46 protein-coding genes (1 of these 46 running past the window's edge) are annotated in these 57671 nt (G+C 61.5%); 13 read left to right on the forward strand and 33 right to left on the reverse strand.

The features are described 5' to 3' along the window. Positions 1-336 precede the first annotated feature (336 nt). Genes PUQ42_RS03075 through dapF form a run of 3 tightly spaced genes read right to left on the reverse strand, consistent with a single transcriptional unit; the run spans position 337 to position 2187 of the window. On the reverse strand, positions 337-1140 hold the full coding sequence (locus tag PUQ42_RS03075) for an alpha/beta fold hydrolase (RefSeq protein ID WP_273370895.1): 804 nt from the start codon (positions 1138-1140) through the stop codon (positions 337-339). Positions 1141-1152: 12 nt separating this feature from the next. After that, the gene (locus PUQ42_RS03080) at positions 1153-1353 is read right to left on the reverse strand and encodes a hypothetical protein (protein WP_087405112.1); all 201 of its coding nucleotides are present in this window, start codon (positions 1351-1353) and stop codon (positions 1153-1155) included. A 27-nt stretch (positions 1354-1380) separates the two neighbouring features. Further along, positions 1381-2187 (reverse strand): diaminopimelate epimerase, encoded by an 807-nt coding sequence (gene dapF / locus PUQ42_RS03085; RefSeq protein WP_273370898.1) that lies wholly within the window; start codon positions 2185-2187, stop codon positions 1381-1383. 188 nt (positions 2188-2375) lie between these two features. Between dapF and PUQ42_RS03090 the strand changes: the two genes are divergently transcribed. After that, positions 2376-3125 carry a nitroreductase family protein gene (locus PUQ42_RS03090; RefSeq protein ID WP_273370900.1) on the forward strand — a complete coding sequence of 250 codons (750 nt, stop codon included), beginning with the start codon at positions 2376-2378 and terminating at the stop codon, positions 3123-3125. A 16-nt stretch (positions 3126-3141) separates the two neighbouring features. Then, entirely contained in the window at positions 3142-5520 is a 2379-nt protein-coding gene (gene tamL, locus PUQ42_RS03095) for a translocation and assembly module lipoprotein TamL (RefSeq protein WP_273370903.1), read from the forward strand. 204 nt (positions 5521-5724) lie between these two features. Here tamL (PUQ42_RS03095) and tamL (PUQ42_RS03100) read toward each other — a convergent pair whose 3' ends face one another. The 8 genes from tamL (PUQ42_RS03100) to PUQ42_RS03135 form a co-directional block, all read right to left on the reverse strand. Further along, entirely contained in the window at positions 5725-8034 is a 2310-nt protein-coding gene (gene tamL / locus PUQ42_RS03100) for a translocation and assembly module lipoprotein TamL (protein WP_273370904.1), read from the reverse strand. Next, on the reverse strand, positions 8015-12736 hold the full coding sequence (locus tag PUQ42_RS03105; RefSeq protein WP_337956019.1) for a translocation/assembly module TamB domain-containing protein: 4722 nt from the start codon (positions 12734-12736) through the stop codon (positions 8015-8017). Before PUQ42_RS03105 ends, tamL (PUQ42_RS03100) begins: the two co-directional genes overlap by 20 nt. 211 nt (positions 12737-12947) lie before the next feature. Further along, positions 12948-13859: an AraC family transcriptional regulator gene (locus tag PUQ42_RS03110; protein ID WP_273370907.1), complete on the reverse strand. Its 912-nt coding sequence runs from the start codon at positions 13857-13859 to the stop codon at positions 12948-12950. 198 nt (positions 13860-14057) lie between these two features. Beyond that, positions 14058-14609, reverse strand: a complete 552-nt coding sequence (locus PUQ42_RS03115; RefSeq protein WP_087309829.1) for an OmpH/Skp family outer membrane protein — start codon at positions 14607-14609, stop codon at positions 14058-14060. A gap of 27 nt (positions 14610-14636) precedes the next feature. Continuing rightward, the gene (locus PUQ42_RS03120) at positions 14637-15146 is read right to left on the reverse strand and encodes an OmpH/Skp family outer membrane protein (RefSeq protein ID WP_273370909.1); all 510 of its coding nucleotides are present in this window, start codon (positions 15144-15146) and stop codon (positions 14637-14639) included. Positions 15147-15236: 90 nt separating this feature from the next. Next, positions 15237-17795: an outer membrane protein assembly factor BamA gene (gene bamA / locus PUQ42_RS03125; RefSeq protein WP_273370911.1), complete on the reverse strand. Its 2559-nt coding sequence runs from the start codon at positions 17793-17795 to the stop codon at positions 15237-15239. Positions 17796-17833: 38 nt separating this feature from the next. Next, positions 17834-18553 carry a polyprenyl diphosphate synthase gene (uppS, locus tag PUQ42_RS03130; protein WP_273370914.1) on the reverse strand — a complete coding sequence of 240 codons (720 nt, stop codon included), beginning with the start codon at positions 18551-18553 and terminating at the stop codon, positions 17834-17836. 69 nt (positions 18554-18622) lie between these two features. Next, the gene (locus tag PUQ42_RS03135; protein ID WP_273370916.1) at positions 18623-19501 is read right to left on the reverse strand and encodes an NAD(+)/NADH kinase; all 879 of its coding nucleotides are present in this window, start codon (positions 19499-19501) and stop codon (positions 18623-18625) included. Between the two features lie 119 nt (positions 19502-19620). On the opposite strand from PUQ42_RS03135, the gene PUQ42_RS03140 reads away from it, so the two are divergent. From PUQ42_RS03140 to PUQ42_RS03150, 3 genes are read left to right on the forward strand one after another with little or no spacing between them, the layout of a single operon-like run. Further along, positions 19621-20346 (forward strand): pyridoxine 5'-phosphate synthase, encoded by a 726-nt coding sequence (locus PUQ42_RS03140; RefSeq protein ID WP_122120291.1) that lies wholly within the window; start codon positions 19621-19623, stop codon positions 20344-20346. Beyond that, the gene (locus PUQ42_RS03145; RefSeq protein ID WP_087309841.1) at positions 20343-20990 is read left to right on the forward strand and encodes a GDSL-type esterase/lipase family protein; all 648 of its coding nucleotides are present in this window, start codon (positions 20343-20345) and stop codon (positions 20988-20990) included. Before PUQ42_RS03140 ends, PUQ42_RS03145 begins: the two co-directional genes overlap by 4 nt. Continuing rightward, the gene (locus PUQ42_RS03150) at positions 20980-22431 is read left to right on the forward strand and encodes a CCA tRNA nucleotidyltransferase (RefSeq protein WP_273370919.1); all 1452 of its coding nucleotides are present in this window, start codon (positions 20980-20982) and stop codon (positions 22429-22431) included. Before PUQ42_RS03145 ends, PUQ42_RS03150 begins: the two co-directional genes overlap by 11 nt. Positions 22432-22694: 263 nt before the next feature. On the opposite strand, the gene PUQ42_RS03155 is transcribed toward PUQ42_RS03150, so the two are convergent. After that, the gene (locus PUQ42_RS03155) at positions 22695-23642 is read right to left on the reverse strand and encodes a DMT family transporter (protein WP_273370922.1); all 948 of its coding nucleotides are present in this window, start codon (positions 23640-23642) and stop codon (positions 22695-22697) included. A gap of 104 nt (positions 23643-23746) precedes the next feature. Here PUQ42_RS03155 and PUQ42_RS03160 point away from each other — a divergent pair, with 104 nt between their 5' ends. Further along, positions 23747-24946 carry a DMT family transporter gene (locus PUQ42_RS03160; RefSeq protein WP_273370924.1) on the forward strand — a complete coding sequence of 400 codons (1200 nt, stop codon included), beginning with the start codon at positions 23747-23749 and terminating at the stop codon, positions 24944-24946. On the opposite strand, the gene PUQ42_RS03165 is transcribed toward PUQ42_RS03160, so the two are convergent. The 3 genes from PUQ42_RS03165 to PUQ42_RS03175 are packed head-to-tail and all read right to left on the reverse strand — an operon-like array spanning position 24892 to position 26279. Beyond that, on the reverse strand, positions 24892-25290 hold the full coding sequence (locus PUQ42_RS03165; protein ID WP_122120293.1) for an acyl-CoA thioesterase: 399 nt from the start codon (positions 25288-25290) through the stop codon (positions 24892-24894). The two genes, PUQ42_RS03160 and PUQ42_RS03165, sit on opposite strands and share 55 nt — an antisense overlap. A gap of 1 nt (position 25291) precedes the next feature. Beyond that, the gene (locus PUQ42_RS03170) at positions 25292-25888 is read right to left on the reverse strand and encodes an L-threonylcarbamoyladenylate synthase (protein WP_087309849.1); all 597 of its coding nucleotides are present in this window, start codon (positions 25886-25888) and stop codon (positions 25292-25294) included. Positions 25889-25895: 7 nt separating this feature from the next. Continuing rightward, positions 25896-26279: a VOC family protein gene (locus tag PUQ42_RS03175; protein ID WP_087309851.1), complete on the reverse strand. Its 384-nt coding sequence runs from the start codon at positions 26277-26279 to the stop codon at positions 25896-25898. A 246-nt stretch (positions 26280-26525) separates the two neighbouring features. Between PUQ42_RS03175 and PUQ42_RS03180 the strand changes: the two genes are divergently transcribed. Then, the gene (locus PUQ42_RS03180) at positions 26526-27254 is read left to right on the forward strand and encodes a YebC/PmpR family DNA-binding transcriptional regulator (RefSeq protein ID WP_087309853.1); all 729 of its coding nucleotides are present in this window, start codon (positions 26526-26528) and stop codon (positions 27252-27254) included. 105 nt (positions 27255-27359) lie between these two features. On the opposite strand, the gene PUQ42_RS03185 is transcribed toward PUQ42_RS03180, so the two are convergent. Then, positions 27360-27998 carry a rubrerythrin family protein gene (locus tag PUQ42_RS03185; protein WP_273370929.1) on the reverse strand — a complete coding sequence of 213 codons (639 nt, stop codon included), beginning with the start codon at positions 27996-27998 and terminating at the stop codon, positions 27360-27362. 293 nt (positions 27999-28291) lie between these two features. Between PUQ42_RS03185 and PUQ42_RS03190 the strand changes: the two genes are divergently transcribed. Continuing rightward, on the forward strand, positions 28292-28657 hold the full coding sequence (locus PUQ42_RS03190) for a hypothetical protein (protein ID WP_273370931.1): 366 nt from the start codon (positions 28292-28294) through the stop codon (positions 28655-28657). Positions 28658-28805: 148 nt separating this feature from the next. Here the strand turns inward: PUQ42_RS03190 and PUQ42_RS03195 are convergent, their stop codons facing one another. The 7 genes from PUQ42_RS03195 to PUQ42_RS03225 form a co-directional block, all read right to left on the reverse strand. Beyond that, positions 28806-30233, reverse strand: coding sequence for a phosphatase PAP2 family protein (locus PUQ42_RS03195; protein ID WP_273370933.1), 1428 nt, complete (start codon positions 30231-30233; stop codon positions 28806-28808). A 22-nt stretch (positions 30234-30255) separates the two neighbouring features. Then, positions 30256-32832, reverse strand: coding sequence for a calcium-translocating P-type ATPase, PMCA-type (locus PUQ42_RS03200; RefSeq protein ID WP_122120295.1), 2577 nt, complete (start codon positions 32830-32832; stop codon positions 30256-30258). A gap of 27 nt (positions 32833-32859) precedes the next feature. Then, complete coding sequence (gene rodA, locus PUQ42_RS03205) at positions 32860-34305, reverse strand: rod shape-determining protein RodA (RefSeq protein ID WP_087309861.1); 1446 nt, start codon at positions 34303-34305, stop codon at positions 32860-32862. Then, positions 34295-36121 (reverse strand): peptidoglycan D,D-transpeptidase FtsI family protein, encoded by a 1827-nt coding sequence (locus tag PUQ42_RS03210; RefSeq protein WP_273370937.1) that lies wholly within the window; start codon positions 36119-36121, stop codon positions 34295-34297. Before PUQ42_RS03210 ends, rodA begins: the two co-directional genes overlap by 11 nt. After that, a complete protein-coding gene (locus PUQ42_RS03215) occupies positions 36118-36636 on the reverse strand; it encodes a rod shape-determining protein MreD (RefSeq protein WP_273370939.1) in 519 nt (172 codons plus the stop codon). Before PUQ42_RS03215 ends, PUQ42_RS03210 begins: the two co-directional genes overlap by 4 nt. A gap of 1 nt (position 36637) precedes the next feature. Then, a complete protein-coding gene (gene mreC, locus PUQ42_RS03220; RefSeq protein ID WP_122120298.1) occupies positions 36638-37492 on the reverse strand; it encodes a rod shape-determining protein MreC in 855 nt (284 codons plus the stop codon). 92 nt (positions 37493-37584) lie between these two features. Beyond that, a complete protein-coding gene (locus PUQ42_RS03225) occupies positions 37585-38604 on the reverse strand; it encodes a rod shape-determining protein (RefSeq protein ID WP_087309869.1) in 1020 nt (339 codons plus the stop codon). A 313-nt stretch (positions 38605-38917) separates the two neighbouring features. Between PUQ42_RS03225 and PUQ42_RS03230 the strand changes: the two genes are divergently transcribed. Next, positions 38918-39925 carry an NAD(P)H-dependent glycerol-3-phosphate dehydrogenase gene (locus tag PUQ42_RS03230; protein WP_087405129.1) on the forward strand — a complete coding sequence of 336 codons (1008 nt, stop codon included), beginning with the start codon at positions 38918-38920 and terminating at the stop codon, positions 39923-39925. A gap of 7 nt (positions 39926-39932) precedes the next feature. Then, positions 39933-41264 (forward strand): glucose-6-phosphate isomerase, encoded by a 1332-nt coding sequence (locus PUQ42_RS03235; RefSeq protein ID WP_122120300.1) that lies wholly within the window; start codon positions 39933-39935, stop codon positions 41262-41264. A gap of 245 nt (positions 41265-41509) precedes the next feature. Here the strand turns inward: PUQ42_RS03235 and PUQ42_RS03240 are convergent, their stop codons facing one another. From PUQ42_RS03240 to PUQ42_RS03250, 3 genes are all read right to left on the reverse strand, one after another. Next, positions 41510-42115 carry a DUF4840 domain-containing protein gene (locus tag PUQ42_RS03240; protein WP_122120301.1) on the reverse strand — a complete coding sequence of 202 codons (606 nt, stop codon included), beginning with the start codon at positions 42113-42115 and terminating at the stop codon, positions 41510-41512. A gap of 214 nt (positions 42116-42329) precedes the next feature. After that, the gene (gene gdhA / locus PUQ42_RS03245) at positions 42330-43667 is read right to left on the reverse strand and encodes an NADP-specific glutamate dehydrogenase (protein WP_087309877.1); all 1338 of its coding nucleotides are present in this window, start codon (positions 43665-43667) and stop codon (positions 42330-42332) included. Between the two features lie 94 nt (positions 43668-43761). Further along, a complete protein-coding gene (locus tag PUQ42_RS03250) occupies positions 43762-46743 on the reverse strand; it encodes a PEP/pyruvate-binding domain-containing protein (protein WP_273370946.1) in 2982 nt (993 codons plus the stop codon). Between the two features lie 89 nt (positions 46744-46832). Here PUQ42_RS03250 and PUQ42_RS03255 point away from each other — a divergent pair, with 89 nt between their 5' ends. The 3 genes from PUQ42_RS03255 to PUQ42_RS03265 are packed head-to-tail and all read left to right on the forward strand — an operon-like array spanning position 46833 to position 50153. Continuing rightward, a complete protein-coding gene (locus PUQ42_RS03255) occupies positions 46833-48038 on the forward strand; it encodes a hypothetical protein (RefSeq protein WP_273370949.1) in 1206 nt (401 codons plus the stop codon). Between the two features lie 16 nt (positions 48039-48054). Beyond that, complete coding sequence (gcvT, locus tag PUQ42_RS03260; protein ID WP_273370952.1) at positions 48055-49158, forward strand: glycine cleavage system aminomethyltransferase GcvT; 1104 nt, start codon at positions 48055-48057, stop codon at positions 49156-49158. Positions 49159-49184: 26 nt separating this feature from the next. Next, positions 49185-50153: a dihydroorotate dehydrogenase-like protein gene (locus PUQ42_RS03265; RefSeq protein ID WP_273370955.1), complete on the forward strand. Its 969-nt coding sequence runs from the start codon at positions 49185-49187 to the stop codon at positions 50151-50153. 147 nt (positions 50154-50300) lie between these two features. Here PUQ42_RS03265 and PUQ42_RS03270 read toward each other — a convergent pair whose 3' ends face one another. The 7 genes from PUQ42_RS03270 to ftsY all read right to left on the reverse strand — a co-directional run. Further along, a complete protein-coding gene (locus PUQ42_RS03270; RefSeq protein ID WP_273370957.1) occupies positions 50301-51893 on the reverse strand; it encodes a beta-N-acetylhexosaminidase in 1593 nt (530 codons plus the stop codon). A 337-nt stretch (positions 51894-52230) separates the two neighbouring features. Beyond that, positions 52231-52887, reverse strand: coding sequence for an HD domain-containing protein (locus tag PUQ42_RS03275; protein WP_273370960.1), 657 nt, complete (start codon positions 52885-52887; stop codon positions 52231-52233). Between the two features lie 151 nt (positions 52888-53038). Continuing rightward, complete coding sequence (gene rny, locus PUQ42_RS03280; protein ID WP_087309891.1) at positions 53039-54586, reverse strand: ribonuclease Y; 1548 nt, start codon at positions 54584-54586, stop codon at positions 53039-53041. Between the two features lie 614 nt (positions 54587-55200). Then, on the reverse strand, positions 55201-55494 hold the full coding sequence (locus PUQ42_RS03285; protein ID WP_087309893.1) for a cell division protein ZapA: 294 nt from the start codon (positions 55492-55494) through the stop codon (positions 55201-55203). 40 nt (positions 55495-55534) lie between these two features. Continuing rightward, positions 55535-55864 (reverse strand): hypothetical protein, encoded by a 330-nt coding sequence (locus tag PUQ42_RS03290; RefSeq protein WP_273370965.1) that lies wholly within the window; start codon positions 55862-55864, stop codon positions 55535-55537. Between the two features lie 67 nt (positions 55865-55931). Continuing rightward, positions 55932-57230 carry a 30S ribosomal protein S12 methylthiotransferase RimO gene (gene rimO / locus PUQ42_RS03295; protein ID WP_273370967.1) on the reverse strand — a complete coding sequence of 433 codons (1299 nt, stop codon included), beginning with the start codon at positions 57228-57230 and terminating at the stop codon, positions 55932-55934. Further along, a protein-coding gene (gene ftsY, locus PUQ42_RS03300; RefSeq protein ID WP_087309899.1) for a signal recognition particle-docking protein FtsY crosses the window boundary here: on the reverse strand, positions 57217-57671 show its end. 547 nt of this gene lie beyond the right edge of the window; 455 of the gene's 1002 nt are visible here — the last part of the coding sequence; its start codon lies off the right edge, out of view; it ends in the stop codon at positions 57217-57219. The genes rimO and ftsY overlap by 14 nt, the downstream gene beginning before the upstream one ends.

Below are 57671 nucleotides of genomic sequence, written 5' to 3' on the forward strand. Positions count from 1 at the left end.
CCCGTGGGAGAGTAGGTAGCCGCCTCTTCAAGGTCAGATCGTAAGGTCTGACCTTTTTTTGTGCCCTGCAACGAACCACTTCCGGAACCCCTCCGCTGTGAACGGCTGACAAACCAGGTCCGGCGGGCGCGATGCTCCCGGGCGGCGGGAATAGGTGTGGGCTGCAAGGAGTGAAGTGGTCGGTGGCTCGGAAATTCTCGGTTTGTAACGGCCCTTATGGTGAATCTTCCTTGAGGGCTGCAGGGAAAGGCGGCCGGTCATTTATGGCGTACGGCAAAAGAAAAGACGGGAAAGATGATCTTCCCCGTCTTGAAAAGAGAGTGAGGTGTTGTCGGATTATTTTTCGGTTTTAACAAAGTCAAGCAGGGCCTGGGCCGTCGCTTCGGGCTCCTCGAGAAAGCCCATGTGCCCCGCATGTTCGAGCCAGACGACTCGGGCTTCGGGGTGGTCGGCAACCATCTTCTCGGCGACCTCCAGGGGAATGTAGTTATCCTTGCGACCGAGGATAAAAAGGACCGGTACTTTCGTTTGCCGCAGCATTTCGTTCTGATCCTTGCGGTCGATCATGCCGTTGAGCAGGGCCACGATACCGTCGTCCTCGGTGATGAAGACCTGCTCGGTCAGATCCTCGATGTAGTCCTTCATCCGGTCGCGGTTCTCCTCGGCAAAGCCTGCCGCCGGTGCCACACGGGCCAGCAGCTCCTTGCGTCCGGCACGGACAAGGGCTATCTCCCGGCGCCGGTTTTCGGCCTTTTCCGGGCTGTCGGGATTCGGGGTGGAGCTCAGCAGCACCAGGCCGTCAAGCATCTCCGGGTGACGTTCGCAGAAGGCCAGCGCCACGTAGCCGCCCATCGAGTGGCCGACAAGGGTGCAGCGCGGGATTCCCAGCGCCTTCAGCGCATCGGCCACCGTATCGGCCAGAAACTCCATCGAATGCTTCTCGCCCTGTACGACCGAGATGCCGTGTCCCGGCAGGTCGAGTGTCACGACCCGCACCTCCTTGTACAGATAAGGTACGAAGTCCTCCCAGACTAGCATCGATTCCAGGTATCCGTGCAGCAGGACTATGCATCGGTCGCCCTTTTGGGAGGCGCAGATGTGCAGGGGCGTGGACCCCGCCATGATGAATTTTTCGATCATCGGTTCAGTGGGTTATTCCTCTTCTTCGTCATCGAGATAGTCGAGGGCGGATTCACGTCTGGCATAGGAACGGTAATCCTCCTCGTCATCCTCCTCTTCGTACTGGCTGTAGAGCGTGTGACGTTCCTTACCGCTCTTGCGGAGCGGTTCGAGGCGTTTGGCCTTGCGAAGTTCATCCGTGTCGTGTTCACGGATTCCCTTTTGTGTTTTCATGGGATGGGAAATGGGAATGGTTGGAATTTAGAAATTTTCGCTTTCGAACGTGCCGCCGAAGACCCGGCGTGCAGGCCCTGTCAGACGGATGTCCGTATAGGTTTGCGTGTGTGCTTCGTGGGTGAAACGGACCGAGAGTTGACCGCCGCGGACCGTGATGCGGTAGTGGTGCGTGTCGTGTTGCAGGGCGAAGTTGGTGATGATGGCGGCTGCCGTGACTCCGGTTCCGCAGGCGAGCGTTTCGTCCTCGACGCCGCGTTCGTAGGTGCGGACGCTGAGGGCGCCCGTACCGGTAACCTGGACGAAATTGACGTTCGTGCCCTGCGGGAATCGGGCCGAATCGTAGCGGATGGCGCGGCCGCGGGAAACGACATCGACCGCCTCAAGATCGTCGACAAACTCCACGTAGTGGGGAACCCCCGTATTGAGGAACCACCAGTTGTCGCCCGTGCGGATCTCGCGCACGGCAATCATGCCGAGTTCGATTTCGCCGAAGAAGCCCTTGGTCCGGTGGATCCGGGCGATGTGCAGCCCGTCGGCGGCATCGAAGAACTTGGTTTCGCCGCCGATGCCGAGATGCTCGGCGAAGAGGGTGAAACAGCGGGCTCCGTTGCCGCACATCTCGCCCTCGGAACCGTCGGCGTTGTAGTAGCGCATCGAGCAGTCGATTTCGGCATTGCGCGCAAGGGTCATCAGACCGTCGGCTCCGATTCCGAAATGGCGGTCGCACAGTCGTGCGATCAACGCCGGATCGGGGGTGAAGAGCCCTTCGCGGTTGTCGATCAGGATGAAGTCGTTTCCGGCCCCTTCGTATTTGGCAAATTCAGTCAGCACCTCATCGGTTGTTTTGGAGCAGCATCTTCGGCCGCAGGTATTTCCGGCCCCTCACGGACGAAGGTTTCTCTCTGGCAAAAATAGTAAAACTTCTAAAAGTTTTGCTACTTTTGTGAAAAAATCGGCCCCGAATTGATGCAAGGTGCGGCCGATTGGTTTGGAAAGAAGAATTTTAATCCGTCAACTCTATGAAAAACGTGCTGTTCAAGCATCGTTCCATCCGAAAATTCCGGCCGACACCCATCCCTGCGGAGGTGTTGCGCGACTGTCTCGAAGCGGCTACCCGCGCCTCGACGTGCGGCAACATGCAGCTCTATTCGCTGGTTGTCTCCCGTGATCAGGCGCTGCGTGAGCAGTTGGCTCCGTGTCACTTCAACCAGCCGATGGTGACTCAGGCCCCGTGTCTGGTGACGGTTTGCGCCGATATCCACCGTTTCACCCTGTGGTGCGAACAGCGCGATGCCGATCCGGCCTACGACAATTTCGCCTGGTTCCTGAACGCCTCGACCGATGCCCTGCTGGCTGCGCAGAACTTCTGCATCGAGGCCGAGAGCCACGGTCTGGGAATCTGCATCCTCGGTACGACGATCTATACCGCGGGCGACATCTCGCGGATTCTCGAACTCCCGAAGGGGGTGATCCCCCTGACGACGATCGTCGTGGGCTATCCCGACGAATCGCCCGAACTGACCGACCGTCTGCCGCTGGAGGCCGTGGTCCACTACGAGAAGTATACCGACTACACGGCGGCCGAGATCGACGAACTGTGGGCCGAGCGCGAGGAGTCGGAGCAGACCAAACGCCTCCTTGAGGAGAACGGTCTGCCGAATCTGGCCCGTATCTTCACCGAACGGCGCTACGTGCGGCGGGACAATCTGGCCATCTCGGAGAGCTATTTCGCCCTGTTGTGCGAGAAGGGTTTCTTCAACAACCACTGATCATCGCACGTTGCAGGTGGGTCGGTTGTGCCGTATACTGGTTGTTGCGGTGCTGGGCTTTGTCGGCTCGGCCTGCAGCGTCACGCGGCATATCCCCGAGGGAAGCTACTTCCTGCAGAAGGTGCGCATCGAGGCCGACCGCTCGACCCCCCGCAAGGAGCGGATCCCCGCCTCGGAGCTGGAGAAATACATCCGCCAGACGCCGAACAAGCGCTTCCTGGGAACCAACTTCTACGTCTGGCTCTATGAACAGGCCGATCCGGCGAAGGAGAACCGCTGGAACGAGTGGAAACGCAAGATCGGCCAGGCACCCGAACTGCTGGACGTAGGTCTGGTGAAGAAGAGCACCGAAAACCTGAAGGTTTATATGGATTCGAAGGGCTTCTTCCATTCGCAGGCCTCGTTCCGCATCGATACCACCTCGCGCCACAAGCGCGCCACGGTGATCTACTCCACGCATCAGGGGGCTCCCTACCGCATCGATTCGGTCTCGTACCTCTTCCACGACAAGTTCCTCGAGCAGATCGTGCTGCCCGACACGGTGCATACGCTGCTGCGGCCGGGGGCGATCTACGACGTCACGGTGCTCGACGCCGAGCGCGAACGGATCACGGCCTATCTCCGCGACCAGGGTTACTACAACTTCTCGGTAAACAACATACTCTATCTGGCCGATACGCTGGGCGGGGACCGCAAGGTCGATCTGCAGGTGGTGATCAAGCAGTATCTGGCGGGTTACGATGCCCGGGGCAAGGCCATCATGGACAACAACCTGGTCTACCGTCTGGGCAAGATCAACATCTTCCCGGATTACGATCCGACGGAGATCCGCAACGATACGACGCTCCTTTCGCGTCTCGATACGCTCGATTACCGCGGTCTGAACATCATCTACGAGAAGCGTCCGAGTCTGCGCCCGCGAGTGCTGCGGCAAACCGTACCCCTCTACCCGAACTACGTCTACAATTCGTCGCGCGTCAACCGGGCCTATGCCGATCTGATGTCGCTGGGCTACTTCAAGAGCACGCGCATCGCCTTCGAGGAGCAGCCGCTGGCGGCCGATTCGAGCAACTACGTCTCCTTCATCGGTTCGTCGGCCGATTCGACGCAGATGCTCTACACGCGTGAGGGGTATCTGACGTGCAATATCCTCTGTACACCGACGCTGCGTCAGAGTGTCAAGGTCGACGTGGAGGGGAGCACCACGTCGAGCTTCTACGGGCTGAAGGCCACGGTGGGCTACCAGAACCGCAACATCTTCCGCGGGGCGGAGTCGTTCGATGTGTCGTTTGCCGCGGGCTACGAGTTCATGAAGGCCCCCGATGCCCGGAAAAAACGGGCCACGGAGTTCGGGATCACGGCGGGTCTGACCTTCCCGCGCTTCCTGGCGCCGTGGCACATGCGCCGTTTCCGCAATGCCAACCAGCCGCGGACGAAGATCGAGGTGGCGGTGAATTTTCAGGACCGCCCCTACTATGCACGCACGCTGTCGAGTGCGGGTCTGACCTATTCGTGGACCAACAACCGCTATTCGAGTTTCTCGCTGCGTCCCGTCGACATCAACGTGATTGACATGACGCGCCCGGTGGATCCCGAATTCCTGGGCAGCACGCAGAACAAATACCTGATCAACAGTTTCCAGACGCAGTTCATCGGCGGCCTGTCGTTCAGCTACAGCTACAACAACCAGCGGAAGAATTTCGGCGGCAACGCCACGACCATCCGTTTCAATGCCGAGACGGCGGGCAATCTGATCGACGCCGTCGAACATGCCTTCTTCGCGCCGGCGGCCGGCAAGGATTACTATACGATCTTCGGAATCCAGTATTCGCAATATTTCCGTACGGACCTGAGCGTCAGCCGCAAAATCATGTTGGGCGATGTGACGGCGCTGGTCGGCCATCTCTACGGCGGTGTGGCCATGGCCTACGGCAATTCGCAGTCGGTGCCCTTCGACCGGCAGTTTTATTGCGGCGGCAGCAACGGCATGCGCGGCTGGACGCCTCGTACGCTCGGACAGGGCTCGGTGCCCGATCCGCACAACGACTACCCCGTGCAGACGGGTGACGTGAAACTCGAGGCCAACGTCGAACTGCGTTTCCCGATCTGGGGCATGATCCACGGTGCCACCTTCTTCGATCTGGGCAACATCTGGTACATCCGCCAGAATCCGGCCGAATACTCCGACGAGGCGGTCTTCCATTTCGACCGGTTCTACCGGCAGTTGGGATTCAATACGGGATTGGGCCTGCGCTTCGACATCAAGTTTGCGGTGCTGCGTCTGGACTGGGGTATTCAGCTCCACAACCCGAACAATCCGGCCGGTGAGCGGTGGATTCACAACTTCAAGTGGAAGAATACGGCGCTGAACTTCGGCGTCGGCTATCCGTTCTGACCTGCCGTTTCCGTCTTTCCGGCTCCTTCTCGGCTCCGGCTCCTTCTCGGCTCCGGCTCCTTTCCGGCCCCGTCCCGGCCGCCACGTGCCTCGCCTGACTCCCCGGCCGATCTCCCAATCAGACGTTCTCTGTCCGGTTTCTTTCCTCCCTGTCCCGGGCGTTTTCCCGATCTGTTTGCGGTATCTCCTCCCGGCGCGGCCCCGTCAGAAGGGGTAGCCGATGGCCAGGTGGAATCCCAATCCGTCCTTGAAACTGGAGATGTTGTAGTAGCCCCGCTTGTCGGGGTTCGGATAGGGGGTGTGGAGCCCGATGCCGAGGTCGGCGCGGATGACCAGATAGCTGATGTCGTAGCGCAGACCGAATCCCGTACCGAGCGCAATGTCGTTGAAGAAGGTGCTTCCCTGCAGGGCGGCTCCCGGACGGTTGGGGTCCGCCTTCAGCAGCCAGACGTTCCCCGCATCGAGGAAGAGGGCGCCGTTGAGACGTCCCATGATCCCGAAACGCAGCTCGACGTTGGCTTCGAGTTTGAAGTCGCCCGTCTGGTCGAGGTAACCGTTGCTGTCGTCGACGGGCGGGCGGTAGCTGCCCGGACCGATCGAGCGCACGGTGAAGGCGCGGATGCTGTTGGCTCCGCCGATGTAGAACTGTTCGCTGTAGGGCATCACCTCGGAGTTGCCGTAGGCGTAGCCCACGCCGACGAGCAGACGCGTTGCCAGCCAGTTGTTGCGCTGTCCGAGGCGGCGGTAGAACTTCACCTCGCTGACCGCCTTGACGAACTGCGAAAACTGATTGTCGAAGAGTCGCTGGGGATGGTGTTCACCCGCGGCCCCGAGTATGGCCGAGAGCAGGTTCCCCGCTTCGGTGAGGCTGTTCTGCCAGTAGAGGCGTCGGTCGCCCGTCTGCCCGTAGCTGCGGTCGAAAGTGTAGGTGTAGCCGATCGAGGGGACGAACTGGTTGCGGAAACTCATGGCGATCGAGGGGTTCTCGGCCATCGTCTGGTCGAAGCTCGCCGTGGTATGGAGCAGGCGGTTGTAGGTCAGGCGGAAGAGCGTCAGATCGTGGTGGCTGTAGGGCGAACTCTGGAAACGATAGCCGGCCGATCCGCTGAAGGCCACCAGATGGAAGAACTGCGGACGGTTCATCAGATCGGCCCCCAGCTGGAAGGTGGTCGTACCGCCCGGACGCAGCCGCCGCACCCAGCGTGCGGGCAGCAGCAGCCGCGGCAGGTGAAGCGACGTATTGAGCCCCAGTTCGTAGGAGTTGAGCCGCGAGCTGCGGCCTCCGGAGTTCTTGTTGCCGGTCTGCCACTCGTAGGAGCCGTTGAGTTTGACGTCGAGACGCTCGCCGCCGCGGAAGAGGTTGTTGTGGCTCAGCGTCAGGGCGAGTCCCGGTCCGAGGAAGCTGTTCGACTTGGAGGTGACGTCGGTTTCGAGCGCCACCTCGAGCGGGGAGTCCATCTGGGCGATGATCTCCACGTCGAGCGAATCCCCGCCGCGCAGCGAATCGAGCGGTGTGACCGCAAGGTTCACCGAGCGGAAGATGCCCAGTTTGTTGAGTTCGGTCTGGGTCTGGTTCTGGGCCTCGACCGTGAAGAGCTCGCCGGGACGAAGCCTCAGCAGGCGGTTCAGTACCCGGGGGCGGACCTTCATCGGCTGCTGAGCGATCACCGTGGCGCGGCGGATCCGCAGCGTGTCGAAGGGCCCCGGACGCAGGTTACGCAGCCGCACGGTGACATCCCCCACACGGTAGGGGCGCAGCACGGCCTGCGGCAGGTTGGGCGTGAGGGCGAGCCGCAGGGCGACGCTTCGCGGGTGGAGCGTCGTGTCGGCCAGATACTCCAGATAGTCGGGACGGAAATAGTAGTAGCCGTTGGCGCGCAGCGTCGAGGCGATGCGTTGCCGTTCGGCGGTGAGCGTGTCGAGGTTGTACTGCGCGCCGGGGCGGAGCGGCGAGGTGTGCTGGAGACTGTCGATCAGGGGCTGCATCGTGCTGTTGGCCTTCGGGTAGGCGATCTCTCCGTAGTGCCACGGCGGAGCGATGCGGAGCGTATAGTCGACCTTGGCCTTGCGCCCCCGCTTGCGGTAGCGCAGCGAGTCGGAGACCTGCGAGCCGAAGTATCCGAAGTTCTCGAGCGCCTGTACGGCCACCTCGGTGCGCAGTCCGGGCTGGACCTTCGAGATCAGAACGGGCTCCTTGGCCAGCCGCCGGTAGAACCAGTATTTGAATCCCTTTTCGCGCGGGGTGTAGCAGTAGTTCCAGGCCCAGAGTCCGATCGGGAAGGGAGTGCGCACCCAGGGGGCGTAGAGCGGGTTGTTCGGGGCCACGGAGAGGGGTTCGCGGGCGGCATCCTCGGCTGCCGACGAGAGGACGACCCCCGAATCGGGCAGGATCCGCAGGCGTTTGACCCCCGTGTAGAGGACTTCGCCCTCGGGGATGCGGCGCGTGGTGGAGCAGCCGGCCAGCAGGAGCAACCCCGCCAGGGCGGCAAGCGTGCTATTGAGGATCGTCTTCATGGCTTTCGGGTTTTGGCGTGCGGGGTTTCGACGAGCGGAAAAGATCGCCCAGGCGCGAGAGACGCTTGCGGATGACGAAGCCGACGCCGGTTTCGGTGATCTCACCCTCGAGGATGCTCTCGTAGCCCGTGTGGCGGAAGAGCTTGATATACATGTTGTCGCGTTTGTCGAGCATGTATTCGATCGAGATGTCGTCGATGAGATTCTCGCGGAGGTTCTGCGAGGGGTCGCTGTCGGTGCTGAACTTGCCGCCGATGACCGCCCGGATGCGGTTGCTGAAGAGATTCTTCGACAGCCGGTAGGAGTAGTCCGTGCGCTGGCCGTTGGGGTCGTCCTGGCCGTAGGAGTCGATGCCGAACGAGAGGTCGACCCCCTTCAGGTTGTTCTGCGCCCACTGGTTGAGCTCCTTCTGGATGAAGGTGTTGAGCGGATTCTCCGAGCTGACGCGGGCCGAGGTCCCCGGACCGGTGTAGGTGTTGTAGATCAGCAGGTTCATCGCCTGGTTGGCGCGCTGTTCGGCCGTCAGCGAGTTGAGCTGGTTCTGCATCGTGAGGTCCTCCGGAGCCGAGAGGTCGAAGCTGATGGCCAGATCGGTGAGCGTGTTGCGGATATTGATCGAGATGTTGAAGTTCACCGCGCGGGAGTTCTCGCCGTCCGACGAGACGTTGGCGCGGACGCTCTCCACGGCCGTGATGTTGAACGACGGGTCGGCCACGTCGCCCAGCCACTCGACATAGCCGCCCGGCTGGATGCGGAAGGCCTTCTGTGCGATGACCGGCGGATTGTACTGCACGGTGCCGCCCGTGAGCAGGTAGCGGCCCGAGAGGCGCATGTCGCCCAGCGGGTTCATCGTGAAGGAGAGGTTCCCGCCGCCGCGCAGGTCGATGCGGTTGCTGCCGTCGGTCGAGAGGTCGACGGCGGCCTTGACGTCGTTGTTGATGTCGATGTTCAGGGCGACGTCCATGCCGCCGATTCGCACGGGCGGCAGCTCCTCGAAGGCTTCGCGGTTGTCGATCTGGGCGAACGAGACGAAACGGACCACGTCCTGCGACTGCTGTTTGACCTCGAGCGGCGAACTCTGCATGACGTAGTTGATGTCCGTGCCGCCGAGCAGTGCGACACGACCCCGTACGGCCAGCGCGTCGATCGGCCCTCGGATCGAGGTGTTCAGGTCGAGATAGGCCTGGCCGTAGACCTCCGTACGCTCCCGGCGGGGAACATTTACGAACTGGAAATCCGAGGCCTGCAGTCGCAGATCGGCCGTCATGCGCTGCAGGTCGGAGAGGTCGATCTGGCCGTCGATGGTCAGCGGCTGGCGGTTGGGGGCGAGGATGGCGTAGCGGTCGAAGCGCAGGCGGCTCTCGTCGAAGCGGATCGTATCCTCCGAGAGGCGGAACGAGGTGCCAATCATCGGCACGCGGAGCTCCGTGCCGGCAAAGTGCAGGCGTCCGTCGAGCTGCGGAGCGTCGATTGCGCCTTCGGCCTGCAGGCGGCCCGAGAGCGAGCCCGTCAGGCGGAGCATCTCCGCGGGCAGGAAGGCGTCGAAGCGCTGCAGCGGGAGTTCCCGCAGGGCGATTCGCGCATCGAGCGGCGAGGGGGCCGCGGCATCGTAGGAGGCCGTGGCGGCAAGCACCTCGGCCGTGTCGATGGCCAGACGCAGGTCGGCTCGCTGTTCATGCCTCTGTCCGTAGCGGGCCCGGAGGGCCAGGTCGCCGAACGGCTGCCGGTCGTAGGCGAGTCCGCCGACCGTAATGTCGCCTCCCAGCGCCAGCGTATCGCGCCCCAGCGCCAGCGAGAGATCGGCTCCCAGTTGGCCGTCGACGGGCGGTGCCGAGGGGAGCAGTTCGAGCATCGAGCCGATGCCCAGTCCGGCCATTACGAGGCGGATGCCCGCCGTGCGCGCCGTGGCCGGGATCGAGTGGAGGGCGAAGCGCTGCGAGCCGCGTGTCAGATCGAGATCGGCCTCCAGCTGCCGGTCGTAACGGTAGATGAGGTAGTTGCCGGGATTGACGCTCCAGGGTTCGAATCCAAACTGTGGGTCGGGTTCGAGGCTCAGCCGTATGAGCGAGTCGTTCCACGTGAGGTTGAGCCCCGAGCGCAACCCCTCGCGACCGCTGCGGTCCCGCTGGTAGAGGTGCATCGTGGCGGTATTGCCGACCAGATCGCCGCGGAGTCCGGCGGCGGCCACGTGGTCGAGATTCCCCGGAGCGTTGGCCATCCGCAGGGCGTAGCGCATCCGTTGTCCCTGCTGGCGCAGCGACATGCCGACGGTGTCGATGCGCAGATTGCCGGTCGTGAGCCCCTCGACGCGCATGCCGAGGGCCAGCGGCAGCGAGTCGCAGTTCGCGCCGCGCATCTCCATGCGGCGGAAGGCCATGCGGCGCGTGCGCAGAAAGTTGTTCAGGATATTGTTCTGTCCGGCCGTGAGCTGCAGCAGAAAGTCGGGCAGCACGGGTTTCAGCGAGTCCATGTCGAGCCGCTGGGCACGGACCTGCCGCTCCAGTTCGGCCGTGCTGCGGGGCAGCAGGGCCAGAAAGCGTTCAAGCGATTCGGGGGTGCGGAATTCAAGCTCGAGGTCGCCCGACCGGGCTGCTGCCCGGGTTCGGGCAGAGTCGGTTGCAAATTCGAACGACGTCGGGCGGATCGTCTCCGTCTGCGCGCCGTTGCGCACCCGGATGCTGTCCAGCGCCACACGGGCGGCGTAACTGCCTCTCTGTGTGGCCGAAGCTTCGGCTTCCAGGTCGAAGAGTCCGACGATCGGCTCGCTGACAAGGCCCAGTGCCGCCAGATCGAACCATCCGACACGTCCCATGAGCCGGGCCTGTTGCCGCTCGCGGGTCAGCCGCCCCTCGAGCCCGAGTGACAGATGCAGCGCCGAGTCGCGATCCTCGATCCGTCCCTGCAGCTGCTGGTCGGCCAGTTCGGCCGTAATCCCTACGCCGCCGAAGTCGCGGCCGCGGTATTCGGCTTGTGAGACCTCCAGCTGCAGCCGGCTCCACGTCGCCGGATCGTATGGATCGAAGCCCTTGCCCTGGGCGTCGAGCGCAAGTCCCAGACGTCCGAGCGAGTCGGCCGGCAGGAAACTCCCTGCCGGGAAGCTGTCGGCGCGGATCGCCGCCTCGTAACGCTCGTTGCGGGCATCGAAACGTCCGTCGATGTGGATGCACCCCTCCTCCCTACGGCCTTGTCCGGCGCGCAGAAGCGAACTCAGCACGTAGTTCTGGCGGTCGATCCGTGCCGTAGCGTCGATTCCGATCCGCCGGGGCAGTGCCAGGCGTCGCCGCAGGGCCGTGTCGGGCAGCATTTCGAGCAGGAAGGCTCCGTTGCGCAACCGACCCCGGATGCGTGCCGAGGCCGTCAGATGCCGGGGATCGAGCGGATAGCGGGCCCGGCCGTCGACGGTCAGCCACAGATGGTCGGGCGAGGTGATCTGCAGGTCGATCCGGCGAAGATCCTCCAGCGTTCCGTCGGCCGTGAGTTCCATGCCGATCTGCCGGTTGCGCAGCGCGGCGGGCAGCAGCGCGGGGACGAGCCGGGCCATATCGTTCGTCGCCAGGTCGGCCCCGAGCGAAGCCGTCAGCGGGGTCTGCGGCTCCATCCGCAGAAGACCGCCTCCGGCCTCCAGGTCGGCCGCAAGGCGTGAGGCTGCGGTCGCGAGTGAGAAGCCCGTCAGGCGGATTGCCGTCGAGTCCATCGAAAAGCGCCCCCGGGTTTGCTCGACCTCCAGCCCGCACCGCTCCCGGAAGGCCAACTGCCGGATCCGCAGCGCCAGATCGCTGCCCCGGTTATAGAGCGAATCGACGGCGACATGGACCCCCGCGAGTTCGATCCATGAAGGATCCAGCCCCTGGGTGGGGTGGTGTCCCGCTACGCCGTATGTCAATTGATTGTCGTTCAGTACTATGCCTCCGACCCGTACGGTCCAGGGTGTTGATACCGGTTCGCTTGCCGGAATGTCATCATCCGCCGGGGCCTCCTTTGCGGACGGAGAGTCCGTTGTCAGCCAGGCGTAGCTTCCACGGTCGAGCTTGACGTGCGTCACCTCGACCTGCTGGCTTCCCAGCCCGACGCGGCAGCTGTCTACACCCCCTTCGGCCAGTCGGACGGTCAACTCCGAGCCGTCGCTCTCCAGGGCAAATCCGGTTTGGCGGATCGAGAGCCGATTCACCGCGATTTCCCACCCGAGCGGAGCCGTCGTGTCGGGCTTTTCGACCTGTTCGCCGGAGCCCGTTCGGAGCCATATTGAGGCGCTGTCCAGCGCAATCCGTCGGATCGTGGCCCGCTCCTCGCGCAAGGCTGCCCGGGCCTGTTCCACCCCGAAACGTGCGGCCGCGATCCGCATGTCGAATCCCGTCGCGGTGTCGTGGTAACGGGCCTTCAGCCGTTCGATCGTCAGATCGCGCAGCACGGCCTGACGGCGGATCAGCGGCCAGGGATCCACATCCAGCGTCAGCCGGCCGCAGTCGACCAGCGTGTCACCCCGGTCGATGAGCCGCACATCTCCCACCGTAAGCCGCAACGGAAAGCCAAGTCGCAGACTCCCCACCGAGAGTTCCATGCCAAGTGCCTTCGAGAGCGGTTTCACGGCTTTGCGCCGTGCGAAATCCTGCACCCACGGTACATAGAGCAGTCCAATGACGACGAACAGCGTCGCCACCACGGCCAACAGACTCCATCCCGTATATTTGAGGAACTTTCTCACGATCAGCCTACGCCCGGCGGAATTTTACTGCAAGGTACAAAAAGCGGGCGATTAATCCATCGCCCGCCCGTGAAAAAACGGCTCTAAAGTGGTCTCTCGGATCCGCCCCGGTATCACACCCGGCCTCTTCCCGGCCTCTTCCGGTCGGTCTTTTCCCGGCTACTCCGGGTCCGGCCCTTGCCGGCACCTCGTCTCACCCTCTCTCCGGCCCCTATTGCTTGGCCTTGTACTGTGAGGGGGACATGCCGGTATTGCGCTTGAAGTAGCTTCCGAAGAACGACTGGTTCGGGAAGTTCAGGTAGTAGGATATCTCCTGCACGCTCATCGTCGAATACTTGAGCAGCGTCTTGGCTTCGAGGATGACAAAGTTGTCGATCCACTCCGAAACCGACCGGCCGCTGATGCGCTTGATCAGGGTGGTAAGGTATTTCGGCGTGATGCACAGCTGTCGGGCGTAGAATCCGACGCTGCGCTCCTGCTTGTAGTGCTCGCTCAACAGTTGCGTGAACTGTCTGAAATACTCGTTGGCACGGTTGTGCGAGGTATTCTCCACTTCGGGGTGCTCCGTGAGGTAGCGCTGCAGGATCTCTCCGATCTTGTAGACCGTTCCGGCAATCAGACCGCCGATAATCTCGGCCGAGAATTCGCTCTCCGGACCCTTTGTCTCCTGTTCGATCAGCGAGATGAAGTTGCGCAGCGCCTGGCTCTCTTCGCGGGAGATCTCCAGCGAAGGGCGTGAGGCGAATTGCAGCAGCAGTGGCAACAGATGCTTCGTGTCGATGTTGATCCGCTTCATGAAGTCGCACGAGACGGCTATTACATGGGCCTTCATTCCTCCGACCGACTGCGCCTGCAGAATGCTGTTCGGCGCAATGATGAACATCGTGTCCTTTCTGATCGTAAACTCCTGAAGGTTGACCAGTCCCGAGGATTCGCCTTCGGTGCCCACTCCGATGATGAAGGCGTTGATGCGGCACGGAAACCGGAAAGCCTCCATGTGCGAGTCCGTACTGGCGGCGATGCACTCGCCCATCAGTCCCGGACGGCTCTCTCCGCCGGCCATGGTGATCAACTCCTGGAGGGTAAAGTGGGAGATCGAAGCTTCCGAGATCTCTTTGTTCATGATATTGCTGTGGTTTGTGGTTCTTGTATACGACCATAACGTAAAAAGAGGCGGATTCGTCTATTCGGATGACATATTGAACACTCCGCAGGATGTTTCGGGGAGAATCCGGGGCCATTTTGACGAAAATCCGACAAAAACAAGCGCCGGTCCGCAATGGATCGGCGCTAGGGTATCTTGCTCGGAACAGATTTCTGACTATTTGGCTGCGGGAGTCTCGGTGGCAGCTGCGGGGGTCTCGGTGATGCCGAGCTCCTTCTTTACTTCGGGGGCGATGTCGGTCAGCGAGGCCTCGTCGAAGTAGGCCAGCGAACCCGTTGAGGTGTCGAAGACTACCAGATAACCGCCTGCGGCCGAGATCTTGTCGATGGCGTTTTTTGCCTTCTCGATGATCGGGGCCAACAGTTCGTTCTGCTTCTTCTGATACTCCTGCTGAGCGCGGCCCTGGAACTCCTGGATGCGGCCCTGCAGATCCTGCAGCTCCTTCTCCTTCATCTCCTTGGCCATATCCGTCAGCGTGTTGTAGTTCTTCTGGTAATCCTGATATTTGGTGTTGAACTCAACCTGCATCGTTTCGATGTTGTCCTGAATCTCCTTGCCGTAAGCCTCCATGTTGGTCTGCATGGTTTTGGTCTCGGGCATGGCCATGATGATCTCCTGGGTGTTGATGCGGCCGAATTTCTGTGCGAAGAGCGACGTGGAGCCCATCAGCAGAGCAACCGCAAGGGTTAATTTGATAGCTTTTTTCATAAAATTGATGCGTTAATGTTTTGATGTCTATTTTTGTTTCAGAAGGTCGATGACCTGCCGGGTGCGCTCCACCGTGGGGTTGTTGTAGAGCAGCGTGGGGTTGTTCGACGAATCGAGCACCAGATCGGCGCCGACCTCCTTGGCGTAGGCCTCGATCCGGGCGAAGACCTCCTTCTGGATCGGGGTGATCATCTTGATGCGGGTTTTCATCAGCGTACCCTCCTTGCCGAAGAGGCTCTCCTGATACTGCTGGGCCTCCTTCTCCTTCGCAAGGATCTCGTTTTCACGGGCCTGGCGCGCGGCCGACGAGAGCGATGCCTTCTGGTACTGGTAGTTGTTGTAGAGGGTCTCCACCTCGGCGAACTTGGCATCCACCTGACCCTGATACTGTTTGGCCAGCGAGTCGAGCTGTTCGATGGCCGTGTTGTAGGCATCGACCGACTTGAAGATCTTTTCGCTGTTGACGATTATGTAATTCTGTGCGGAGACGATTCCCGCCGTGAGTATGGCCGCAGCCATGAGAATCAGCCGTTTCATAATTTGAAATTTTAAGTGGTCAATTCCGGAAATCCGGGGTTGTTGTCGTAAATATAACTCTTTTCTTTCAAATTTATTGCCAGCCAAGGCCTAGAATTGCTGACCGAGCACAAAGTGGAACTGGCTTCCGCTCTTGGTGGTCGAGTTGGCGGGGGGATCGAAACCGTAGCCCCAGTCGATGCCGAGCATGCCGACCACCGGCAGATAGAGCCGCACGCCGAAACCGGCCGAACGCTTGATCTTGAAGGGCGAGAACTCCTTCCACGAGTCGAAGGCATTACCGCCCTCGAGGAAGCCCAGCACGTAGATCTGCGACGAAGGCTTCAGAATGATCGGGTAGCGCAGCTCGGCGGTGTACTTGTTGTAACCGCGCGAGTAGTAGTTCGTCGGGTCGAGGGCGCCGTCCTCGTAACCGCGCATGGCGATGATGTCGATACCGTAGATGTTGTATCCCGACATGCCGTCGCCGCCGACCTCGTAACGCTGGAAGGGCGAGACCTTGTTCTTGTTGTAGCTGCCCAGGTAACCCATCTCGGCCTTGAGCATCAGCACCAGGTTCGAGTTGTTGAGGAATCCCTGGAACCACTGCGCCTTGAACTGCCACTTGTGGAATTCGACCCATCCGTAGCGGTCCTGGTCACTCATCGACTGGTCGGAGTAGTCCTTTCCGTCCCAGAGCGAGTAGGGGAGCGTGGCCTGCACCGAGGCGCTGAACTCCGAACCGCGGCGCGGGTAGATCGGCTGATCGACCGAGTTGCGGCCGAAGACGAGCTTGAGCGACAGCAGGTTCGAGTTTCCGTTCTCGACGACGAACCCGGTCCAGTTCTTCAGGTTATAGCGTTCGTAGCTGGCCTCGGCGTAGAAGGTGAAGTAGGGGTCGGGCCAGTTCAGACGCTTGCCCAGACCGGCCGCAACACCGTACGTGCGGAAGTACTGCGTGGCGGTCTGCCAGACGTAGTAGGCGTTGTTCTGCTCGGAGATATGGGCCGAGAAGGTGAACGAGTTGGGCTTCTTGCCGCCCAGCCACGGATCGGTGAAGCTCAGCGCAAAGGCCTTGTAGTAGGTACCGTTGGTCTGGGCCGAGAGCGAGAGACGCTGGTTCTGACCCATCGGGTAGGGACGCCAGGCGCCCTTCTTGAAGAAATTCTTCACCGAGAGGTTGTTGAGCGTGATGCCGACCGAACCCACGAAGGTGCCCGAGCCCCAGCCGCCGGCGATGTTGAACTGGTCGGAGGCCTGCTCCTCGAGCGGCCAGTTGATGTCGACCAGTTCGTTGGTGACGGGTTTGATGTCGGGCATGATGGTCTCGGGGTTGAAGTGGCCCATCGAGCCCAGCGTACGGATGGTCTGCATCAGCAGCGAGCGGTTGTACAGCTCGCCCGGACGCGTGTACAGTTCGCGGCGGATCACCTCGTCGTCGACGCGCTGGTTGCCCGAGATGCCGACGTTGTTGATCGTGAACTGCTTGCCCTCGAAGACCTTCACCTCGATGTCGATCGAGTCGGCGCCGATGATCGTCTCGGCGGGTTCGATCTGCGACATGAGGTAGCCCTCGTTCTGGTAGAGCGACGAGACGGACATCTCCTCCGGGTTGGACTCCTTGCCGATACCCAGACGTTTCTGCATCGTCTTCTTGTCGTACGTGTCGCCCGTCTTGACGCCGAACATGCGCTGCAGGGCGTCGGTTTCGTAGACCGAGTTGCCGACCCACGAGACGTTGCGGATGTAGTATTTGTTGCCTTCCGAGACCTCGAGGTCGATGCCCAGCCGCTTTTCGTTGATCGGGTAGATCGAGTCGCGGATGATCGTGGCGTTGCGGTAACCCTTCGAGTTGTAGAAGTCGATCAGAAGCTCCTTGTCGGCCGCATAGTCCGATTCGTTGAGTTTGGCTCCCTTGAAGATGTTGATCGATTTCTGGTGGGTCTTCTTGAAGGTGCGGCGCAGCCGCTTGTCGGGGAACTGCGTGTTGCCGATAAAGTCGATACGGCCGATCTTGACCTTCTCCTTGCGGTCGATCAGGAAGGTGACGTTCACGGCCTGGCCCGGACGCAGCGTGTCGTTGTCGATGCGCACGTCGACCTCGGTATTGCGGAAGCCCTTTTCAGCCCAGTAGTCGTGGATGAGCTTCTTGTTCTTGTCGATGACATAGTCGGAGAGTTCGCTGCCGCGCTTGAGCTTGAGTTTCTCGAGCAGATCCTTCTGCTTGCCCTTGGAGATTCCCTCGAAGGCCCAGTTGTAGACGCGGGGACGCTCCTTGAGGAAGACCTCCAGGTCGAGGCTGTCGCCCTCGATTTCGGCGCCGATCTTCACGTCGGAGAAGAAGCGCTGGCTCCAGAAACGCGTGATGGCGTTGGAGATGAAGTTGCTGGGCAGGTAGATCGAATCGCCCTCGATCAGTCCGGCCGAGGATTTCAGCACGTCGGGGTTGAGGTATTTGACACCGTGGACGTTGATCTTGCGGATGTAGTAGAGTTTGGGGTCGCCCGAACTCTTGAACATGGGAGCGTTCTCGGAGAAGGTCACTTCGCGGAGTTGCGTGGAGTCCTGCGGAGCCGGCTCCTGAGGTTTCTGTTCCTGGGCGGACATATTCGCGCAGCAAAGCGTCATGAAGAGGGCTGCTGCCGTGAATATCTTACCTGAATAGTTCATCTGTCGTCTTTTGTCTATTGTCGACTAACTTTTTTCGATCATTTGTCTTTCACCAGACCGAAGCGGCGGTCGCGGCGGGCATACTCCTCCAGGGCGCGGTCGAAATCCCGTTCGGTGAAGTCGGGCCACAGCACCTCGGGGAACCACAGTTCGGCGTAGGAGGCCTGCCAGAGCAGGAAATTGCTCAGACGCTGTTCGCCGCTGGTGCGGACGATCAGGTCGGGATCGGGCCACGGGGCGGTGTCGAGCGACTCGCTGAGGGTCTGTTCGGTGATGGCCTCGGGGGCGAACTCTCCGGCGGCCACGCGGCGGGCGATCTGTTGCACGGCACGGGTGATTTCGCTGCGCGAGGAGTAGTTCAGTGCCAGAATCAGGGTGAGGACCTTTCCGTCGGCGGTCTGCATCTCGATGCTCTCCAGCGCCGAGCGGACCTTTTCGGAGAAGCGGCTGCGGTCGCCGATCATGCAGACGCGCACGCCCTGGCGGATGAGTTCCGGCGCCTCGTTGCCCACGCACTGGCAGAAGAGCTCCATCAGGGCATCGACTTCGGCGGCGGGACGTCCCCAGTTTTCGGTCGAGAAGGCGTAGAGCGTCAGATAGCGGACGCCGTTGCGCACGGCGGCGCGCAGCGAGGCACGGACGGGTTCGATACCGGCGGCATGACCTTCGCTGCGGTCCTTGCCGCGCAGTTCGGCCCACCGGCCGTTGCCGTCCATGATGATGGCGACGTGTTGCGGTATGCGTTTCTGCTCGCTCATATAGGGGACAAATATAGGGAAAAATCTGTTAACTGCTGGAAAAAATCGATAAATGATTATCGGATCGGCTCAACTGCGGATGTCGATTCCCCACATCATCTTATCCCGTAACGTGTCGTAAAAGGATATATTGTGCGGTATGGCGAGAAAAATCGTCTGTTCGGCGCGGCGGATGGTGAACGTGGCTCCGTGCGAAACGGGGTAGTTGCGGTTGTCGAGCGTGACGAAGGCATCCGAGCGGCGGGCGTCGACGCGCAGCGTGATGACGGCCGTGTCGGGGATCACCACGGGGCGCATCGTGAGGTTGTGCGGCGCCAGGGGCGAGAGGGTCAGGCAGTGGCACGTGGGGGCCACGACGGGACCTCCGGCACTGAGCGAATAGGCCGTCGAACCGGTCGGGGTGGCGACGATCAGTCCGTCGCCGTGGTAGGTGGCGACCATCTGCCCGTCGACGAAGGTCTCCACGGCGATCATGCCGGCGCCGTGGCGCTGGACCGTAAATTCGTTCAGGGCCAGCTGCGTGTCGGGCTGGCGCGAGAAGTCTCCCTCGATGTGGAGCTGCGAGCGGGGTTCGGTCTGCAGCCGTCCCTCGGCAATGTTTTTGAACAGGTGGTCGAAGCCGGCCTTGGGGGCGCTGGTGAGGAATCCGAGGTGGCCGGCGTTGATGCCCATGACGGGGATCGGGGCGCCGCACAGCCGGTGCACCCCTTCGAGCAGCGTGCCGTCGCCGCCGTAGCAGACCATCACCGTACCGTCGGGCTGCCGGCCCACGTGCCGGCGGTAGATCTTTTCGGGAGGTACGGCCTCGCCGAGTGCCTCCTCGATCAGCGGTGCAAACTCCTCGTTGACCGCGAAATCGAATCCGAAACGGTGGATGGATTCGAAGAGCCGGCGGATCTCCCCGGCGGTGTGGGCGACCAGGGGCCGGGAAAAAAGTATGATTTTCATCGGCGGAGTTTCGAAAAAATACGTAACTTTACCACGTCGGAAAAAGCCCTCGTGCAGCCTTCGACAACGGCTTCGGCATTCCGGGCTTCCGGCATATCGAGAGCAAATATACGGATTTTATGACAAAGTTGAGTGTAAACATCAATAAGATTGCCGTCATCCGCAACTCCCGGGGAGGGAATCTTCCGGACGTGATCCTCGCGGCGCGCAACATCGAGCGTTTCGGGGCCGACGGCATCACGGTGCACCCGCGCCCCGACGGACGCCACATCCGCTACGACGACGTGCGGAATCTGAAACGGGTGCTCACCACCGAATTCAACATCGAGGGCAACCCCATTCCGTCGTTCATCGACCTGGTGACGGAGGTCGTCCCGACGCAGGTGACGCTGGTCCCCGACGCTGCCGACGCCATTACCTCGAATGCCGGTTGGGATACGCTTGCCAACCGTGAATTCCTGAGCGAGGTGACGCGCCGCTTCCATCGGCACGGCATCCGCGTCTCGATCTTCGTCGACCCCCTGCCGGCGATGGTGGCCGGGGCCCGGGCATGTGGTGCCGACCGCGTGGAGCTCTACACCGAGGGGTATGCCAGCCGGTATGCGCAGAATCCCGAGGCGGCCGTTGCCCCCTACGTGGCGGCGGCCGAGGAGGCGCGGCGGCAGGGGCTGGGGCTCAATGCCGGTCACGACCTCTCGCTGGAGAACCTCCGCTACTACATCTCCCGCATCCCCTGGACCGACGAGGTCTCGATCGGCCATGCGCTGATCTGCGACGCCCTCTACTACGGGCTGGAGAATACCGTGCAGCTCTACCGCCGCGAACTGAAAACCGTACAGGAATGAAACGACTGCTGCTTCTTGCCGCGGCCCTGCTCGTTGCGGGGGCGGCCTTCGCTCAGGGGGAGTATCACTTCCAGCGGCGAAGCCTTTTCGACGTGCTGCCGCTCCACTCGAGCGACATCGTCTTTGTGGGCAATTCGATCACCGATGGCTGCGAGTGGGCCGAACTCTTCCAGAACCGCCACGTCAAGAACCGCGGCATCAGCGGCGACCGTTCGGACTGGCTGCTCGGGCGGCTCGACTCGATTCTGACGGCCCATCCCAAGAAGCTCTTCCTGATGATCGGCACGAACGATCTGGCGGCGGGACGCACGCCCGACGAGATCGTGCGCGACGTCGAGCGGCTGATCGACCGCTTCCAGCGGGAGTCGAAATGGACGAAGATCTACGTACAGAGCATCCTGCCGGTCAACGGCGAGGGATTCACGAAATACCGCAGCCATTATGAACACGCGCATCTGATCGTCCCGACGAACAAGCGTCTCGAGGCTTTGTGCCACCAGAAGGGGGTCACCTATCTCGACGTGTGGGGGGCGCTGGCCGACGACGAGGGGCGGCTCGACCGCCGTTATACGAATGACGGCCTGCACCTGATGGGGGCGGGTTATCTGGTATGGCGCGATGCGATCAGGATCCATGTCAAGTAACCGCGTGTCGCTTTCGAATCCGATATTCCGTCAGATCTCGCGCCTTGCCGACGAGCAGGGGGTGCGGGCCTTCGTCGTCGGGGGCTACGTGCGCGACTACTACCTGCGGCGTCCGTCGACGGACATCGACGTGGTGGTCGTCGGGAGCGGCATTGCGCTGGCCGAGGCCCTGGGCCGCGAGTTGAGGACCAAGGTGTCCATCTTCAAGACCTTCGGTACGGCCATGGTCCGGGCTCGCGGCATCGAGGTGGAGTTCGTGGGGGCCCGCAAGGAGTCCTATACGCACGATTCGCGCAAACCGGAGGTCTCGCCCGGAACGCTCGAGGATGACCAGCGCCGCCGTGACTTTACGATCAATGCGATGGCCTGGTCGCTCAACGCCGAGACCTTCGGCGAACTGGTCGATCCCTTCGACGGGATGTCCGATCTGGAGGATTGCATCATCCGCACGCCGTGCGATCCGGACGTCACCTTCTCGGACGATCCGCTGCGGATGATGCGCGCCGTGCGCTTCGCCGCGCAACTGGGCTTCACGATCGAGGAGGAGACCTTCGACGCCATTGCCCGCAATGCCGAACGCATCCGCATCGTTTCGCGCGAGCGGATTGCCGTCGAACTGAACAAGATCGTCGCCTCGCCCGTCCCCTCGATCGGTTTCGAACTGCTCGAAATGACGGGTCTTCTGAAGCTGATCTTCCCCGAGATGCACAACCTCAAGGGTGTCGAGCGCCGCGGCAAACACGCCCACAAGGACAACTTCATCCATACGCTGAAGGTGCTGGACAACGTGGCGCGGCGTTCGGACGATCTGTGGCTGCGCTGGGCGGCGATTCTGCACGACATCGGCAAGCCGCTGACCAAGGCTTACGACCCACGCGTGGGGTGGACCTTCCACGGCCACGAGGTCGTCGGTTCGAAGATGGTGCCGGCGATCTTCCGCCAGCTGAAGCTCCCGTTGAACGAGCACATGAAGTTCGTCCAGAAGCTGGTTTTCCTCCACCTGCGGCCGATCATCCTCTCGGAGGATCTGGTGACCGATTCGGCCGTGCGGCGGCTGTTGTTCGAGGCGGGCGACGACGTCGAGGCGCTGATGACCCTCTGCGAGGCCGACATCACCTCGGGCATCGACGCCAAGGTGAAACGTTATCTGGCCAACTTTGAGCTGGTGCGCCGCAAGATGAAGGATCTTGAGGAGCGCGACCGGATCCGCAACTTCCAGCCGCCGATTACGGGCGAGATCATCATGCAGACCTACGGCATCGGCCCCTGCCGCGTCATCGGCGAGATCAAGGAGGTGATCAAGAATGCGATCCTCGACGGCGAGATTCCGAACGAATACGGGGCGGCCTACGCACTGATGGAGCGGCTGGCGACGGAACGCGGTCTGGTCAAGGCCGGAGAACCGGCACAGGCGGATGCTTTCGCCGAGCCCGGGGCCTGACGGAGCGGAATCCCGGAGCGAAAGAGCGAAGAAGGGCGAAACCTTTTTGCAGGTTTCGCCCTTCTTTTGGATGAATACCTCCGACGTTTCTGGATTCTCTGGCTGTCTTCCCGGTTTTTCGGCTTCTCCGGCTCCTCTGGCGTCCCGGCTCCTCTGGACCCCGCACCTCTGTCCTCTCGGCGCCTCTGTCTTTTCGGTTTCTCGGCTCCTCCGTCTTCCCGGCACCTTGGGCTCCCCCGGCTTCTCGGTCTTTCGCTTGGCTCCTATTTTTCGGTCGCCTTCTTCTGCGCCTTCTCGGCCTCCAGCTGGGCGCGGGACTTCGACTTGGTGACCAGCCATACCCCGACAAAGACACACAGCGCAGCGAACCCCTTGGTCGGACCGAACGTATCGAGCCCGATGGCTACAGTGAAGAGCACGGCCACCACCGGCTGCACGTAGTTGTACATCGAGACGACCGTCGGCCGCAGATAACGCTGCGCAATGGGTACCAGCAGGTAGGAGAGGAACGTGGCCCCGATGACCACGAAGGCGATGCCGCCCCACGTGCGCGGCGAAAGCGACGCGTAGTCGACCTCGATGAGCGGTCGGTAGTAGATCCCCACGGCGACGACGGCCGCAAAGAGAAACATCCACTTCATCGAGGTGACGGGCGAATAGCGTACGATGACATCGCGGAAGGCCGTGAGGTAGGTGGCATAGCTGATGGCGCTGACAATGCAGAGAATGTCGCCCTTAATGCTCGAGGTATGCCCTGCGCCGTGCTGGCTGGCCAGTACCAGAATCACGGCCCCGGCGCATCCGAGAAAGACGCCGCCGGCCTTGAGCCAGGTGATCGGTTCGCGCAGGAAGAGCGTGGCCAGGACCATCGTCAGCACGGGAACGATCGTCGAGATGATCGAGGTGTCGATCGGCGAGGTGAGCGACAGCCCCCAGAGGAAGAGCATCTGGTTCAGCTGGATGCCGAACAGCGAGGCGAAGAACAGCAGCACGATGTCGCGGCGCGAAACCCGCTCGCGGGGCAGGAAGAGCGATGCGGCCCAGAAGAGCAGTGCCGCCCCCACCATGCGGTAGACGCTCATGGCAAAGGGGCTGATCCCCGAGGGGTTGGCCGCCGAGACCAGTACGCTTTTGCCGATCGGGGCGTTGAGACCCCAGATGATGTTGGCGGCCCAGAGGGCTGCATGACCTTTGAGTTTTCCTTTGTCCATCGTCGCGTAGGGTGTGAATGGAAGGAATTTACGGTTGTTTGATCCTGGCGCCGGCCCTCTTTGCGGGCCGAATGCCGCGGCAAAGATACGTAAAAATCGGTTCGGTGCGAAAATTGCCGGGTGAAGCATTCGTGGGAAAGACGCATTATCACTTCGACCTGATCTTCGCCAACCTCTTTTTCGGAGCGGACTTTTCATTCTATGTCTCGCTCACGCGCAACTGGCTGGATTTCGAACAGATCTTCATGTTGCAGGTCCTTTCGGCGGCACTGTTTTTCATCCCCTTTGCGCTGTTTTCGCGCGGAGCCTTCCGCCTCGGGTGGCGCGATGCCGGGAAGATCCTGCTCGTCTCGCTGCTGGTCGTCTACGGATGGATGTACCTGCTGCTCAAGGGGGCGTCGGTCACCTCGCCGATCGACGCTTCGGTCATCGCGACGCTCGGTCCGGCCATCACGCTGCTGCTGGACCACCTGTTGCATCCGCACCGCTATCTGCCGGGACGCGCCGTCGGGATCGTGATTTCTCTGCTCGGGGCGGGGATTCTGCTCTTCAACCAGGGCTTCGAGCTCACGCGTGGCAGCCAGGCCGAAGGCAATCTCTTCGTGCTGCTGGCCGTGGTGGCCATAGCCGCCAATACGGTGCTGATCAAACCGCAGCTCGAGCGCCACGGCACGCTGGTGGTGATGGGATGGTACTACATCATCGGACTGGCCGTGACGGCTCCCTTCTTCTGGCGGTATGTCGACCACACGGATTTCCTGCGGCTGCCGCTCGGCGCCCAGGCCGAACTGGCCTACATCCTCGTGCTGGGAACCGTGCTGCCGATGTACCTGCTCTACCGCGGCACGGAGAAGCTCACGGCCGTCCATACGGCCCTTTACCGCTACATTCAGCCTCTGGCGGCGGGTGTTTTGGCCGTCACCCGCGGGCAGGCGCACTTCAATGCCGTGAATCTCACTGCCGCCGGATGCATCTTCACGGGGGTGATTCTCGTGGCCGTGGGGTATCATTACAGCCTGCATCATCCCCGCCGCCGTCATGCCCGTCGGGACTCTTCGGCCGAGGTCCCTTCACTGGGTTCCGCTGCCGCAATTGCCTCACCCTCTTCGACTCTCACTTCTTCCCTTTCATCTGGCTCGCCCCTCTCGTCTGGCTCGCCCTTCTCGCCCCTCGCTGCGCCCGGCTCATCCTTCTCGCCGCTGCGCCATCCGGATCTTCCGCCGCTGCGCAGCGACGGGCGGCTGCCGCTCTATTCGGCCGTCAGATGCTCGCGCCACTCGTCGGGAACGGGGCGCGAACACTGATTCGGGAAGTCGAAGACGACCATCACCGAACGGCTCTCGCTGCGCACTTCGTCGCCGACGAGCAGCTGCTGGAAGAGCGTGAGGCTCTTGTTGCCGACCCGTTCGCAGGTGGTGGTGATGCGTACCGGATCGGTCATGCGCACCTGGCCCATGTAGGAGGTTGAGGTCGAGACGGTGACGATGCGCAGATCGCCCAGCAGGGCGCCGGCGCCGCCGAGCACCCGATCGTAATACTCCATCTTGCCGACGTCGAAGTACATCTGCTGCGAGACGTTGTTGACGTGCTGGAAGGGATCGATGTCCGAGAAGCGTTTCTGGATGGGGGTGACAAGCGTGCGTGCCATCTTATTCGCGGATGATCTTGACCTCGCCGCCTTCGCCGAACGCAATGATCGACGAAGCCTTGCGGGTGGGTTTGCCTTCGAAACGGGGATTGACGACGAAGTCGACGCCGTCGACGATCTCCTGTGCGACGTCCTGCAGTCCGACGGCCGTCGGCTGGCCGGAGATGTTGGCCGAGGTCGAGACCACGGGGCGTCCCAGGGCGCGCAGCATGCGCCGGCAGAACTCGTGGTCGGGGATCCTGACGCCGAGCGTCCCCTCGTCGGGGATGAGGTTCGGGGCGACGCCCGCGGCACCGGGCAGAATGGCCGTCAGCGGGGTGGTGGCCATCTCCATCACCTCGAAGGCGATGCCGGGTGCGCGGTTGACATAGCGCACGACCATGTCGGCCGAGGCGCACAGCACGAGCATCGATTTCTTGTTTTCGCTGCGTTTGAGGCGGTAGATGCGGTCGACGGCCTCGGCGTTGGTGGCGTCGCAGCCGATGCCCCAGACCGTATCGGTGGGGTAGAGGATGATGCCGCCGCGGCGCAGCACCTCGACGGCGCGTTCGACCTCCTCCTGCAGGGGGGCGTTCTTCTTGTCGCTGATGTTCTGCATGGCCTTGTTATTTTTTCAGCGGAAGGATCTCGATCCAGTAGTCGTCGGGATCGTTGATGAAGTAGAGTCCCATCTCGTGGTTCTCGAAGCAGAGGCAGCCCATCGCACGGTGATACTCGCGCACGGCGTCGTAATCGCCGGCCACGCGCACGCAGAGGTGGCTTTCGTTGTCACCCAGTTCGTAGGGCGTGGCGGCGTGGTCGCGCAGCCACGTCAGCTCGAGTTTGAACGACGACTCGCCGTCGCCGACGAAGACGATCTCGTAGGATCCGTCGGCGGCCTTCTGACGGCTGATCTCCTTCAGCCCCAGGGCCTTGTCGTAGAATTTCAGACTGCGGTCCAGATCGGTGACATTGACGTTGAAATGGTCGAAACGGCTTTTGATCTCCATGGTATTCTCTTTTTTACGTGTTGCAAAGGTTTGCCGGCGGGGCGGCGGTTCGGTGCCGGGTGTTGCCTTCGGATCGGCCCCGGCCGGGCGGTTTCCGCTGCAAAAATAGGCAATTCCTCTGACAATCTCCGCTTCGGAAAGGAGATTCGTGCGGAATATTTTTGTCGGCGTTTCCTTTTTTTTTCTGAATTTTATACCTTTGCACTCTGAAAGAAAAAATCCGAAAAAATAAATTCATCATTATTTATGGGAAGAGCCTTTGAATACCGCAAAGCGCGGAAGTTGAAGCGTTGGGGGCACATGGCCCGCACCTTCACCAAACTGGGTAAGGAGATCGAAATCGCCGTGAAGGCCGCCGGAGCGGATCCCTCGGGCAATACGCGTCTGCGCATTCTGATCCAGAACGCCAAGGCCGAGAACATGCCCAAGGAGAATATCGAGCGTGCGATCAAACGTGCCACGGAGAAGGATGCGGCCGACTACAAGGAGGTCATCTACGAGGGATACGGCCCTCACGGAATCGCCTTCCTGGTCGAGACGGCCACGGACAACACCAACCGTACGGTGGCCAACATCCGCATGCACTTCAACAAATGCGGCGGTACGCTGGGCAACAGCGGCTCGGTGGGCTTCCTCTTCGACCACAAGTGCGTCTTCAAGTTCAAGGCTCCGAACGTCGATCCCGAGGAACTCGAGCTGGAGATGATCGACCTGGGTGTGGACGAGTTCTACCCCGAGGAGGACGGCATCACGGTCTATGCCCCCTACGAGTCGTTCGGTGCCATCCAGAAGTGGCTCGACGACAAGGGCTTCGAGATCGTATCGGGTGAGTCGGTGCGTATTCCGACCGATACGAAGGAACTCGATGCCGAGGGTCGCGAATCGGTCGAGAAACTCGTCGAGCGCCTCGAGGAGGATGACGACGTGGTGAACGTCTACCACACGATGAAGGAGCCCGACGCCGAGGAGGAGTAGTCAGAGGAAGGCTGCGGCCCGAATTTTTGCCGGATATGGAGCGCGGATGTGATTGCAACGCTTCGTGTCCGGCTTTTTTTGTGTGGCGTGATGCCGCCGGCCCGACTACTCGAAACGGATGAACTCCTCGCCGGCGGTCAGACAGTGCGGACAATAGCGGTCGAGATACGTCGTCGCGTAGAGATTCCCGCACCGGGGGCAGACGGCAAATCCCGACGCGGAGTTCCGCCCCAGACTCTCCAGCAGCATGATCTGGCGCAGATCATTTGCCGCGGCCCAGACCTGCAGCCGGGCGGCATAACGGTTCCCGCGGCTCATGGCCCGTCGGATCTCCGCGTCGGAATGTCGGCCGAAGCGGTAGCGTTCGATCCCGATGCAGCGCTCCAGGTTGCCGGCCGTCGAACTGCCGTACAGGACAATATCCCCAGGGGGTGTGTAGCTGCCGCCCAGACGGTGAATGGCTGCAGCAAGGTTCTGCTCCTGCAGCTCTTCGGAGCAGGCTATGGCCCGGAAGAGCCGTTCGGCCGGGTATTGATGCTCGGCGGCCGCGATCTTCGCAAAATGCCGGTATTGACGCGCCTTGAGATGTTTGCGGTGTCCGCAGGCCTCCAGGTCGGCCGTGATTTCATGCCACGTCGAACGGGCGTGCTTCGGAGGCAGGAAGGCCTTCCCGTCGTAGAGCCAGACGAGCACCCCGACCGATGCGACGAACAACAGCAGGATCAGCAACAGACGTATTTTCATTGCAGACGGATTTTGTCCAAGGGATGCTTGGTGTGGTGCATTTTTTGTGCCAGCGGGCGGAAAAGCTGGTCAGAAAATGGTTTTTCGGATCGCGGTTTTGGGTTTCCCGAATCAATTTCTAACTTTGCAAACCTCACATAGTTGCTGTCGCTTAAAAAAATGAGTCGTCCATGCGCTTGAATTTTCTACTTGGTGTTTGTGCCGTCGTGATGCTGGCCGTTGCAGGGGTTTCCTGCTCGAAAAAGGGAAATGATGGGGGAGACGGAGGTGTTGCCATCCAACCCAATGGCTGGATGTTGATCTCCTGGAACGAGGATACGACCCTCTCCGGGCGGGTCTATCTGGAGCTTGGAACGGATCGTTTTACGTTCTATCAGCAGATCGGCAATCTCACTTCGGCCGGATATGTCCCCTACACCGGGACGTGTCGCATGACGGCCGATTCCGAAAACGGAACGATCCTTTCGGGGGCCTATTCCGATGGTGAGCCCTGGGCGCACAGCTATCGGGTCGAGTCGATGACCGATACCGAATTGCGGCTTGTTTCGCTCGACGAGCAGATCGAATCGGTCTACGAACGGGTTGTAATTCCCGATTACGTGAAGGAGGCTCCTGTTACGCTGCCTTCGCGGAGCGAGTCCGTATTGCCGCTGCTCTGATATTTCATTTGTTCCGAAAGATAAACGGGCTGCCGATCGTCGGCAGCCCGTTTTGGGTTTTCGGGCCGTTTGCAGTCCGCTCCTTCGGACCCTTCCGTTCCTCTCTCCGGTGAGCCTTTTGTGCGAGCCTTTCGTCCCTCTCTTCGGGCTATGTTCTCGCCCCATTTGCCCTCTCCATGCTCCGGGCGGTCGCCTTTCCTTTTCCGGACGGATAGAAGACGGCGCAGACCTCGATGCCGAAGGAGAGTTTGTGCAGCGGCTCGCCCGAACCGCGGACGAGCGACGGCGCCAGATCGTAATCCACGGCAAAGCGTACGCCGAGGTTCTGCGTGGCCAGATAGGTGGTCGAGACACCTGTGGCGAAGGCGGCGCCGTTGCGTCCCGGAATGTCGCCGAACGAGGTTTTGAACCGTTTGTAGAATTCGTAGCCGCCGAGAAGTTTCGAACCCACCTGCCAACGTAGCGAGACGGGATACGAGAAGTAGGGGCCGACATAGACCGAGGCACTTTTGAAGTTGTCGTCCTGGATGACACTGTTGATCTCCGTGCGGAGGTTCGAACAAGTCAGTCTCCCGCCGATTCCCCAGTAGGGCGAGGCGAACCAGGCTCCCTGAACACCGGTCGTGGGGCCCGCGTGGAAACGCATGCGCATCCCTTCGCGGGTGGTGTAGTTGCCGGGGATAGTCATCACGCCGATGGCGAATCCCACGAACGACGGGTGGCGGTAGCGGTCATGGACCGAGAAGGTTTCGTAGACGTTCAGTCCCCGCTCCTTGAAGATCAGATCGGCCAGGAAGTAGCCGAATTCGGCGACCAGGATGCCGATGCCGGCTCCGACCATCACGTCACTCATCCAGTGGCGGTTGTTGAGCTGCCGCGTGACGCCGGTGGCCGTGGCCACGGCATATCCGCCGATACTGTACCAGGGGCTGAGGTGGCCGTACTCCTTGTGGAGCATCGTGGCGGTCATGAAGGCCGTGGCGGTGTGGCCCGAGGGGAAGGAGTTGCGCGTCGAACCGTCGGGGCGCATGACGCGGCACGTGTACTTGAGCGAGTTGACGGCGATGGCCATCAGTCCGGCCGAGAAGGCGTCCGAAACCAGCATCCGGCCCCACGAACTGCGGCTCTTGACACCGCACGCCTTCATGGCCAGCATCGCTCCTGCCGGGGCATACTGCAGCCAGTCGTCGTACTTCTGGTGAAACGAAGGGACGTGGCCGTTTCTCAGACGCTGGAAATCCCGGTCGTAGCTCTGCATGATGACGCCGCCGACGATCAGTGGCGTACCGATGAAGAGCATCCGGTAGGCTTTCGTCGAGGTGTGGCGGTCGATCCGCCTGCGGAATGCGCCGCCGGCGCTCCAGTCCACGCTGTCGCGGCACAGGTGTGTGTAGCTGTGCTGCAGGACCGAATTGTTGCTCTGCAGGGTGTCGGGCGTCAGGGCCGTGTTGCCACGCTGCTGCAGGAGGATGCTGTCGGGTTGCAGGGCTGTGCTGTCACGGAGTTGTGCCCGAACCTTGAGGCTGAAGAGCAGCAGCGCGACGAACAGTGCGAGAGCCTGTGGTTTGAGCATCATGTCGGTCTTTTTTCGGAAATTTTTATTTTCTCCTGCGGCCCAGCGCCCGGACGGCTTCACCTCCGAAGGCCAGCAGCGAGGTCAGTCCGATGATCTCGGCCCATTCCGGCCACGACAGCGGCACGGTGCGGAAGACCTGCCCGCCGAACTCGACGATCAGAATCTGACCGACGGCAATGGCGGCCAGGATCAGGAAGAATTCGCGACAGCCCTTCAGATGGGTGAAGACCGAGTGGCGGGTTTCAAATCCCTTGGCGTTGAACATGTTCCAGAACTGCAGGAAGACGAACGTCGAGAAGAAGATCGTCAGCTGGTGAACCGAGAGGCCTCCGTCGCGCAGCGTCCAGCCGAAGAGCATCCCCAGCAGCGCGACGACCATCACGCCGGCGCAGGTGAAGATCGTGCGGGCCATCGACCGCGAGATGATGAATTCGTCGCGCGAGCGGGGTTTGTCCTGCATGACCTCGGGGCTCGGCGGAAGCGAGGCCATGGCCATGGCGGCGAAGGTGTCCATGATGATGTTGACCCAGAGGATCTGCACGACGGTCAGCGGCATCTCGGTGCCGAAAATCGAACCGATGAAGCAGATCAGGATGGCGGCGACGTTGATCGTCAGCTGGAAGAGGACGAAGCGCTGGATGTTGCGGTAGAGCGAGCGCCCCCACATGACGGCCGTGGCGATCGACGTGAACGAGTCGTCGAGCAGCGTGATATCCGAGGCATCCTTCGCTACGGAGGTTCCCGAACCCATCGACAGGCCGACGTTGGCGAAGTTCAGTGCCGGGGCGTCGTTCGTGCCGTCGCCCGTCACGGCGACCACCTCGCCACACTGCTGCAGCAGCTTGACCAGCCGCTGTTTGTCGAGCGGACGGGCCCGCGACATGATCTTCAGCTCCTGGACCCTGCCGAGCAGCTCCTCGTCGCTCATGGCGGCAAACTCCGCTCCGGTGATGTGGTTGCGATTGCCGTCCACGGCGTCGTTCCAGAGACCGATCTGGCGGGCGATTTCACGCGCCGTGGCGGGGGTGTCGCCCGTGACGATCTTCACGGCGATGCCGGCCCGCAGGCACTGCCCGACGGCTGCCGGAACATCTTCGCGCACGGGGTCCGAGATGGCCGCCACGGCCGCAAAGTGCAGCCCGCCGGCGCGGACGGCCTCGGTGCAGTTCGTCGCCGAGGTTTCGGCCCACGCTACGCCCAGCGTCCGCATGGCGCGGTTCTGGAAGGCGGTGAGTTGGGCGGTAACCTTTTCGTCGAGCCCGTCGGCGGCGCACATCGCGCGCACGATCTCCGGCGCCCCCTTGACGCAGAGCAGACGGCGCCCCGTGAGGCCGCTTTCGATGATCGTGGCCATGTATTTGCGTTCGGTCGAGAAGGTCAGCCGGTCGATGATCTTCGCTCCGGCGCGCAGCGTCTCGTAGTCGTGACCGTCGCGCCGCATCCATTCGAGCAGCGCCCCTTCCGTCGGATTGCCGATGATCTTGCCCTCGGCATCGAGGAAAGCCGTGGAGTTGAGCGCCACCACCTCGGCAAATTCGCGCTCCGGGAGTTCGTCGTAGCGCACCAGCTCCTGGACGTGCATGCGGTTCTGGGTCAGCGTACCGGTCTTGTCGGTGCAGATGACCGTCACGGCGCCCATCGTCTCGCAGGCGTGCATCTTGCGCACGAGGTTGTTCGTCTTCAGCATCCGCCGCATGGACATCGCCAGCGAGAGGGTGATCGACATCGGAAGTCCCTCGGGCACGGCCATGACGATGATGGCCACCGAGACCATGAAGATGTTCAGTACGTGCTGCGAGATGGTGAGCCAGTCCTGCTGGAGCAAGTCTTCGACGAGAAAGGCCTTGCCCAGCATGACGCAGAAGATCAGCCCCGAGAGAAAGATGCCCACGCGTCCGATCAGGTGCGAAAGGCGGGTCAGCTGGCGGTCGAGCGGGGTCTGTTCGTCGCTCTGGACGGTCGACTGCTCGGTGACGCGCCCCGCCTCGGAGCGGTCGCCTACGGCCGTGGTGACCATCACGCCGTAGCCGTCCGCAACCGTCGTGCCGCGCATGGCGACGTTCGACGGATAGGTCGCTTCGGGATCGAAGTGTGCCGGGTCGACCGTTTTGTCGACCTCGGGTTCGCCCGTGAGGGTCGATTCGTTGATCTTCAGCGAGACGGCCTCGACCAGTTCGCCGTCGGCCGGGACGGTCTCGCCCCCTTCGATGTAGACCACGTCGCCCACGACCACGTCGCGGCGCGGGATTTCGCGGATCGAGCCCTCGCGCATCACCTTGACCGGAATGTCGTCGTTGACCTGGTTCAGGCGGCGGAAGCGCCGTTGGGCGTCCCACTCGAACCAGAAGCCCACGCACGTGGCCAGGATGATGGCGCAGATGATACCGATTGACTCGGTGAAATCCTGGTGGGCGAAGCCGATGGCCAGCGACAGCACGGCGGCCAGCAGCAGGATGCGGATGATCGGGTCGCGGAACTTTTCGAGTAGCAGTTTCCACGCCGAGTCATCTTTCGGCGGGGTGATGACGTTGTTGCCGTGTTCCGAGCGGCTCTTTTCGACCTCGGCGGAGGTCAGTCCTTTGGGGTTGTAGCGTATCATAGTTTTTTTGGTGTATGCAGGGTGTTGTCAGGCGATGCGGTTGAGGGAGAAATGGCGGGTGGAGGCATCCAGACGGATGGCGATGAAGAGCAGGATCGTGAAGGCGATGAGCGACGATCCGCCGTAGCTCATGAACGGCAACGGAATACCCATGACGGGCATCAGGCCGATGGTCATGCCGACGTTCACCAGCACGTGGAACAGCAGGATCGAGGCCACGCAGTAGCAGTAGATGCGGCCGAAGGGCTCCTCCTGCCGTTCGCCCATGCGCATCAGCCGCAGGATCAGCAGGCACAGCAGCGTCAGCACGAAGGTTGTGCCGAGGAATCCCCACTCTTCACCGACGGTGCAGAAGATGAAGTCGGTGTGTTTTTCGGGGACGAAGCCGTATTTGATCTGGGTGCCGTGCAGGAACCCCTTGCCGAAGAGCCCGCCCGAACCGATGGCGATCTTGGCCTGGTTGACGTTGTAGTCCGTGCCCAGCGGGTCGCTCATGATACCCAGGAAGCTCAGGATGCGGTCGCGCTGGTGCTGCTTGAGGATCGAGTTGAAGATGTAGTCGGTCGTCGGGAGGAAGATCATCGACCCGACGAACAGTCCGATGAGGATGAAGAGGTTCGTCAGATGGGTGCGCAGGGCGTATCCCGCGACGAAGAGCACGGCCACGGCGGTCATGATGAGCAGGCTGTGGTAGATGTCCAGCTTGCCGGGGCTCACCAGGGCCGCGACCAGACAGAGCAGGATGCTCGAGAGCATCAGCGCCGCCAGGAAGATGATCCGCGAGCGCCACTGCCCGTTCATCATTGCCTCCGAGAGCGTGCAGACCAGAATCAGCGTCACGAGCAGCACCATCGGCGAGAGCAGGAACGAGACGATGAACAGCGCGCCGATCAGCAGCACCGGGATGCACAGCCACTTGTTGAGCCCTTCGCGGTAGAGGACGAAGAGGAACGAGCAGAGGACAATGCCCGAACCGGTGTCGTTCTGCAGGATGATGATCAGCAGCGGGATGCAGATGACCAGGGCCACCTTGAAGAGGTCGCCCGGGCGGTTGATCGAGAAGGAGTAGTTGCTCATCACGCGGGCCAGGGCCAGGGCCGTGGCGATCTTGGCGAACTCGACGGGCTGGACGCGCACCGATCCGAATTCGAACCAGGCCTTGGCGCCGTTGACCTCGCGGCCGAAGAGCAGCGCGGCAACGAGCAGCGCCAGTCCGGCGAAGTAGGCCGGATAGGCGAACATGTGGTAGAAGCGTTCGTCGAGCAGCAGCACGACCAGTGCCGTGGTCCAGGCCACACCGATCCAGATGAGCTGCTTCATGTAGAAGTGCGAGAAGGAGAAGGTCCGGGCGATGGTGTCGTCGTACGAGGCGGAGATGATCGAGACGAATCCTGCCAGGACGATCAGGACGTAGAGCAGCACCGTACCGCGGTCGACGCCGTCGAAAATGCCTGTATGCCGGTTACTTGTCATAGGCCGGGTAATAGAGTTGCATGTTCTTGACATATTCCAGCAGGGCCGGACGTCGGATTGTATCCGTGAGGTAGTACTCCTCGAGCAGGCTGGCGATCGGCAGGGCCGACGTGGCGCCGAAACCGCCGTTTTCGACGTAGACCGAGATGGCGATCCGCGGGTTGTCCTTCGGGGCGAAGCTCAGGAAGGTCGAGTGGTCGCGGCCGCGGGGGTTTTCGGCCGTACCGGTTTTGCCGCAGACGTCCCAACCCTCGAGCCGGGCCATCGTCGAGGTGCCGCCGACGTTCACGCCGCGCCACATGCCCTCGACGATCGGGTCGAAGTGTTTCGGGTCGACCTTCGTGTAGTGGCGTTCGTAGAAGCGGCGGTCGAGCGAATCCCGACCCTCGATGCGCTTGACGATGTGCGGGATGTAGTAGTAGCCGCGGTTGGCGATGATGCAGGCCAGGTTGGCCAGCTGCAGCGGCGTGCAGCCCAGGGCATCCTGTCCGATCGAGAGCGAGAGGACCGTCAGCGAGTTCCACGAACCGCGGTACTGGCGGTCGTAGTAGGCGCGGTCGGGGACATATCCGTAGCCCTCGTCCAGAAAGTCCGAACCGAGCTTGCGGCCGAATCCGAAACTCTCGACATACTCCTTCCAGACGTCGAATCCCTCCTTGACGCTGCCGTATTTCGGGTTGTCGAGGATGTCGCGGAAGACGTAGCAGAAGTAGGCGTTGCACGAGGTGGCCACCGCAAAGCGCAGGTCGAGCGGCGAGGCGTGGGAGTGGCAGGCCATCTTGAGGCGTCCGGCCTGGTAGCCGTTGTGGCAGACGTGCAGGTCCGACGGGTGCAGCACCCCCTCCTGCAGGCCGATCAGCCCCTGCACCAGCTTGAAGGTCGAGCCCGGAGGGTATTTGGCCTTCACGGCACGATTGAACAGCGGCTTGCGCTTGTTGTAGAGCATCTTCATGTAGTTGTTGCCGCGTTCGCGGCCCACCAGCTCGTCGGGGTCGTACGTCGGCGAGGAGACCATCATCAGGATTTCACCCGTCGAGGGCTCGATGGCCACCGCGGCGCCGACCTTGCCGCGCATCAGCTCCTCGCCGAGCAGCTGCAGCCGTGCGTCGATCGTGCTGACGAGGTATTTGCCCGGTTCGGGCACCGAGTCGTAACGGCCGTTCAGGTAAGAGCCCTTGATGGCGCCGTGGGTGTCGATCTCCTGGATCTTGACCCCCTTCTTGCCCTTCAGCTCGGGCTCGTAGGCCGACTCCACGCCGCTCATGCCGACGTAGTCGCCCACCTTGTATTCGGGATGCCGTTTGAGATAGGTGTCGTTCACCTCGCTGACGTAGCCGAGCAGGTTGCCGCCGATCTTGCGCGGATACTGCCGCACGGTGCGGTAGACGGTGTAGAAGCCGCGGAAGTTGCCCTCGTCGAAACGCAGCTTGTCCTCCTTGGGGATGTAGCTTGTCACCAGACGCGGGGCGCGGGGACGGACCCGTGCATTGGCCAGTTCGCGGTCGAGTTTTTCGCGCGAGATGCCGGCCACCTCGCAGAGGCGGGCGGTGTCGAATCCGCGCCGGTCGATTTCGCGGTAGATGACCATCAGGTCGTAGCACTCGCGGCTCTGGACGAGGTATTCACCGTTGCGGTCGAAGACCTCGCCGCGCGGCGGGTACTGTACGACGTGGCGCAGGACGTTGGCCTCGGCCAGCTCCGCGTAACGCCGGTCGAAGAGCTGTATGTAGGCCAGCCGCAGGAGGATCACCGCGAAGATGAAGATCACGATGACCTGCAGGGTCCTCATTCTCAGGAAACTTTCCGAATCACTCATACGCGTGCGGGGAGTTTGGCGGTGAAGATGCGGGTGATAATCCAGCTGAAGGCCACCGAGACGGCCGAGCTGACGACGATGCGCACCACGGTGTGGAACAGGTGGCTCCACGAGAGGGCCTCGAGCAGGAAGAAGAGCGTATGGTGGATCATCGTCAGCGTCAGCAGGTAGACGAAGAACTTGTGCGAGCCGAGACGCCCCGGCGAGGGGATACCCCCTTCGCGGACATTCTCACGGCCGCAGATCATGGCGGCTATCTGCGGGCGGAAAAAGGCGACGGGCAGCGTGACGATGGTGTTGATGCCGGCCGAACCCATGGCCTGGTCCATCACCACGCCGAGCAGCAGACCGGCGCCCAGCAGCGTGACGGGCTGTGCGTCGAGCGGCAGCAGGGCGATGAAGACGATGTAGACCAGCGGGTTGAGGTAGATGCTGATCGAGAGGTTGTCGAACAGGAAGATCTGCAGCAGCACGGCGGCCACGAAGAGTCCGAGGTATGGGAGGGTACGGTACATGTCAGTTCAAGCGGGTATGTTGTTCGACCTGATCGCTTTGCTGCAGCTCGCGGATTTCGTAGCGGTCGCGGTCCGCGACGAGGATCACCTCGTTCAGACGCGACATCTCGGCGGCCAGCCGCACGCGTACGGTGTAGGAGGTTTTGGTTTCGTTCAGTTCGGCGCTTTCGACCCAGCCGATCAGCACGTCGGCGGGGAAGTACTCCGACAGACCGGCCGTAACGACCTCCTGGCCGGGTTTTGGTTCGGCATACTTCGAGAGTTCGCCCAGCGTGACCGTACTGGGGTCGGTGCCGTCCCAGTAGATCGATCCGGAGTAGTCCGTGTCAGCGATCTTGCCGCTGGTGCGGAACGAGGTGTTGAGCACCGACATGGCCACGGAGTAGCGTTCGGTGCAGGCGACGACGTAGCCCACCATGGCTCCGTCGGGGGCCAGTATGGCCATCTCCTCCTCGATGCCGTCCTTGCGGCCGCGGTTGAGTGTCAGGAGGTTCTGCATGCGGTTGAGGGTGTTGCCGACGACGACGGCCGTGGCGAAGTGGTATCTCGATTCGCCGATGTCCTGCATGTAGGAGTCGAGCCGGGCGGCGGTTTCGGCCTCCTGGTACTGGGCGAGCTGCTCTTCGAGCCGGGCGACGCGGTCGGCCAGATCCCGGTTTTCGCGTCCGAGGAAGAGGTAGCGGCGGATGCCGGCGAAGAGACCGTGGACCCCGCCCGCAACCTGATTCGAGCGGGCGAGCAGTCGGGCCTGGGTGTAGCTCGAGGAGTGGGCGTAGCAGCCGATGGCCACGGCTTCCAGCACCACGAAGAGCACCGCCACATAGATGCTCCGTATGAACTCGATCAGCTTTCGCAAGGTGATTCGCGGTTAAAAATGTGGATAGATCCTTAATTCAGATTGCGGACCGAGGCCCGCAATCCGTAAACAAATATGTGTCAGCCGATTCCCTATCGCATGAGGAATGAGAAGCGGTTGATGTTCTTCAGGGCGATGCCTGTGCCGCGTGCGATGGCACGCAGGGGGTCTTCGGCGATGTGGAACGGAAGGCCGGTCTTCTCGCTCAGACGGCGGTCGAGTCCCTTGATCAGGGCGCCGCCGCCGGCCAGGTAGATGCCGTTCTTGACGATATCGGCATAGAGCTCGGGGGGCATCGACTCGAGGACCTTCATCAGGGCGGCGTCGATCTTGGTGAGCGACTTCTCGAGGGCATAGGCGATCTCGCTGTAGGAGAGCGAGACGGTCTGGGGCAGGGCCGTGAGCATGTTGGGGCCCGTGACGACGAAATCCTCGGGCTCCTCCTCCAGGTCGGAGACGGCGGCGCCGATCGAGCATTTGATGGCTTCGGCCGTACGCTCGCCGATGCGGATGTTGTGCTGCTGGCGGACGTAGCTCTGGATGTCGTTGGTGAAGACGTCGCCGGCCGTGTTGATCGATTCCGAGCAGACGATGCCGCCCAGCGAGATGCAGGCGATCTCCGACGTACCGCCGCCGATGTCGATGACCATGTTGCCTTCGGGTGCTTCGACGTCGAGGCCGGCTCCGAGGGCGGCGGCCATCGGTTCGTAGATCATGTAGACCTCGCGGCCGCCGGCGTGTTCGGCCGAGTCGCGCACGGCGCGGATCTCGACGTTGGTCGAACCCGAGGGGATGCAGATGACCATGCGCAGCGACGGGGCGAAGAGGCTTCCGGAGGTCTTGACCTTCTTGATCATGCCGCGTAACATGAGTTCCGTGGCGTTGAAGTCGGCGATCACGCCGTCCTTGAGCGGACGGATGGTCTTGATGTTCGGATTGGTTTTCTCGTGCATCTGGCGGGCCTGCTGTCCGATGGCGACGAGTTTGCCGGTATGGACGTCGAGGGCGACGATCGAGGGTTCGTCGACAACGACCTTGCCGTTGTGGATTATCAGCGTGTTGGCCGTTCCGAGGTCGATGGCCAGCTCCTGTGTCAAAGAAAAGATTCCCATAAGGCTACACCCAACTCTGTATGTTTTCTAAAATCGTTTATTGTCAATTGGATACGCGGGGTATTCGGCTTTCGGGCCCCCGCGTGCGGACATATCTGGACAAAGGTAGCAAAAACCCTCGGAAATTGGAGCATCACGGGGCGTATTTTTTTCATCGACCGTCGATTTTGTCGTTTTCAGAAGAGGGGCTGCACCGGATAGCGGCCTGTGGAAAATGGCTGCGGAGCGACGAAGCCGTGCAAAAAGTTGGACGGTATTCCCAAATTTTGCTATCTTTGTAGAATAAACGTTTGTGGAATAAACGCATTTCTGCATGGAATACAAAATCGGAACCGACGCGCGATGTGCGGTGATCGGCTATGGAAGCTGGGCTACGGCTCTGGTGGGGTTGCTCACCGCCAACGGACAACGCGTGGGATGGTATGTCCGCAACCCGGAAGTGCTCGCCTCGCTGCGCCGCGAGGGGCGCAATCCGCGCTATCTGAGCGATCTGGAGTTCGATCCCGCGACGCTCGCCGTGTCGGACGATCTGGATGAGGTGGTGAGCCGCGCCGACATCGTGATTCTGGCCACGCCGTCGGCCTACCTGAAGGATTTCCTGGCGCCGCTGACCGTTTCGCTCAAGGAGAAGTTCATCGTCTCGGCCATCAAGGGCCTTGTCCCGGGCGACTACCAAACCGTCGTGGAGTATGTGCATGATCATTACGGTCTGTCCTACAGACAGCTGGGGCTCTTTACGGGACCGTCGCACGCCGAGGAGGTCTCGCGCGGAAAGCTCTCCTATCTGACGGTCGTCTGCACCGATCCGGAGAATGCCCGCCTGATCGGGACGCGCTTCGCCGGCGAGAGCATCCGCCTGAGCTACTCGACCGACCTCTATGGCATTGAATATGCAGCCATACTGAAGAACATCTACGCACTGGCCGTCGGGCTGGCCGTGGGGCTCGGCTACGGCGACAACTTCCTGGCGGTGCTCATTGCCAATTCGGCGGGTGAGATGACGCGCTTCCTGGAGGAGAGCTATCCCGACCGCCGCAACACGCTGGTCTCGGCCTATCTGGGCGACCTGCTGGTGACCTGCTACTCGACCTACAGCCGCAACCGCCGGCTGGGACTGCTGATCGGCCACGGCTGCACGGTGAAGAGCGCGCTGAACGAGATGACGATGGTGGCCGAGGGTTACTTCGCCGCCGACTGCATCCGCCACATCAATACGCGCCACCGCGTCGAGATGCCCATCGCCGAGATGGTCTACCGCGTGCTTTACGAAGGGACGTCGGCCCGGCGCGAGATGCAACTGTTGACAACCAAACTCATTTGACAAGCATATGAAAAACGTAAAACTGGACATCTCGAAGGCGGGTGTGGAGATCACCCCCGAGATGGAGGCCAAGGCGCAGGCTGCCAACGCCCTGCTGCACTCGGGCAAGGGTGCCGGCAACGATTTTCTGGGATGGATTCACCTTCCGTCGTCGATCACGGAGGCGGATCTCGACGCCATCGAGGCCGAGGCGGCCAAACTGCGCGCCCGGGCCGACGTGGTGATCTGCATCGGTATCGGCGGTTCGTATCTGGGTGCGAAGGCCGTTCTGGAGGCGATGAGCAACCCCTTCGAGCTGTTGCACAAGGAGCACAGGAACCCGACGGTGCTCTTTGCCGGACAGAATATTTCGGAGGATTATACGGCCGAACTGCTCGAGGCTGTGAAGGAGCACTCGATTGCTGCGATCGTCATCTCGAAGTCGGGGACGACGACCGAGCCGGCCATCGCCTTCCGCCTGATCAAGGCCGAGATTGAGCGCCGTTACGGCAAGCAGGGTGCTGCCGAGCGGATCGTGGCCGTGACCGATAAGGCGCGCGGCGCACTGAAGACGCTCGCCACGAAGGAGGGTTATCCGACCTTCGTCATTCCGGACGACGTGGGCGGCCGCTTCTCGGTGCTGACCCCCGTGGGACTGCTGCCGCTGGCCGTGGCCGGCGTGGATGTCCGGGCGCTGGTGCGCGGTGCACAGGAGATGGAGAAGGCCACCTCGGAGGAGGTTCCCTTTGCCGAGAACCCCTCGGCCATCTACGCCGTGGTGCGCAACCTGCTGTACCAGAGCGGCAAGAAGATCGAGATCCTCGGTTCGTACGAACCCCGTCTGCAGTACATCAACGAGTGGTGGAAGCAGCTCTATGGCGAGAGCGAAGGCAAGGAGGGCAAGGGTATCTTCCCGGCCAGCGTGACGCTGACGGCCGACCTGCACTCGATGGGACAGTACATCCAGCAGGGTGAGCGCGAGATGTTCGAGACGATCATCTCCGTAGCGCAGCCCGCTGCTAAGGTGGTCATCGAATCCGATCCGGAGAACCTCGACGGTCTGAACTACCTGGCCGGCAAGCGTATCTCGGAGGTCAACCGCATGGCCGAACTGGGCGTGCAGCTGGCTCACGTCGACGGCGGGGTTCCCAACCTGCGGGTGGAGATTCCGGCCGTAACGGCCGAGGTGATCGGTTCGCTGCTCTATTTCTTCGAGAAGGCGTGCGGCATCAGCGGTTATCTGCTGGGTGTCAATCCGTTCGACCAGCCGGGTGTCGAAGCCTACAAGAAGAACATGTTCGCCCTGCTCGAGAAGCCGGGCTACGAGGAGGCCACCAAAGCGATCAAGGCGCGTCTGTAGCCGTTGGCCGACAAGGCATGAAAAAGGGCTGTACCCAATCGGGGACAGCCCTTTTTTTCGGCGCGGATCGTCGGAATCGGGAGAGGGCCCGGCCGGCGGCGTTTCCCTGTTGCCGCCCCTCTCCGGAGACGGGAAGCGTGACCTGTTGTCGCTTGTCGGCGGGGCCTGGCGGCGTTTTGCACCATCGCTCGTCACCGGCCGTCCGGCAGCGGGCCGCATCTCCACGATGTCCGACGTCCTGCGGTCTACTGCTTTTGAACCGTAAACGTCAGTGTGTTGACCAGATCCATCGGGGCTCCGTCGCCAAGCGTGCAGCGGAGGGTCTTGAGCGTGAAGACCAGATTGCCCTCCTTCGTGTAGGAGAGCTGCTCGGGGGCTTCGATCGCAATCTGCACCTTCAGGGCGCCGGCCATCAGCGAGATCACCAGATCGGGGGTCGTCAGTGCGGCCGTGAGTTTCGAGGCGTCGGCCGTCGGGGTACCGATCGTGGCGTCGTAGGTGACCGTCCCCAGCATCGCGATCACGTCCGAGGCGGAATCAGCGAGCAGCGCCTTGACCAGCGTGGCGGCCGGGAACTCGGCAAAATGCAGCGTGCCCTTCTCGGTCACCTCGAGCGAAACGGCGATACCGGTCTGCGGTTCGGGTTTGGGGTTCAGTTCGCTGGGCTCGGCCGTGAAGTCGAACGTTCCGGCATAGCTCCCGGCGACATCCTGAAGCGTCAGGGCCTCTCCCTGCTTGTCGGGAGCCGGGGTGTTGTTGTCGTCATCGTCCGAGCAGGCTGCCGAGGCCAGCGTCAGGCAGGCCAGTGCTACGGCTGCCAGGGTGTTGGTGATTTTCCGAATGTGTGTCATAATCCGTAACGTGTTTAGAGGTTTGACTGCAACCAAAGGTAGAACACCGCATCGACAGCATCAAATAAATTCAACCATCCGGCGGAGTTTGATGATGAACCCTGCATTTTTCAGCATAAGCATTTTCCCGCCGGAGCCGTTTCGGGGGGGGGCGATCGCACAAAAAAGGCCGTCCGATGTCGGACGGCCTTTCGTATTTCGGAGAGTCGCGGAGTTACAGGATGCCCTGCTCGACCATCGACTTGGCCACCTTCATGAAGCCGGCGATGTTGGCGCCCTTCATGTAGTTGATGTAGCCATCCTTTTCGGTGCCGTATTCGAGGCAGGCGTGGTGGATCGACGACATGATCTGGTGCAGCTTGGCATCGACCTCCTCGGCCGTCCAGTTGAGCTTCTGGGCGTTCTGCGTCATCTCCAACCCCGAGGTGGCCACGCCGCCGGCGTTGACGGCCTTGCCCGGTCCGTAGGGGATCTTGGCGGCGATGAAGGCGTCGATGGCCTCCGGACGGCAGCCCATGTTCGAAACCTCGGCCACGATCTTCACACCGTTGGCCAGCAGCTTCTTGGCATCCTCACCGTCCAGCTCGTTCTGCGTGGCGCACGGCATGGCGATGTCGACCTTGACCTCCCAGGGCTTGCGGCCGGCGAAGAACTTCGCACCGGGGAACTTCTGCACGTAGGGCTCCACGACGTCGTTGTTCGAGGCTCGCAGCTCAAGCATATAGTTGATCTTCTCGTCGTTCAGACCGTCCGGATCGTAGACATAACCGTCGGGACCCGACAGCGTCACGACCTTGGCGCCGAGTTCCGTGGCCTTCTTGGCGGCACCCCAGGCGACGTTGCCGAAGCCCGAGATGGCGATCGTCTGACCCTTGATATCCATGCCGGCCTTCTGGAGCATCTGGCGCAGGAAGTAGACGGCGCCGAAGCCCGTAGCCTCGGGACGGATGAGCGAACCGCCGTAGGTCATGCCCTTGCCGGTCAGTACGCCGGTATTCTCGCGGGCGAGTTTGCGGTACATGCCGTAGAGATAACCGATTTCGCGGCCGCCGACGCCGATGTCACCGGCCGGGACATCGGTCTCGGGACCGATGTGGCGCCAGAGTTCGGTCATGAAGGCCTGGCAGAAGCGCATCACTTCGCGATCCGACTTGCCCTTGGGGTTGAAGTCCGAGCCGCCCTTGGCGCCGCCCATCGGCAGGGTCGTCAGGGCGTTCTTGAAGATCTGCTCGAAACCGAGGAACTTGAGGATCGAGAGGTTGACCGAGGGGTGGAAACGCAGACCGCCCTTGTAGGGGCCGATGGCGTTGTTGAACTGGATGCGGTAGCCGAGGTTGGTCTGCACCTCGCCGCGGTCGTCTACCCATACGACTTTGAACGTGAAGATGCGGTCGGGCTCGACGATCCGTTCGGCGATGCGGTTGGCCTCGAATTCGGGGTGTTGGTTGTAGGCCTCCTCGACGGTCATCAGCACTTCGCGTACGGCCTGCAGATATTCGCTTTCGCCGGGGTGCTTACGCTCGAGTTCCGTCATGATTTTGTTTACGTTCATAGCTTTGAAGTTTTTAGGTTTGGTATTCTTCTGTTACAAATATAGCAATATTTCTTATGGATTGTAACTTTTTTCGGGAAAATTTCGGAAAATTTTAGTCTTTCTGTGCTTCCCGGATCATGCCCTTGCTCGAACGCCCGTCGATGCAGACCCAGAGCGGGTGTTCGAAGCGCACCTGACGCAGATAGACCCCCTCGTAGAGGGCCTTGCGGGCGTTGAGTTCCTCTTCGCGGAAGATGCCGTCGCCGCGGAAGGGGCTGATCGTCAGATAGCCCACCCCCAGCGAGGTGACGTTCTGGAAGAAGTGGGTCCCCTGCGAGGGCTCGACCTCGAACTTCTCGATGCCGCACTCGACGATGACCTTCGCCTCGGAGATGTGGTTCCACTTGACGGGAACGCCCAGATAGGGGTCCGACGATCCCCAGCGGCCCGGTCCGACGAGGATGTAGGAGCGTCCTTCGTCACGCATGCGGTTGTTCAGCTGGAGCAGTTCGTCGGCGATCTTTTCGGTCGAGAGCGAGTCGAAGGCGTCGCTCTTGACGTAGATGATGTCCGCGAGGTCGGCCATCATGCCGATGCCGAGGGCCTGTTCGCCGTAGATCAGTGCCCGGGCGGGGTCCTCCTTCGACCAGTCGATGGCGCGGTTGTCCTGGTTGTCGATGATCGGGCGGATCTGCAGCAGGTTGAAGATCTGCTGCTGGCCGGGGGCGACGTCCATATTGACGGCGAACTCCACCTCTACCGGGCAGCGCATCTCCTCGGCCCCCATGCGGAGGATGTCCGAGATGATCTCGGCCAGCGGGAAGGTGTTGTACTTGAGGATGTTGTTGAACGTGATGACCTTGCGCCCGCGGTCGAACGGACTGTCCGAGATGCGTTCGTTCTCGCGGTCCCAGACCGAGCAGACGTAGCGCGAGTTGCGGTAGTCGCCGATTTCGCGCAGCGTCAGGCGGCGCAGGTTGACCGCATCGTCGATCGAGGTGCGGAACTCCTCGGGGCGCAGGCTCAGGGCCAGCACCTCGGTCTGCGTGTCGCTCAGCGCCAGTTCGGGGGTCGAGGTTTGGAGCACCTTCTGCGGGTAGTGGGGCGAGAAGCGCAGCGTGCGGCCGCCGTCGACGACCAGTTTGCCCAGACCCATGGCCAGGTTGCAGACGCCGTCCGAGGGCTGTTCGTCGCCGATCGGGTAGTAGTTGATCGAGCGGGCGACGCCCGAGCAGGTCGGGAACCACAGCCCGTTCTGTTCCGTGCCGCAGACCTCCTGGATGATGACGGCCATCTTCTCCTCCGAGATGAGGTTCTGCGACGAGGCGATGTAGGCCCTCGAGGCGGCGAAGTAGACCGAGGCGTAGACGCTCTTGACGGCGCGCAGGACGAGCCGCAGCATCTGATCCTCGTTGGGCGTGTAGGGGATCATGTAGGTGGAGTAGATGCCGGCGAAGGGCTGGTAGTGCGAATCCTCGAGTTTGGACGAGGAGCGTATGGCCAGCGGCGTGCGGACCGTGCGGATGTAGGCCTTCAGCTCCTCCTGCAGGCGCTGCGGCACGGTCGAGGTGACGAATTCCGAGAGGATCTCCTCGTCGGAGAAGTCCTGCGAGATGATGTATTGCAGGCCGTTGCGGTGGATGAACTCGTCGAAATACTCCGTGGCGATGACCACCGAGCGGGGGATCATGATGCGGACGTTCTCGTGTTTGTCGTACTGGCGGTGCTTGGTGAGCATCGAGTTCATGAAGGCCAGGCCGCGGGCCTTGCCGCCGAGCGAACCCTCGCCGATGCGGGCGAAGGCCACGGCATCGGAGTAGGTCTCCGGGTCGAAGCGTGCCACGACACCCTGACCGAGCAGCGTGCGGTAGTCGCGGATCAGGTTGACCAGTACGCGGCGGTGCTCCTCGACCGACGAGAAGTGGCTCTTGTTGTACTGGCGGATCGAGGCGGCCAGCGGGAACAGTCCGCGCGAATAGAGCCACTTGGAGAGGTGGTTCTGCGAGGTGTGGTACTCGAAGGCCTCGTCGGGGATCGTGGCGATCATCTGCTGCATCTGCGTGAGGTCCTTGGCGCGGCCGATTTCGGCGCCGGTCTCGGGGTCCTCGAAGACGAAGTCGCCGAAGGCGAACTCCTTGGCGATGTAGTCGCTCAGCTCGGAGAGCAGCGTCTTGGAGTTCTTGGCGATGAAGCCGGCGCCGAGCGCCCGGGCCTGTTCGCGGAAGGAGGTCTGCGACGACTGCAGCAGCACGGGCATCAGCGGATTGTCCTGCTTGATGCGGCGGCAGAGGTCGATTCCGGCGTCGAGCTTCTCGCTCTCGGAGGGGGCGTTGCGGTGGAGGACGAACCCCACGTCGGAGATTACGCCGAGCAGGTTCTTGTGGTAGCGGTCGTAGAGTTCGACGGCCTCGTCGTAGCTGCGTGCCAGGAGGATCTTCGGACGGGCCCGTTTGCGGAGCACCTGCTGCTGTTCGTTGAAGGCGTCCTTCAGGAATTCGGTGTTCTGCAGCAGGATCAGCTTGTAGAGTTCGGGCAGGTAGGTCGAGTAGAAGCGGATCGAGTCCTCGACCAGCAGGATGGCCTGCACGCCCCCCTCGAGGATATCCTCGTCGGCGTTCATCTTGTCCTCGATGAGTTTGATGATACCGATGATCAGGTCCGTGTTGCCGTGCCACGAGAAGAGGTAGTCGAGGCCCGAGTGGTCCTGCTCCTCGATGCGGCGGTAGATGTCCTTCGAGAAGGAGGTGAGCAGCGCTACGGGGATCTGCGGATGGCGCTCCTTGACGATGTGGGCGAAGGCGAAGACGTCGGGTTCGCCGACGTTGTACATCGTCAGGATGAAGTCGTAGGAGTCGTCCTCGGCCAGGGCCTCGAGCGCCTCGGCCGTCGAGCTGACGCGCGTGAGCGACGGCGGGTTCGACATGTTGAGGTCGATGTACTCCTGGTTGATCTGCGATTCGATGTGGCCGTCCTCCTCGAGGATGTAGCCGTCGTAGCTGCAGCAGACGAGCAGGATCTTGTGGATGCGGTATTTCATGAACCGATAGGGGAGTTTGCTCCCGTCGGACATGTATTGTTCGAGGCTTTTGTTCATTCGGATTCGGAAATTTGGCAGATGAACAAAAATAAGGAAAAAATTGTTACCTTTGAACGTTGTAAACATCGAATTTAACGCTCAAGCCGATGAATAAGGAGAAATATACGTTGCAGGAGGTTACGACGCCGACTGTCGAGCGCGAGTGGCTCGACCTCCCGAAACGCATCTACAAGGGAAACCGCAACTGGGTCTGCCCGCTGGACGTCGACGTGCTGGAGGTCTTCGACCTCCGGCGCAACGACCTGTTTGCCGACGGCGAGGCCATCCGCTGGGTGGCGCGCAACGCACGGGGCGAGGTCGTGGGCCGTATCGCGGCCTTCTACAACCGCGAAAAGGCCGCTCTGGAGGAGCAGCCCACGGGCGGCTGCGGCTTCTTCGAATCGATCGAAGACCAGGAGGTGGCCAACCTGCTGTTCGACACCGCACGGATGTGGCTCGCCAGCCGCGGCATGGAGGCCATGGACGGCCCGGTGAACTTCGGACAGCGCCGTGACTGGTGGGGCCTGCTGGTCGAGGGCTATGAGTTCCAGCCCCTCTACAAGAACCCCTACAACCCGCCCTACTACAAGGATCTGTTCGAAAACTACGGCTTCCGCAACTACTTCAACCAGCACAGCTTCATCTGGCGCGTGAACAACTCGGAGGCCAACAAGCAGATCTTCGCCCGCGCCAAGCGGCTCTATACCGTGCCGGGCTACCGCGTCGAGCACATCGACATGAAGAATCTCGAGGAGGCGGCCGAGAATTTCCGCGTGATCTACAACAAGGCCTGGGCCCTCTTTTCGGGGGTGAAGCCCATGACGCAGGAGGAGGCGCTGGCCATGGTCCACGAGATGAAGCCGATCATCGACCCGAACATCATCTTCTTCGCCTACTTCAACGACGAGCCGATCGGCTTCTTCATCACGGTGCCCGACCTGAACCGCCTGATCGGCAAGTTCAACGGCAAGTTCGGGCTGTGGCAGAAGCTGCGCCTGATGTGGGACCTGAAGGTGCGCAAGTCGTGCGACCGCATCTTCGGGGTGATCTTCGGCATTACGCCCGAATTCCACGGCAAGGGGGTCGAGTCGGCCATCATGGTCAAGTACTACGAGTTCCTCGAGCTGACGAAGAACCCCTACAAGACGATGGAGCTGGCGTGGATCGGCGACTTCAACCCGGTGATGAACCGCATGATCGAGACCTACGTCTGCGCCACGCGCCACAAGGTCCACACGACCTACCGCTACCTGTTCGACCGCACGAAGGAGTTCCACCGCTGTCCGCGTCTGGGCGTGAAACGTCGCGAGTAACCACCAAACACCTGATATGAAAACCACCGTATTTACCGATTATCACATCGCCGCAGGGGCCAGGATGGCCGAATTTGCGGGTTATAACATGCCCATCGAGTTCACGGGCATCACCGACGAGCACATGACCGTGCGTCAGGGTGCGGGCGTCTTCGACGTGAGCCACATGGGCGAGATCTGGGTCAAGGGACCCAAGGCCGAGGCGCTACTGCAGCGTATCACAACCAACGACGTGTCGAAGCTCTACGACGGCAAGGTGCAGTATTCGTGCATGCCGAACGGCCGCGGAGGCATCGTCGACGACATTCTGGTCTACCGCATCGACGCCCAGACCTACATGCTGTGCGTCAACGCCGCCAATATCGAGAAAGACTGGGCGCACATCTGCCGCGTGGGCGGCGAGGAGTTCGGTATGGAGGCCGGAGCCGGCAAGGAGCTCTACAACGCTTCGGACGAGATCTGCCAGCTGGCCGTACAGGGACCCCTGGCCATGAAGATCGTGCAGAAGATGTGCACGGAGCCGGTCGAGGAGATGGAGTACTATACGTTCCGCAAGATGGAGGTGGCCGGCTGCCGGGCGATCCTCTCGATCACGGGCTACACGGGTGCCGGAGGCTGCGAGATCTACGTGGCCAACGAGGATGGCGCCCGGCTGTGGAAGGCCCTCTGGGAGGCCGGTGCCGAGTACGGACTGAAGAATATCGGTCTGGGAGCGCGCGACACACTGCGCCTGGAGAAGGGCTTCTGCCTCTACGGCAACGACATCGACGACACAACCTCACCTATCGAGGCGGGGCTGGGCTGGATCACGAAGTTCGCCGAGGGGAAGAATTTCATCGACCGTCCGCTGTTGGAGCGCCAGAAGGCAGAGGGCGTTGCACGCAAGCTCGTCGGACTGAAGATGGTCGGGCGAGGCATTCCGCGCCACGGCTACGCGCTGGCCGATGCCGAAGGGCGTGCGATCGGCCACGTCACCTCGGGCACCATGTCGCCGTGTCTGAAGGTGGGCGTGGCGCTGGGCTACGTCGAGACTCCCTTTGCCAAAGTCGGCACGCAGGTTGATGTCATCATCCGCGAGAAGCCCGTGCGCGCCGAGGTGGTGAAGATTCCTTTTGTATAACGGATTACCAAAAAACGCATAGAAAGATGAAAACCGAATACCTGGGACTCGAACTTTCGAGTCCGGTCGTTGTGAGCAGTTCGCCCTACACGTCGAACAAGACCCATATCGAGGAGTGCGTACGCCACGGGGCGGGCGCCGTCGTATTGAAGTCGATCTTCGAGGAGCAGATCTACCGTCAGGCCGCCTCGCTGGACAAGATGGAGGGCTACGGGGATGCCGGCGAGTATCTCGAACGCTATCTGGGTGACGCCTACAAGTCCGAACTGTTGCAACTGGTCAAGGATGCCGCCGCCCTGGGGGTGCCCGTCATCGGAAGCATCAACTGCATCGGCACGGGCGAGGCGTGGATCGACTACGCCACGTCGATGGAGGCTGCCGGCGCCTCGGCCCTCGAACTGAATATCTTCGTGCTGCCAACGGACCGTCACGCTTCGGCCGCGCAGATCGAGCAGCACTATGCCGACATCGTGCGCAAGGTGGCCTCGGCGGTGAAGATCCCCGTATCGGTCAAGCTCCCGATGCGGTTGACGAACGTCCTCTCGACGTGTGACACGCTGTTGGCCCGCGGTGCCAAGGGCGTGGTGCTCTACAACCGCTTCTTCGAACCCGATATCGACATCGAAAAGATGACTCTCCAGCCGGCCGATCCCTTCAGCGAGCCGAGCGAACTGCGCAACGTGCTGCGGAGCACGGCCCTCTGTTCGCACGTCCTGCCGCAGCTGGACGTGGCCGTTTCGACGGGTGTGCACGACGGTGCGGCGGCCGTCAAGGCGCTGCTGTGCGGCGCGAAGGCCGTTCAGGTCTGCACGGCCATCCACAAGCACGGCTATGAGGTGATCGGGCAGATCGGCCGCTTCGTCGACGAGTGGGCTGCGCGCCACGGTTTCGATACGCTGGAGTCCTTCCGCGGACGGATGGACTACGGCTCGTCGCAGGGCGAATTCTTCCAGCGCGTACAGTACATGAAGTATTTCCCGCACGACGTTGAATAGGCGCCGTCTGCGGCAGGAAAAAGCGGAGATCCTTTCGGGGATCTCCGCTTTTTTGTCGGGGGGGGAAGGGCCCGTCGTGCCGGTATCGCCTGCGCCCCCCCCCTCTGTTGTTTCCGGTGCTTCAGCCGGTAGTTCTGTGTCTCAGCGCTATTCTCCGGCCACGGGTTTCTCGAAGAAGTAGGGGGCGTAGCGGTATCCGCACCGCTCGTAGATCTTGCGTAGATTCTCCATGCGGCGGCGGAAGTCGTTGATGTCGCGGCGGTCGTATGCCCATCCCACCTCGGCCAGTGCGGCGATGCGCGGCAGCACCATGTGCTGGACGTGGGCCAGCGAGGCCATGTACTCGGTCCAGATGTTGCCCTGTACGCCGAGGATGTAGGGGCGCTCGGCCTCGGTCAGCTGATCGTAGGGATCGAGCGAGTAAGCCTTCTCGACCGAAACGTATCCGCCGATTCCCCACGGTTCGTTGCCCAGGGGTTGCTCGGTCTGGTAGTAGTCCAGATAGCAGTGGGTGTTGGGCGTCATGATCACCTTGTTGCCCGAACGGGCTGCGGCGATGCCTCCCTTGGCGCCGCGCCACGACATGATGGTGGCACTCTTCGAGATGCCTCCCTCGAGGATCTCGTCCCAGCCGATCAGGTGGCGTCCGTGCTCGTTGAGCCACTTCTCCATGCGCAGGACGAAATAGCTCTGCAGTCCGTGTTCGTCCTTGAGCTTTTCGTCGCGAATGCGCTTCTGGCAGTTGGGGCAGATCTTCCAGTTATCTTTCGGGCACTCGTCGCCGCCCACGTGGATGTATTCCGAGGGGAAGAGTTCAATCACCTCGGCCAGCACGTTCTGCATGAACTCGAAGGTTGAGTCCTTGCCGGCGCAGAAGACCTCGGGGAAGACACCCCAGTGGGGCTGCACCTCGTATCCTTCGCCGGCGCAGCCCAGCCAGGGATAGGCTGTCAGAGCGGCCGAAGCGTGGCCCGGCATCTCGATCTCGGGAACCACGGTGACGAACCGTTCGGCGGCATAGGCCACCACTTCGCGGATCTGTTTCTGGGTGTAGTAGCCGCCGTAGGGAATGCCGTCACAGGCCGGCGAGTTGTGTCCGAGGACCGTCTCGGCGCGCTGCGAACCGACGCGCGTCAGTTCGGGATAGCGGTGAATTTCGATGCGCCAGCCCTGATCGTCGGTCAGGTGCCAGTGGAAACGGTTGATCTTGTGCAGGGCCAGCATGTCGATGAAGGTCTTGACATCGTCGACCGAAAAGAAGTGGCGGCAGCAGTCGAGCATCGCCCCGCGGTATCCGAACGAGGGGGCATCCTCGACCGTCACCTCGGGGAGCGTCGCGCCATACTGGGTCAGCAACTGCCGCAGCGTCTGCAGTCCGTAGAAGACTCCGGCCGGCGCTCCGCCCCGGATATCGACACCCTGCTTCGTAATGTCGAGCCGATAGGCCTCTTCGCCGAGCTTCGGATCGATGGCCAGACGGATATCGCCCTCAGGCTTCTCGACGACCTTCAGCGCAAGATTTGCTTCCCGGGCAATCTGTCGGGAGAAGAGCTCCACGGCACCGCGCAGCGCCTTGTCCGAGCGTGGAATGCTGATACGGCTGTCGGCCGTCAGGGTGATGGCTTTCGAGCCGTTGCTGGTGACCTGTTGGGGTACGGGAACGATCGCGGGCTGATCTGCCGCCGCGAAGCCGGACCCTGCCAGAGTGAGCGCAAAGGCCGACAAAAGGAATTTTTTCATCGTTTGTTTTTATTGGTTAAGATTAGTGTGAAGCTCGGCTTGGTGTCATGCCGGCCGTCGGCGCAGCAAAACTTCATAAAGATACGCTTTTTTAGGCAAAATCCGTAAGAAATTCCTCCTTTTTGTCCTTCGGACCGCATTTTTCCCGGGCGAGAGGCCCGTTTCCGGGGCAGCCGTTGCGTGGTCGGGTCTTTGGACGGCGGTCTGTGCGGACCCTCTCCTGTCGGAGTCGCTCTCCCTGCCCGCGTCCGTGGGCTTTCTGTTTGAAGCGGATTCATCCGGGAGGTCTTTTGTCGGAGTCTGCCGGGGACTGCCGGTCCGAAATGCGGCTGTTCGGTTATAATCCGGGTGTTCGGATCTCGATGTCGAACAGGTGGTCGAAACGGTCGCGCAGCAGCTGCGCGTCGTTGATGATCCGTCGCAGCTCGTCAAGACGTCGGGCATTCTCCGAGGGGACGATCCACAGCCGCAGGTAGCCCCCTTCGGCATATTTTCCCCGCAGATGTTCGGTACAGCGTGCAAAGTGCCCCTCGCGGTCGAGCTCCGGGTAGTGGGCCAGGCTGTACTGGATCGTGCGGCGGAGGACCGTCTCGGGGTCGATCTGTCGGTCGGCCTCGGCAACGATGCGTCCGTAGATCGAACGCGGGGCGTGATCCGATGAGGCGCGGTGGTCCTCAACGGCTTCGCGCATCGTGCGGATCTCTTCTTCCGGGAACCAGCGGCGCAGTTCCGGGTCGGCTTCGAGAATGCGCCCCGCGTCGAGGTGGTGGTGCTCGCGGCCGTTGACGAGTCCCGTATCGTGGTAGGCGGCGATCGTGTAGACCATTTCGGCGTTGACCTCGCAGTCGGCGGCCAGCGTCAGGCTGCGGTCGATCACCGCGCGTACGTGGTCGAGGTTATGTGCCCGGTCGAACGTCCGGTAACGGGGAATGATTTGCTCCTCGACATAACTTTTGAGAGACGGCGTGATGGTATCGGTCTTTGGGCTTTTCATACTGCAGGTATCTTTTTTATGAAAAAAATCCTCCGGAGACTCCGGAGGATTTTTCCCGGGAAGGAGTTTTCTCTCCTACCCCCCCCCTCTTGCCTCTTCAGCTTTTTTCGTCGATGCCTCTTTCCCAGGGGCGCCGACGTCCGGCCGGCGCCTATTTGGCGTAGGCGACGGCGCGGGTTTCGCGGATGACGGTGATCTTCACCTGGCCCGGGTAGGTCATCTCGTCCTGGATCTTCTTGGCGATATCGTGCGAGAGTCCCTCCGATTCCTGGTCGGAGAGTTTGTCGGCTCCGACGATTACACGCAGTTCGCGTCCGGCCTGGATGGCGTAGGTCTTCACGACGCCGGGGTACGACAGTGCGATATCCTCCATCTCCTTCAGACGCTTGATGTAACTCTCGACTACCTCGCGGCGGGCTCCCGGACGGGCTCCCGAGATGGCATCGCAGGCCTGGATGATCGGGGCGATGAGCGAGGTCATCTCCACCTCGTCGTGGTGGGCGCCGATGGCGTTGCAGACTTCGGGGCGCTCCTTGTATTTCTCGGCGAGCTTCATGCCGATGATTGCGTGCGGCAGTTCGGGCTCGTCGTCGGGCACCTTGCCGATATCGTGCAGCAGACCGGCACGGCGGGCGATCTTGGGGTTCAGACCCAGTTCGGAAGCCATGATACCGGCCAGGTTGGCCGTCTCACGGGCGTGCTGCAACAGGTTCTGGCCGTAGGACGAACGGTATTTCATCTTGCCGATCAGACGGATCATCTCGGGGTGCAGACCGTGGATACCCAGGTCGATGGCCGTGCGTTTGCCGACCTCGACGATCTCCTCCTCGATCTGTTTCTTGACCTTGGCTACGACCTCTTCGATGCGGGCCGGGTGGATGCGGCCGTCGGTGACGAGCTGGTGGAGTGCCAGACGGGCGATTTCGCGACGCACGGGGTCGAATCCCGAGAGGATGATGGCCTCGGGGGTGTCGTCGACGATGATCTCGATGCCGGTGGCGGCCTCCAGGGCACGGATGTTGCGGCCCTCACGGCCGATGATGCGGCCCTTGACCTCGTCGCTCTCGATGTTGAATACCGTGACGGCATTCTCGATGGCGGTTTCGGTGGCCACGCGCTGGATCGAGGCGACGATGATGCGTTTGGCCTCCTTCGTGGCGGTCATCTTGGCCTCTTCGATCGTCTCGTTGATATAGGCGGCGGCTTCGGTCTTGGCCTCGGCCTTCATGTTCTCCATGAGGATGTTCTTGGCCTCCTCGGTGCTCATGCCGGAGATCTGTTCGAGGCGGACGTTCTGTTCGCGGCGCACCTGGTCGATCTCCTCCTTCTTGTGCTCGAGGATCTGCAACTGGTTCTGCATCTGCTCCTTGAGACGATCGTTGTCGCGGAGCTTGTTCTCCAGGTCGCGTTCCTTGTTCTGGAGGTTCTGCTCGAGCTGCTTGGCGCGCTGTTCGCTCTGGTTGAGTTTCTGGTTGCGCTCGTTTACCTGACGGTCGTATTCGCTCTTGAGTTGGATGAACTTCTCCTTGGCCTGAAGGATCCGCTCCTTCTTGATCATCTCGGCTTCGGCTTCGGCCTCCTTGAGTGCGGCATCGCGGCGTTTGCGGATCGTGTTCTTGACGACGAAGTTCGTAATCACCGCGTAAATCGCAATGGCGACCACTGCCGAGATGCAGGCTACCAAAATGGTGGTATACATTGGTCTTTACGTGTTTTTAATTTATAAATAGGTGTTAGTTAGTAAATTCAAAAAAAAACCGCATAGCTTCCTTAGTCTCGTTTGACGAATCTGCAAGATAGGTCATGTGTGGGGGCTCCGAGTATCGCAATCTTCCAACGGTGCGCCGTAACGCACTCCCCAATGCGGGTAGTAAGGCCTGATTTTGAAGCATCGGGAGTTGCCCCAATATAAAAAGTGTTCAGTTTCGCAAAGCTTTAAGGAATCTATGCGGGTAGATTCTGATATGTAAAAAGAACGTTGTCGAGGTTGGGCGCGGTTCGTATGCCGCCTGCGGCCCCTCTTTTTGCTATCGGTTCGGGTTTCCGGCTTTCGGGCCCTCCGTTTCGGATCAACCCTTTCGGCCGGATTCCTCCGGTAATTTTTCGTCTCGTCTGTCTCCTCTCTTCGTCTTTCTTTTTCCTCCTGTTCGTCCTTCCCCTCAGAGCGTCCTTACGACCATTCCTTCAGAGCGTCCTTACGACCTTCCCTCCTTCTCCGTCTTCTCCGTCTTCTCCCTCCTTCTCCGTTGCCCCGTTGCTCTTTTGTTGCCCCGTTGCTCCGTTAGCCCCCCCCCTGGAGGCCCCCCCCTCCGGTCAGAGGGTGTTGAGGTAGGTGTCGATGTCGGAACTGATCTTCTCGAGGTGTTTGAGATCCTCGTTGTCGAGTTCGCGGCTCTGTCGGATGCTGACGTTTGCGATGGCGAACTTCAGGGCGGCCATGGCCAGGTAATCCTGCTCACCCCAACCCTTGATGTTCTGCTGCTTGATCAGCGCGACATAGGAGTTTACCTCTCTTTCGGCCAGACGATAGGCCTCCTCTTTCCCGCTTTCGATGTTGAAAGGGTAGCTTTTGCCGGCTATCTTGAGGGTTATCGCCTGTTTTGCCATTTTCTGTTTTTTTTATATTCGTTTCGTCTCGGGTTACGCTCTACTTCCCGTTTTTGGCCGATGAGGCATCGGGGAGTGCGGCGGATTGGCCCAGCAGTGCGATGCATTTGTCAACCTCCCGCATCAGTCTGTTGACACGTGCCCTCGCCTTTTCGCGATTCGGACCTCCGCCGGCAAGACCTTCGGCAAGCTGCATTCTGGCTACCTCGGCATCCAGAATCCGGATCCGCTCCTCGAGCGAACGCTTCTCGATGCGCAGGGCATCGCGTTGGGCGGTCAGCTCGCTGCAGCGTTCGGAGAGCCTTTTGTGGTCGTCGATCAACTGCCTGACACGGGCTTCGATGTTCGTTATCACACTTTTATCGGCCATCGGTGTCGGTATGAGTCCGTTTTGCTTTTTCAAAGGTAAGCAAAAAAAGGATAAAACACAAATTATTTTATTTGCCGATGGGCGAAGCGTAGAGATCGTAGTCCTCGGCCGCGTCGATCCGCACGCGGTAGAAGTGGCCTTTGAGCAGCCGTTTCTCTCCGGCCGGGATGTGGATCTCCTGGTCGACCTCGGGCGAATCGTACTGCGTGCGGCCCACATACCAGTCGCCTTGGCGCGAGTCGATCAGCACCCGCTCCTCGCGTCCCACGCGGCGGCGGTTGTTCTCGAGCGAGATTTCGTTCTGCAGCGCCATGATGCGCTCGACGCGCTGCTGCTTGACCTCCTCGGGGACGTCGTTGCGGAGCTTCTCGGCCGACCAGGTCCCCTCCTCCTCGGAATAGGCGAAGACGCCGAGCCGCTCGAAGCGCACCTCGCGCACGAAGTCGAGCAGCTCCTCGAAGTCGGCCTCCGTTTCGCCCGGATAGCCCACAAGCAGCGTCGTGCGCAGCGCCAGATCGGGGATCGCTGCACGCAGTTTGTGGATCAGCTCCAGCGCCTCGGCCTTCGTGTGGCGGCGCAGCATGGCCGAGAGTTGTGCGTCGGAGATGTGTTGGAACGGGATGTCGAGGTATTTGCAGATCTTGGGCTCCGAGGCCATCACCTCGATCACATCCTCGGGGAAGGCCGCCGGATAGGCGTAGTGGAGGCGGATCCACTCGATGCCGTCGATGCGGCACAGACGGCGCAGCAACTCGCCCAGGCGGCGTTTGCCGTAGAGGTCCAGTCCATAATAGGTGGTGTCCTGCGCGATGACGATCAGTTCGCGCACGCCTGCGGCAGCCAGTTTGCGGGCCTCCTCCTCCAGCTCCTCGATCGGTACGGAAACGTGTGGTCCGCGGATGAGCGGAATGGCGCAGTAGCCGCATTTCCAGTTGCACCCCTCGGAGATCTTCAGGTAGGCGTAATGTTTCGGCGTGGTGAGGTGGCGTTCGGTCACCAGCTCGGGATCCTCCGAGGCCCCCAGTGCGCGGACGATGCCGTCCCACGTGCGGGCCCCGAAGTATTCGTCCACTTCGGGAATCTCGCGGCGCAGTTCGTCGGCGTAGCGCTCCGAGAGGCATCCGATGACGAAGAGGTGCTCGATGCGTCCGGCCTTCTTGGCCTCGGCGGCGCGGAGGATCATCTCGATGGACTCCTGCTTGGCGTCGCCGATGAAGCCGCACGTGTTGATCACGACCACCTTGGCATCCGTGCGGTCGCTGTCGAAAAGAACCTCGTAGCCCGCGGCGGCCAACCGCGCCATGAGGTGCTCGCTGTCGACGGTGTTCTTCGAGCAGCCGAGCGTGATGACGTTAATCTTTTTCATGGCCGAACAATGCGTTGACAAACTCCCGGCGGTCGAAGATGCGCAGCTGGTCGATCCCCTCGCCGATGCCGATGTAGCGCACCGGGATGTGGAACTGGTCGCTGATGCCGATCACCACGCCGCCCTTGGCCGTGCCGTCGAGCTTGGTGATGGCCAGCGAGGTGACCTGCGTGGCCTGGGTGAACTGCCGCGCCTGTTCGAAGGCGTTCTGTCCGGTCGAGCCGTCCAGCACGAGCATCACCTCGTGCGGGGCGCCGGGGATCACCTTGCCCATGACGTTGCGGATCTTCGTCAGCTCGTTCATCAGGTTGATCTTGTTGTGCAGACGCCCGGCCGTGTCGATCAGCACCACGTCGGCGCCGTTGGCCTTGGCCGAGGTGAGCGTGTCGTAGGCCACCGACGCGGGGTCGGAGCCCATCTGCTGGTGAATCATCGTGGCAC

The organism is Alistipes megaguti, assembly GCF_944320325.1.
Classification (GTDB): Bacteria; Bacteroidota; Bacteroidia; order Bacteroidales; family Rikenellaceae; genus Alistipes; species Alistipes megaguti.

Coding starts and splice junctions, on each gene's coding strand:
- tamL (WP_273370904.1), bottom strand. CDS start 8,034: ATGAAGACGATCCTCAATAGCACGCTTGCCGCCCTGGCGGGGTTGCTC.
- bamA (WP_273370911.1), bottom strand. CDS start 17,795: ATGAACTATTCAGGTAAGATATTCACGGCAGCAGCCCTCTTCATGACG.
- gcvT (WP_273370952.1), top strand. CDS start 48,055: ATGAAAACCACCGTATTTACCGATTATCACATCGCCGCAGGGGCCAGG.
- PUQ42_RS03225 (WP_087309869.1), bottom strand. CDS start 38,604: ATGGGAATCTTTTCTTTGACACAGGAGCTGGCCATCGACCTCGGAACG.
- PUQ42_RS03235 (WP_122120300.1), top strand. CDS start 39,933: ATGAAAAACGTAAAACTGGACATCTCGAAGGCGGGTGTGGAGATCACC.
- PUQ42_RS03265 (WP_273370955.1), top strand. CDS start 49,185: ATGAAAACCGAATACCTGGGACTCGAACTTTCGAGTCCGGTCGTTGTG.
- PUQ42_RS03180 (WP_087309853.1), top strand. CDS start 26,526: ATGGGAAGAGCCTTTGAATACCGCAAAGCGCGGAAGTTGAAGCGTTGG.
- PUQ42_RS03230 (WP_087405129.1), top strand. CDS start 38,918: ATGGAATACAAAATCGGAACCGACGCGCGATGTGCGGTGATCGGCTAT.
- PUQ42_RS03240 (WP_122120301.1), bottom strand. CDS start 42,115: ATGACACACATTCGGAAAATCACCAACACCCTGGCAGCCGTAGCACTG.
- PUQ42_RS03285 (WP_087309893.1), bottom strand. CDS start 55,494: ATGGCAAAACAGGCGATAACCCTCAAGATAGCCGGCAAAAGCTACCCT.
- PUQ42_RS03075 (WP_273370895.1), bottom strand. CDS start 1,140: ATGATCGAAAAATTCATCATGGCGGGGTCCACGCCCCTGCACATCTGC.
- PUQ42_RS03270 (WP_273370957.1), bottom strand. CDS start 51,893: ATGAAAAAATTCCTTTTGTCGGCCTTTGCGCTCACTCTGGCAGGGTCC.
- PUQ42_RS03170 (WP_087309849.1), bottom strand. CDS start 25,888: ATGCAGAACATCAGCGACAAGAAGAACGCCCCCCTGCAGGAGGAGGTC.
- PUQ42_RS03275 (WP_273370960.1), bottom strand. CDS start 52,887: ATGAAAAGCCCAAAGACCGATACCATCACGCCGTCTCTCAAAAGTTAT.
- PUQ42_RS03165 (WP_122120293.1), bottom strand. CDS start 25,290: ATGGCACGCACGCTTGTCACCCCCATCCAGAAACGCTTCTCGGACATC.
- PUQ42_RS03215 (WP_273370939.1), bottom strand. CDS start 36,636: ATGTACCGTACCCTCCCATACCTCGGACTCTTCGTGGCCGCCGTGCTG.
- PUQ42_RS03185 (WP_273370929.1), bottom strand. CDS start 27,998: ATGAAAATACGTCTGTTGCTGATCCTGCTGTTGTTCGTCGCATCGGTC.
- rodA (WP_087309861.1), bottom strand. CDS start 34,305: ATGACAAGTAACCGGCATACAGGCATTTTCGACGGCGTCGACCGCGGT.
- PUQ42_RS03155 (WP_273370922.1), bottom strand. CDS start 23,642: ATGGACAAAGGAAAACTCAAAGGTCATGCAGCCCTCTGGGCCGCCAAC.
- gdhA (WP_087309877.1), bottom strand. CDS start 43,667: ATGAACGTAAACAAAATCATGACGGAACTCGAGCGTAAGCACCCCGGC.
- rimO (WP_273370967.1), bottom strand. CDS start 57,230: ATGAAAAAGATTAACGTCATCACGCTCGGCTGCTCGAAGAACACCGTC.
- PUQ42_RS03120 (WP_273370909.1), bottom strand. CDS start 15,146: ATGAAACGGCTGATTCTCATGGCTGCGGCCATACTCACGGCGGGAATC.
- PUQ42_RS03110 (WP_273370907.1), bottom strand. CDS start 13,859: ATGAACAAAGAGATCTCGGAAGCTTCGATCTCCCACTTTACCCTCCAG.
- PUQ42_RS03090 (WP_273370900.1), top strand. CDS start 2,376: ATGAAAAACGTGCTGTTCAAGCATCGTTCCATCCGAAAATTCCGGCCG.
- PUQ42_RS03195 (WP_273370933.1), bottom strand. CDS start 30,233: ATGATGCTCAAACCACAGGCTCTCGCACTGTTCGTCGCGCTGCTGCTC.
- PUQ42_RS03200 (WP_122120295.1), bottom strand. CDS start 32,832: ATGATACGCTACAACCCCAAAGGACTGACCTCCGCCGAGGTCGAAAAG.
- PUQ42_RS03250 (WP_273370946.1), bottom strand. CDS start 46,743: ATGAACAAAAGCCTCGAACAATACATGTCCGACGGGAGCAAACTCCCC.
- PUQ42_RS03210 (WP_273370937.1), bottom strand. CDS start 36,121: ATGAGTGATTCGGAAAGTTTCCTGAGAATGAGGACCCTGCAGGTCATC.
- PUQ42_RS03140 (WP_122120291.1), top strand. CDS start 19,621: ATGACAAAGTTGAGTGTAAACATCAATAAGATTGCCGTCATCCGCAAC.
- PUQ42_RS03135 (WP_273370916.1), bottom strand. CDS start 19,501: ATGAAAATCATACTTTTTTCCCGGCCCCTGGTCGCCCACACCGCCGGG.
- PUQ42_RS03290 (WP_273370965.1), bottom strand. CDS start 55,864: ATGGCCGATAAAAGTGTGATAACGAACATCGAAGCCCGTGTCAGGCAG.
- PUQ42_RS03145 (WP_087309841.1), top strand. CDS start 20,343: ATGAAACGACTGCTGCTTCTTGCCGCGGCCCTGCTCGTTGCGGGGGCG.
- PUQ42_RS03175 (WP_087309851.1), bottom strand. CDS start 26,279: ATGGAGATCAAAAGCCGTTTCGACCATTTCAACGTCAATGTCACCGAT.
- PUQ42_RS03115 (WP_087309829.1), bottom strand. CDS start 14,609: ATGAAAAAAGCTATCAAATTAACCCTTGCGGTTGCTCTGCTGATGGGC.
- uppS (WP_273370914.1), bottom strand. CDS start 18,553: ATGAGCGAGCAGAAACGCATACCGCAACACGTCGCCATCATCATGGAC.
- PUQ42_RS03190 (WP_273370931.1), top strand. CDS start 28,292: ATGTTGATCTCCTGGAACGAGGATACGACCCTCTCCGGGCGGGTCTAT.
- rny (WP_087309891.1), bottom strand. CDS start 54,586: ATGTATACCACCATTTTGGTAGCCTGCATCTCGGCAGTGGTCGCCATT.
- PUQ42_RS03080 (WP_087405112.1), bottom strand. CDS start 1,353: ATGAAAACACAAAAGGGAATCCGTGAACACGACACGGATGAACTTCGC.
- PUQ42_RS03255 (WP_273370949.1), top strand. CDS start 46,833: ATGAATAAGGAGAAATATACGTTGCAGGAGGTTACGACGCCGACTGTC.
- PUQ42_RS03150 (WP_273370919.1), top strand. CDS start 20,980: ATGTCAAGTAACCGCGTGTCGCTTTCGAATCCGATATTCCGTCAGATC.